General features: G+C 64.2%; 49 protein-coding genes and 2 tRNA genes (1 of these 51 cut by a window edge). 38 read left to right on the top strand and 13 right to left on the bottom strand.

Annotation, left to right across the window (positions count from 1 at the left end):
- Positions 1-615: the 5' portion of a metal-dependent hydrolase gene (locus EWH21_RS20045; RefSeq protein WP_277699161.1), read on the bottom strand. The gene continues 231 nt to the left of window position 1, outside the view; 615 of the gene's 846 nt are visible here — the first part of the coding sequence; its start codon is at positions 613-615; its stop codon lies off the left edge, out of view.
- Positions 616-828: 213 nt separating this feature from the next.
- On the opposite strand from EWH21_RS20045, the gene EWH21_RS20040 reads away from it, so the two are divergent.
- The 6 genes from EWH21_RS20040 to EWH21_RS20015 all read left to right on the top strand — a co-directional run bounded on the left by EWH21_RS20040 (position 829) and on the right by EWH21_RS20015 (position 10176).
- Positions 829-1851 carry an AraC family transcriptional regulator gene (locus tag EWH21_RS20040; protein ID WP_277699160.1) on the top strand — a complete coding sequence of 341 codons (1023 nt, stop codon included), beginning with the start codon at positions 829-831 and terminating at the stop codon, positions 1849-1851.
- A complete protein-coding gene (locus tag EWH21_RS20035) occupies positions 1851-2498 on the top strand; it encodes an MBL fold metallo-hydrolase (RefSeq protein WP_152489545.1) in 648 nt (215 codons plus the stop codon). The genes EWH21_RS20040 and EWH21_RS20035 overlap by 1 nt, the downstream gene beginning before the upstream one ends.
- 64 nt (positions 2499-2562) lie before the next feature.
- Positions 2563-3231, top strand: a complete 669-nt coding sequence (locus EWH21_RS20030; protein WP_037050903.1) for an OmpA family protein — start codon at positions 2563-2565, stop codon at positions 3229-3231.
- A 149-nt stretch (positions 3232-3380) separates the two neighbouring features.
- The gene (locus EWH21_RS20025) at positions 3381-4037 is read left to right on the top strand and encodes an OmpA family protein (protein WP_037050901.1); all 657 of its coding nucleotides are present in this window, start codon (positions 3381-3383) and stop codon (positions 4035-4037) included.
- A gap of 230 nt (positions 4038-4267) precedes the next feature.
- Positions 4268-7984, top strand: a complete 3717-nt coding sequence (locus EWH21_RS20020) for a response regulator (protein ID WP_277699159.1) — start codon at positions 4268-4270, stop codon at positions 7982-7984.
- A gap of 44 nt (positions 7985-8028) precedes the next feature.
- Positions 8029-10176 (top strand): EAL domain-containing protein, encoded by a 2148-nt coding sequence (locus tag EWH21_RS20015; RefSeq protein ID WP_047592237.1) that lies wholly within the window; start codon positions 8029-8031, stop codon positions 10174-10176.
- Positions 10177-10191: 15 nt separating this feature from the next.
- On the opposite strand, the gene EWH21_RS20010 is transcribed toward EWH21_RS20015, so the two are convergent.
- The 4 genes from EWH21_RS20010 to EWH21_RS19995 all read right to left on the bottom strand — a co-directional run bounded on the left by EWH21_RS20010 (position 10192) and on the right by EWH21_RS19995 (position 14914).
- On the bottom strand, positions 10192-11088 hold the full coding sequence (locus EWH21_RS20010) for an acyltransferase (protein ID WP_277699158.1): 897 nt from the start codon (positions 11086-11088) through the stop codon (positions 10192-10194).
- 253 nt (positions 11089-11341) lie between these two features.
- On the bottom strand, positions 11342-13435 hold the full coding sequence (gene pta, locus EWH21_RS20005; RefSeq protein ID WP_150606488.1) for a phosphate acetyltransferase: 2094 nt from the start codon (positions 13433-13435) through the stop codon (positions 11342-11344).
- Between the two features lie 9 nt (positions 13436-13444).
- Positions 13445-14629 (bottom strand): acetate kinase, encoded by a 1185-nt coding sequence (locus tag EWH21_RS20000; RefSeq protein WP_277699157.1) that lies wholly within the window; start codon positions 14627-14629, stop codon positions 13445-13447.
- Entirely contained in the window at positions 14630-14914 is a 285-nt protein-coding gene (locus EWH21_RS19995) for a DUF3565 domain-containing protein (protein ID WP_081876458.1), read from the bottom strand.
- Between the two features lie 11 nt (positions 14915-14925).
- On the opposite strand from EWH21_RS19995, the gene EWH21_RS19990 reads away from it, so the two are divergent.
- The 4 genes from EWH21_RS19990 to clpB all read left to right on the top strand — a co-directional run bounded on the left by EWH21_RS19990 (position 14926) and on the right by clpB (position 19630).
- Complete coding sequence (locus tag EWH21_RS19990) at positions 14926-15411, top strand: peptidylprolyl isomerase (protein WP_037050891.1); 486 nt, start codon at positions 14926-14928, stop codon at positions 15409-15411.
- Between the two features lie 169 nt (positions 15412-15580).
- Positions 15581-16066, top strand: a complete 486-nt coding sequence (locus EWH21_RS19985; RefSeq protein ID WP_037050890.1) for a glutathione peroxidase — start codon at positions 15581-15583, stop codon at positions 16064-16066.
- Between the two features lie 132 nt (positions 16067-16198).
- Positions 16199-16936: a nitroreductase family protein gene (locus EWH21_RS19980; RefSeq protein WP_277699156.1), complete on the top strand. Its 738-nt coding sequence runs from the start codon at positions 16199-16201 to the stop codon at positions 16934-16936.
- A 129-nt stretch (positions 16937-17065) separates the two neighbouring features.
- Positions 17066-19630: an ATP-dependent chaperone ClpB gene (gene clpB, locus EWH21_RS19975; RefSeq protein ID WP_152489537.1), complete on the top strand. Its 2565-nt coding sequence runs from the start codon at positions 17066-17068 to the stop codon at positions 19628-19630.
- 191 nt (positions 19631-19821) lie between these two features.
- Here clpB and dld read toward each other — a convergent pair whose 3' ends face one another.
- The 3 genes from dld to EWH21_RS19960 all read right to left on the bottom strand — a co-directional run bounded on the left by dld (position 19822) and on the right by EWH21_RS19960 (position 24460).
- The gene (dld, locus tag EWH21_RS19970) at positions 19822-21537 is read right to left on the bottom strand and encodes a D-lactate dehydrogenase (RefSeq protein ID WP_277699155.1); all 1716 of its coding nucleotides are present in this window, start codon (positions 21535-21537) and stop codon (positions 19822-19824) included.
- Positions 21538-21541: 4 nt separating this feature from the next.
- Positions 21542-22681, bottom strand: a complete 1140-nt coding sequence (gene lldD / locus EWH21_RS19965; RefSeq protein ID WP_037050879.1) for an FMN-dependent L-lactate dehydrogenase LldD — start codon at positions 22679-22681, stop codon at positions 21542-21544.
- Positions 22682-22765: 84 nt separating this feature from the next.
- Positions 22766-24460 (bottom strand): L-lactate permease, encoded by a 1695-nt coding sequence (locus EWH21_RS19960; protein WP_037050877.1) that lies wholly within the window; start codon positions 24458-24460, stop codon positions 22766-22768.
- 302 nt (positions 24461-24762) lie between these two features.
- Here EWH21_RS19960 and EWH21_RS19955 point away from each other — a divergent pair, with 302 nt between their 5' ends.
- On the top strand, positions 24763-25530 hold the full coding sequence (locus EWH21_RS19955; RefSeq protein WP_037050875.1) for an FCD domain-containing protein: 768 nt from the start codon (positions 24763-24765) through the stop codon (positions 25528-25530).
- Positions 25531-25586: 56 nt separating this feature from the next.
- On the opposite strand, the gene smpB is transcribed toward EWH21_RS19955, so the two are convergent.
- On the bottom strand, positions 25587-26069 hold the full coding sequence (gene smpB / locus EWH21_RS19950) for an SsrA-binding protein SmpB (RefSeq protein ID WP_037050873.1): 483 nt from the start codon (positions 26067-26069) through the stop codon (positions 25587-25589).
- A gap of 127 nt (positions 26070-26196) precedes the next feature.
- Between smpB and EWH21_RS19945 the strand changes: the two genes are divergently transcribed.
- The 3 genes from EWH21_RS19945 to EWH21_RS19935 are packed head-to-tail and all read left to right on the top strand — an operon-like array spanning position 26197 to position 28348.
- Complete coding sequence (locus tag EWH21_RS19945) at positions 26197-27600, top strand: sodium-dependent transporter (protein WP_037050868.1); 1404 nt, start codon at positions 26197-26199, stop codon at positions 27598-27600.
- The gene (locus tag EWH21_RS19940; protein ID WP_277699154.1) at positions 27601-28035 is read left to right on the top strand and encodes a type II toxin-antitoxin system RatA family toxin; all 435 of its coding nucleotides are present in this window, start codon (positions 27601-27603) and stop codon (positions 28033-28035) included. It abuts the gene before it with no gap.
- On the top strand, positions 28028-28348 hold the full coding sequence (locus EWH21_RS19935) for an RnfH family protein (RefSeq protein WP_037050860.1): 321 nt from the start codon (positions 28028-28030) through the stop codon (positions 28346-28348). Before EWH21_RS19940 ends, EWH21_RS19935 begins: the two co-directional genes overlap by 8 nt.
- Before the next feature lie 76 nt (positions 28349-28424).
- On the opposite strand, the gene EWH21_RS19930 is transcribed toward EWH21_RS19935, so the two are convergent.
- Positions 28425-28943 carry an outer membrane protein assembly factor BamE gene (locus EWH21_RS19930; protein WP_277699153.1) on the bottom strand — a complete coding sequence of 173 codons (519 nt, stop codon included), beginning with the start codon at positions 28941-28943 and terminating at the stop codon, positions 28425-28427.
- A gap of 94 nt (positions 28944-29037) precedes the next feature.
- Here EWH21_RS19930 and fur point away from each other — a divergent pair, with 94 nt between their 5' ends.
- Positions 29038-29442: a ferric iron uptake transcriptional regulator gene (gene fur, locus EWH21_RS19925; protein WP_037001567.1), complete on the top strand. Its 405-nt coding sequence runs from the start codon at positions 29038-29040 to the stop codon at positions 29440-29442.
- 124 nt (positions 29443-29566) lie between these two features.
- Here the strand turns inward: fur and recN are convergent, their stop codons facing one another.
- Positions 29567-31243 (bottom strand): DNA repair protein RecN, encoded by a 1677-nt coding sequence (gene recN / locus EWH21_RS19920; RefSeq protein WP_277699152.1) that lies wholly within the window; start codon positions 31241-31243, stop codon positions 29567-29569.
- Positions 31244-31403: 160 nt separating this feature from the next.
- Here recN and grpE point away from each other — a divergent pair, with 160 nt between their 5' ends.
- The 8 genes from grpE (at position 31404) to EWH21_RS19880 (ending at position 41650) form a co-directional block, all read left to right on the top strand.
- A complete protein-coding gene (gene grpE, locus EWH21_RS19915) occupies positions 31404-31973 on the top strand; it encodes a nucleotide exchange factor GrpE (protein WP_037050856.1) in 570 nt (189 codons plus the stop codon).
- A 99-nt stretch (positions 31974-32072) separates the two neighbouring features.
- A complete protein-coding gene (gene dnaK, locus EWH21_RS19910) occupies positions 32073-33989 on the top strand; it encodes a molecular chaperone DnaK (RefSeq protein WP_037050854.1) in 1917 nt (638 codons plus the stop codon).
- 158 nt (positions 33990-34147) lie between these two features.
- Entirely contained in the window at positions 34148-35278 is a 1131-nt protein-coding gene (dnaJ, locus tag EWH21_RS19905; RefSeq protein ID WP_037050852.1) for a molecular chaperone DnaJ, read from the top strand.
- Between the two features lie 85 nt (positions 35279-35363).
- Positions 35364-36167: a 4-hydroxy-tetrahydrodipicolinate reductase gene (gene dapB, locus EWH21_RS19900; protein WP_134675650.1), complete on the top strand. Its 804-nt coding sequence runs from the start codon at positions 35364-35366 to the stop codon at positions 36165-36167.
- A 188-nt stretch (positions 36168-36355) separates the two neighbouring features.
- Positions 36356-37504: a glutamine-hydrolyzing carbamoyl-phosphate synthase small subunit gene (carA, locus tag EWH21_RS19895; protein ID WP_277699151.1), complete on the top strand. Its 1149-nt coding sequence runs from the start codon at positions 36356-36358 to the stop codon at positions 37502-37504.
- A 36-nt stretch (positions 37505-37540) separates the two neighbouring features.
- Complete coding sequence (gene carB / locus EWH21_RS19890) at positions 37541-40762, top strand: carbamoyl-phosphate synthase large subunit (protein ID WP_037050844.1); 3222 nt, start codon at positions 37541-37543, stop codon at positions 40760-40762.
- Positions 40759-41235: a transcription elongation factor GreA gene (gene greA, locus EWH21_RS19885; RefSeq protein WP_037050841.1), complete on the top strand. Its 477-nt coding sequence runs from the start codon at positions 40759-40761 to the stop codon at positions 41233-41235. Before carB ends, greA begins: the two co-directional genes overlap by 4 nt.
- Entirely contained in the window at positions 41213-41650 is a 438-nt protein-coding gene (locus EWH21_RS19880; RefSeq protein WP_277699150.1) for a DUF4149 domain-containing protein, read from the top strand. The genes greA and EWH21_RS19880 overlap by 23 nt, the downstream gene beginning before the upstream one ends.
- 105 nt (positions 41651-41755) lie before the next feature.
- On the opposite strand, the gene yhbY is transcribed toward EWH21_RS19880, so the two are convergent.
- The gene (yhbY, locus tag EWH21_RS19875) at positions 41756-42067 is read right to left on the bottom strand and encodes a ribosome assembly RNA-binding protein YhbY (protein WP_037050836.1); all 312 of its coding nucleotides are present in this window, start codon (positions 42065-42067) and stop codon (positions 41756-41758) included.
- A gap of 90 nt (positions 42068-42157) precedes the next feature.
- Between yhbY and rlmE the strand changes: the two genes are divergently transcribed.
- The 15 genes from rlmE (at position 42158) to pnp (ending at position 57492) form a co-directional block, all read left to right on the top strand.
- Complete coding sequence (gene rlmE, locus EWH21_RS19870) at positions 42158-42781, top strand: 23S rRNA (uridine(2552)-2'-O)-methyltransferase RlmE (protein WP_037050834.1); 624 nt, start codon at positions 42158-42160, stop codon at positions 42779-42781.
- A 174-nt stretch (positions 42782-42955) separates the two neighbouring features.
- Complete coding sequence (ftsH, locus tag EWH21_RS19865) at positions 42956-44869, top strand: ATP-dependent zinc metalloprotease FtsH (RefSeq protein WP_037050830.1); 1914 nt, start codon at positions 42956-42958, stop codon at positions 44867-44869.
- 8 nt (positions 44870-44877) lie between these two features.
- Complete coding sequence (folP, locus tag EWH21_RS19860; RefSeq protein ID WP_277699149.1) at positions 44878-45729, top strand: dihydropteroate synthase; 852 nt, start codon at positions 44878-44880, stop codon at positions 45727-45729.
- Positions 45730-45742: 13 nt separating this feature from the next.
- Positions 45743-47080: a phosphoglucosamine mutase gene (gene glmM / locus EWH21_RS19855; protein ID WP_277699148.1), complete on the top strand. Its 1338-nt coding sequence runs from the start codon at positions 45743-45745 to the stop codon at positions 47078-47080.
- A 65-nt stretch (positions 47081-47145) separates the two neighbouring features.
- Positions 47146-47901, top strand: a complete 756-nt coding sequence (gene tpiA, locus EWH21_RS19850; protein ID WP_277699147.1) for a triose-phosphate isomerase — start codon at positions 47146-47148, stop codon at positions 47899-47901.
- Between the two features lie 3 nt (positions 47902-47904).
- Positions 47905-48282 (top strand): preprotein translocase subunit SecG, encoded by a 378-nt coding sequence (gene secG / locus EWH21_RS19845; RefSeq protein WP_047592286.1) that lies wholly within the window; start codon positions 47905-47907, stop codon positions 48280-48282.
- 7 nt (positions 48283-48289) lie between these two features.
- Positions 48290-48375 (top strand) — tRNA-Leu (locus EWH21_RS19840).
- Positions 48376-48471: 96 nt separating this feature from the next.
- A tRNA-Met gene (locus tag EWH21_RS19835) sits at positions 48472-48548 on the top strand.
- Between the two features lie 128 nt (positions 48549-48676).
- Positions 48677-49135: a ribosome maturation factor RimP gene (gene rimP, locus EWH21_RS19830; protein ID WP_037050820.1), complete on the top strand. Its 459-nt coding sequence runs from the start codon at positions 48677-48679 to the stop codon at positions 49133-49135.
- A gap of 157 nt (positions 49136-49292) precedes the next feature.
- Positions 49293-50774 carry a transcription termination factor NusA gene (gene nusA / locus EWH21_RS19825; protein WP_037050815.1) on the top strand — a complete coding sequence of 494 codons (1482 nt, stop codon included), beginning with the start codon at positions 49293-49295 and terminating at the stop codon, positions 50772-50774.
- A 27-nt stretch (positions 50775-50801) separates the two neighbouring features.
- A complete protein-coding gene (gene infB / locus EWH21_RS19820; protein WP_277699146.1) occupies positions 50802-53294 on the top strand; it encodes a translation initiation factor IF-2 in 2493 nt (830 codons plus the stop codon).
- A 112-nt stretch (positions 53295-53406) separates the two neighbouring features.
- The gene (rbfA, locus tag EWH21_RS19815; protein WP_037050808.1) at positions 53407-53796 is read left to right on the top strand and encodes a 30S ribosome-binding factor RbfA; all 390 of its coding nucleotides are present in this window, start codon (positions 53407-53409) and stop codon (positions 53794-53796) included.
- Positions 53797-53798: 2 nt separating this feature from the next.
- The gene (truB, locus tag EWH21_RS19810; protein ID WP_277699145.1) at positions 53799-54719 is read left to right on the top strand and encodes a tRNA pseudouridine(55) synthase TruB; all 921 of its coding nucleotides are present in this window, start codon (positions 53799-53801) and stop codon (positions 54717-54719) included.
- A 222-nt stretch (positions 54720-54941) separates the two neighbouring features.
- Complete coding sequence (rpsO, locus tag EWH21_RS19805) at positions 54942-55211, top strand: 30S ribosomal protein S15 (protein WP_047590392.1); 270 nt, start codon at positions 54942-54944, stop codon at positions 55209-55211.
- Between the two features lie 172 nt (positions 55212-55383).
- Entirely contained in the window at positions 55384-57492 is a 2109-nt protein-coding gene (pnp, locus tag EWH21_RS19800) for a polyribonucleotide nucleotidyltransferase (protein ID WP_037050803.1), read from the top strand.
- A gap of 55 nt (positions 57493-57547) precedes the next feature.
- Here the strand turns inward: pnp and EWH21_RS19795 are convergent.
- Positions 57548-57671, bottom strand: a 124-nt coding sequence (locus EWH21_RS19795) for a transposase (RefSeq protein ID WP_277700592.1), incomplete at its 5' end; no start/stop codon positions are given.

The raw sequence follows: 57671 nt of genomic DNA, 5'->3' as shown, positions 1-57671 counted from the left end.
GCGGGTGGTATCGAGCACGAAGAAGAAGGTGCCCATGAGCATTGCCCGGCGCAGCAGCTTGCGGCTGCCACACACCTGGTTGTAGACGTCGAAGGCCACGGCCTTGTGCTCGGTCTCCTCCAGCGCATGCCAGCGCCAGAGGCGGGCCAGGGTCGGATGCGCGTCGGCCATCTGCACGTCGTTTCTCAGCAGGCCGTCGGCCATGATCGCGGTGATGTGTTCCAGTGCGGCGGTCGCCGCCAGTTGCCGCTGCGGCGAGAACTTCTTCTGCGTGTAGCGGATGCGCGCGCGGGCACGCTTCTCGATGCGCTCGACGTTGTAACCCAGGTCACGCAGGCGTTGGCTGTACTCGAGATGCTCGCGGCTGTGATGGCCTTCCTGGCCGATGAAGCCGCGAATCTGCTCCTTGAGCACCGGGTCGTCGATGCGGTCGCGGAAGTGGCGCACCGAATCGATGAAGAAGCGTTCGCCGTCGGGAAACAACACCGACATGGCATCGAACAGGTGGGTCTTGAAGGCGTCGCCGCCGTTCCAGTGGCGCGGCAGCGGGTTGGGCAGATCGAAGTCCATGTGTCTGGGGCGAATCTGCAATCCTTCCGGTGTGGTGCTGGCCATGAGGGCTCCATTGCGCTGTTTGACTGGCGTCCACTATGAGCGCCATGCGCGGCTCGTCACAGGTTCGTAACAGCCAAGGTGACAGTCATATCTGGCCAGCTCGTTTTTCCAGCAGAAAGTTAGGGGGGCAGTGCGACCGCGAACAGCGATGTGCTGGGTTAAGGTCTGCGTTCAGGACGGTCATTTACGGCCAGTCGCCGGAACAACCCCTCAATGAAGCACGCCCTCAACCTCACCGCCGAACTGGTGCCCGTGGCCTACGCCGAGGCATTGCTGGCGCTGGCCGAAGAACTGGGCCAGGCACGCGGCGAGCTGTTCGCCGCCGCACGGGTCCGCCCCGAAGTACTGGGCAGCCCCAATGGCCGCCTGTCCTTCCTCGATTTCCACCTGCTCACCCAGGCCGCACTGGAGCGTTGTGGAGAACCGGCGCTCGGCCTGGTGCTGGGGCAGCGGCTCAACGTTTCCACCCATGGCATCCTCGGCTATGCCGTGCTGTCCAGCGCGGATCTGGGCAGGGCGCTGCAGTTCGCCTTGAAGTATTACCGCGTGCTGGGCCTGGCCTTCGACCTGGAGTTGGTGGAGCAGGGCGATGCCATGGAGCTGCGTGCGGTCGAGTCGTTCCCCATGGGGCCGCAGTCGCGTTTCGCCGCCGAGGGGCTGCTGACCAGCATCCACACCATCGCGCGTTTTCTCCTGGGCGAAGCGCTGCAGGGCCTCGCGGTCGGCTTCGCCCATGCCGCGCCGGACTATGCCGGGCGTTATGCCGAGGTGTTCGGCGTCGCTGCGCAGTTCGAGCAGCCCTGCCACTGGCTGCGTCTGCCGCGGCACTACCTGCAGCGCCCGATGGCGCTGGCCAACCCGGCCACGGTGCAGATGTGCGAGCAGCAGTGCGAGGCGCTGCTGGCCAGCCTCGATGTGCAGGATGGCCTGCTCACGCGCGTGCGCCGGTTGTTGCTCGCCCGCCCTGGCGACTTTCCCGATCTGGACAGCGCGGCAAGCGCCCTGCACACCAGCGGCCGCAGCCTGCGCCGGCACCTGGCACAGATGGGCACCAGCTATCAGCAGGTGCTGGATGACGTGCGCAGGCGCCTGGCGCTGCAGTACCTGACCACCACGCACCTGCCGCTGTATGAAATCGCCCAGCTGCTGGGCTTCAGTGACCCCTCCAACTTCCGTCGTGCATTCCGCAAGTGGACCGGTAAACTGCCCGTCGACTACCGCAACGAGGCCCCCTGATGAGCACCGCCGAACGCCCAGCCCTGATCCGCGAAACCTTCCCCGTCGGCCCGCTGCAGTGCAACTGCACCATCATCGGTGATCCGCTGACGAAGAAGGCCATCGTGGTCGATCCGGGCGGCAACCCCGATCTGATCATGGCGCGCCTGGATGCCCACGGGCTCAAGGTCGTGAGCATCATCCACACCCATGCCCACCTCGATCACTTCCTCGCGTCCGGGCAGATGAAGGAGAAGACCGGAGCGACGCTGCACCTGCACAAGGAGGATCAGTTCCTCTGGGACAACCTGGAGATGCAGTGCAGCATGTTCGGCGTGCCCTACACGCCGGTGCCGGCGCCGGACCGCTGGCTGGATGACGACGAGGAGCTGGCCTGCGGCTGTGGCGTGGCCCTGCATACGCCCGGGCACACGCCCGGCTCGATGAGCTTCTGGTTCGAGGAGGCCAAGCTGCTGATCGCGGGGGACACGCTGTTCCGCCGGGGCATCGGCCGTACCGATCTGTGGGGCGGTGACTACGCCACCATCGAGCGCTCGATCAAACAGCGCCTGTACCGTCTGGATGAAGAGGCCACGGTGGTGACCGGCCATGGTCCCGACACGCGACTGGGCGACGAGATGCGCGAGAACCCCTTTATTCGCGCCTGACGGGGCACTAATCGAGCGAATGCCGATCAAAAGGCCATCATCCCCCGTTCATGGAGATGCCTTCATGTTCCGCTCGACACTGATTGCCCTGTGTTCCTCCGCGCTGCTGCTGGGTGGCTGCGCTTCGCAGAATCCCTATGACCAGAGCGCCCCCAGCTCCAACCGGGCCGCCACCTATGGCGGTATCGGGGCGCTTGCGGGCGCCGCGGCCGGCGCCTTGATCAACCACGACAACCGCGGCAAGGGTGCGCTGATCGGCGCCGCCGTCGCCGGTGCCGCTGCGGCGGGCTACGGCTACTACGCCGACAAGCAGGAAGAAGAGCTGCGCCGCAGCATGCAGGGCACCGGTGTGGAGGTGCAGCGCCAGGGCGACGTGATCCAGCTGGTCATGCCCGGCAACATCACCTTCGCCACCGACTCGGCGCAGATATCCAGCAGCTTCTATCAGCCGCTGAACAACCTGGCCAACTCGTTTCGCCAGTACAACCAGAACAGTATCGAGATCGTCGGCCACACCGACAGCACGGGTTCGCACGCCTACAACATGGACCTGTCGCAGCGCCGGGCGCAGAGCGTCGCGGACTACCTGCTGGCGCAGGGCGTCGATCCGGGTCGCCTGAGCACGCGGGGCATGGGGCCGGACCAACCGCTGGCAAGCAATGCCACGGCCGAGGGCCGGGCACAGAACCGGCGTGTCGAAGTGACCCTGCGGCCGCTGCCGGGCGTGCAGTGACACCCGCGCAACGAGTGGCCGGATTGGCCCTGTGTCGCAGTCCTGGCATGCGCCGGCTGCTAAGCTAGGGTTGAACTTCGCGGCCCTCGAGGCGCTCGAAGACTGCGGCATGTCTGCCCGATACCAGAAGAAATCTCAAAGGAAACCTTATGAAAACTAGGCGTAATCTGATCGCAGCCACTGCGCTCATGGCCATGTTGGCTGGCTGCACCACCAATCCCTACACCGGTGAGCAGCAGGCTGGTAAAGCCGGTATCTATGGCGGTGTCGGCGCGGTGACCGGCGCGGTGATCGGTGCGGCGACCTCGAGCAAGAAGGATCGTGCCAAGGGCGCGCTGATCGGCGCAGCCGTCGGTGGCGCGGCGGGCGGTGGCTACGGCTACTACGTCGACACCCAGGAGGCCAAGCTGCGCCAGACCCTGCAGGGGACCGGCGTGCAGGTCCAGCGCAATGGCGACGACCTGAAGCTGATCATGCCGGGCAACATCACCTTCGCCAGCAATTCCGCCGACATCTCCAGCGGCTTCTACCCGACGCTCAACTCGCTGGTGCTGGTGTTCAAGGAGTTCGACAAGAACGGTGTGAACATCGTCGGTCACACCGACAGCACCGGTTCGCAGGAGCTCAACCAGAGCCTGTCGCAGCGTCGCGCGCAGAGCGTGGCCAACTACCTGACGGCCAACGGTGTACCCGGCCAGCGCATCTCCGCGTACGGCGCGGGCCCGAGCCAGCCGATCGCGAGCAACGCCAGCGAGGCAGGGCGCGCGCAGAACCGCCGTGTCGAGATCAACCTGCGCCCGCTCTGACGCGCCGCCAGGCTGACGAAAGCCCCCGCTCCGGGGGCTTTTTTGTGTCCATCGCGCGGGCCAGCCGCCGCCGCGCAGGCACTTGTCGTCGCGTTTTCTGACCGCCTGTCGTATCTCCCCTGGCAAAAGGCCAGTCATTCAAAACCTGACTAGAATGCTTTTTGTGGTTCTGTAAAGCCCGCGGGCAGCTCAGCTGCCGGTGTTGGTTCTGGATGACCGAAGGAGTGTGAATGGACGACAGAGCTGTCAAGCGGCCGCCACGGCCCTGGACACCGTTGCTGGTGGCGCTCGGTCTCATGCTGGGGCTGAGTGGTCTGATCTTCTGGCAGTGGAATACCCTGCAGGAGCGCGAGCGGGAGGAGAGCCAGAGGCGCTTCCAGCAGGAAGGCCAGGACATCGGCCAGCGTGTGCTGGCGCGCATGCAGGCCTACGAGATGGTGTTGCGGGGCATCGCAGGCCTGATGATCGGCAGTGACCAGGTCACGCTCGCGGAGTGGGAGCGAGCCGTGGACCAGCTGCAGCTGCAGGACCGCTATCCCGGTATCCAGGCTGTCGCCTGGTCACGCTACCTGACGCCCGAGCAACTGCCCGACTTCGCCGCGGAGGTGAAGGGCGACGGGCGCCTCGACTACCAGATCTTCCCCAGCGGTGATCGCGAGCATTATCTGCCGATCGACTATGTCAGCCCGCTGGATTGGCGCAACAGGCGCGTGCTCGGCTACGACATGCTCAGCGAGACGGTTCGCCGCACCGCCATCGCACGCAGTGTCGATACCGGCGAGGCGAGTCTGAGCGGGCCGCTGGTGCTGCGCCAGGAGGTGGATGTCAACGTCCAGTCCGGCGTGCTGCTCTACCTGCCCGTGTATCGTCCGGGGGTGCCGGTCAACTCCGCCGAGCAACGCCAGGCCGCCTTGCTGGGGCTCGTCCACGGCGCATTTCGCAGCCAGGACCTCATCGAGGGGATTCTCGGACGGCAGACGCGGCTGTTCGACATCCAGCTCAAGGACCCCGGCGCCAGCGACCTGCAACTGCTCAGCCAGGAGGTCGGTGGCAATGACTGGTCACCGCTGTTCAGCTATCAGCAGGAACTGTCGTTGTATGGCCGCACCTGGCAACTGGAGGTGTTCGGCACGCCGGAGTACGAGCGCGGGCTGATCGATCGAACCGGCACACTGGGGCTCTGGGCGGGGCTTGCCGCGGCCCTGATGCTGTCGCTGCTGGTCGGCGGTTTCCTCTATCAGCGCGAACGCAAGCTGAAGATCAGCGAGATGGCAGGGCAGGCCCTGCAGGAGCGCGAGGAACGCTTCCGCCTGCTGGTCGAGCGCCTGCCGGTCGCCACGCTGCTCTGCGACGCCGAGGGGCGGATCGAGATGGCCAACCGCAGCGCGGCGGAGCTGTTCGACTGCCCGCTGAACGCGCTGCACGGCGAATCGGTCCTGCGCATGCTGGCCAATATCGAATCGCCCAAGGACCTGCAGCAACAGCTGGCCGAGAGCGACGAACGCACGGTGCGCACGCTGCGTGGCGAATCGATTCCGGTCAGCATCAGCCTGAATCCGTTGCACGAGGGCAGCAGCTACCTGATCAACCTGGTCGACCTGCGTGCGCGCAAGGTGGCGGAGGAGCGCTTCCGTCTGGTGGTGGAGGCATCGCCCAACGCCATCCTGCTGGTTGACGGGCTCGGTCGTATCGCCATGGTCAACCGCCAGACCGAGCTGCTGTTCGGCTACGAGCGGCAGATGCTGCTGGGTGAGCCGGTCGAGATGCTGCTGCCGGCGGCGCAACGCGGCAGCCATGTGGCGATGCGCCGTGGCTACCAGGCCATGCCCGAGCAACGGCGCATGGGCGGTAATCGCGAGCTGTTCGGCCTGCATCGCGAGGGGCGGATGATCCCCCTGGAGGTGGGCCTTTCGCCCATTCGCAGCGGGGACGAGAGCCTGGTGCAGGCAGTGATCATCGACATCAGCGAGCGCAAGGCCGCCGAACAGAAGCTGCGCGAGCAGGCCGAGCAGCTGCTGCTGGCCAACCGCTACAAGTCCGAGTTCCTCGCCAACATGTCGCATGAGCTGCGCACGCCGCTCAACAGCATTCTGATCCTCAGCGACCAGTTGCGGCAGAACCTGGCGGGCAACCTGACGGAGAAGCAGAGCAAGCATGCCGACATCGTGCACCGTGCCGGCAGCGACCTGTTGCAGCTGATCAACGATGTGCTCGACCTGGCCAAGGTCGAATCCGGGCGCATGCAGCTCAAGCTCGAGCCGATCAACATGCAGGATGTGCTGGTGGAACTGGATGCCAGCCTGCGGCCGATGGCCGAACTCAAGGGGCTGCGTCTGCATACGCAGCTCGACGCCGGCGTGCCGCGCGTGATCCATACCGACCGCGTGCGTCTGCACCAGATCCTGCGCAACCTGCTGTCCAACGCGTTGAAGTTCACCGACCACGGCGAGGTCACCCTGACCGTCAGCAGCGAGGGGCGCCAGGACGACGAGCGCGAGCTGCTGTGCTTCAGCGTGCGGGACAGCGGGATCGGCATCGATCCGGCGCAGCACGAGCAGATCTTCCAGGCCTTCCAGCAGATCGACGGTTCCACCAGCCGCCGTTTCGGCGGTACCGGTCTGGGGCTGGCGATCACCCGCCAGCTGGTCCTGGCGCTGGATGGCGACATCAGCCTGCAGAGCGCGCCGGGGCAGGGTTCCACCTTCACCGTCAGGTTGCCGGTGCAGGTCGCGCCGATGAATGTCGAGGCGCCTGTCGAGGGACCGCAACGCGCCGGCGAGGGGCCGCCGTTGCTGATCGTCGAGGATGACGCCAATTTCGCTGCGGTGATCGCCGAGGAAGCTCATTCCCACGGCTTCTCCAGCGTCCACTGCCGCACCGGCCTGCAGGCGCTGGGGGTGTTGCAGCAGGAGTCGTTCAATGCGGTGATCCTCGACATCCTCCTGCCGGATCTCAGCGGCTGGCAGCTGTTCCGGCGGCTGCGTGCCCAGCCGACGCATCGTCATACACCGGTGCACATCATCTCCTGCGTACCGCAGCCGGCGGGCTGGAACGACGACGGCACGCGCTACCTGGTCAAGCCGATCGGCACCGACGAGCTGGAACAGGTCTTCATCGAACTGCAGCATGGTGCGGCGCAGGAGGCCGCGCTGCTGCTGGTCGAGGACGTGGATGTGGAGCGCGAGCACTACCGTGAGCAACTGACCGCGCTGGGGTTCAAGGTCTGCGCGTGCGCCGACGGCGAGCAGGCGCGCCTGGCGTATGCGCAGGGGCAGTTCTGCGCGCTGGTGATCGACCTGGACCTGCCCGACCAGGACGGCTTCGCCCTGCTCGACAGCCTCAACCAGATGCGCTCGCTGCAGGGGACGCGCATCGTCATCAATACCGGGGTGGACGTGACCCAGCAGACCCTGCAGCGCCTGCGTCGCTACAGTGCCGTGGTGGTGCGCAAGCATGGCGACGATACCCAGGCGCTGTGCCAGGCGGTGCAGGGCTTCCTGGGCGACGTGCGGGCGCCGCAGCAGGCCGATCCTCAGGCCGGCAGCCTGCAGGGGCGACGCATTCTGCTGGTCGATGACGACGTGCGTAACGTCTATGCGCTGACCGCACTGCTCGACGAGGCCGGGTTGCAGGTCAGCTCGGCCACCGATGGGGTCGAGGCCATCGCCAGCTACCAGCGTGAGCCCTTCGACCTGATCCTGATGGACATGGCGATGCCCAACATGGATGGCTATACCGCGACACGCCTGCTCAAGCAGGAACATGGCTGCGTGATCCCGATCATCGCCCTCACCGCGCACGCCATGAAGGGCGATCGCGAGAAGTGCATCACCGCGGGCGCCGACGACTACATGGCCAAGCCGGTCAAGCGCGATGAGCTGCTGGCCATGCTGGAGCACTGGCTGGGCATGTCAGCCGTGCCATCGACCGGCAATGATCTACCCTGATCTCAGGAGCAACTGATGCAAGGGCGAAGGATAGAGGAGTAGTGATGGCCCAGGCGCAGAGCAAGACCGCTGCCATACCCGCCAAACAGACGCTGCTGGTGGTGGACGACCGTATAGAGAACCTCGAGGCCATGCAGGCGCTGCTCGAGGATGGCGAGTGGCAGCTGCGCTGTGCCAAGTCGGGCGAGGAGGCCCTGCGCTATCTGCTCGAGGACGATGTCGGCCTGGTCCTGCTGGATGTGCAGATGCCGGGCATGGACGGCTTCGAGGTCGCCCGCCTGATGCGCGGCAACCCGCGCACCCGGCTGACGCCGATCATTTTCGTCTCGGCCATCGCCCAGACCCATGAAGCGGTGCTGCGTGGGTACAGCACCGGTGCCGTGGACTTCGTCCTCAAACCCTTCGACCCCAGCGTGTTGCGGCACAAGATCCAGAGCCTGCTGGAGCACGAAAGCAACCGTATGGAGCTGCAACACCTGTCGCTGCAGCTCGACCGTGCCCGCGCCTTCAATGCGTCGGTCCTGGCCAATGCCGCCGAAGGCATCCTGGTGGTCGGGGAGGACGGGCGCATCCAGTTCGCCAACCCGGCCATGGCGCAGATGCTCGGCGGCGAGGTGGGGGACCTGGAGGGCGTCGACCTGCTGTCGTTTCTCAAGAATCCTGCCTGCGAGGGCGGCTGGCAGCAGTCCGAGTTCTATCTGCACTTCAAGCGCGAGGCGACCTACCGCGTGCACGAGGCGATGATGCGCACGCTCGATGGCGGTTGCCTGCCGGTGGCGCTGTCCTGTTCGCCGTTGCCCAGGCTGCAACGGGCCATGGTGGTCATCGCCCTGGACATGTCGGTGGTGCGCAATCTTCACGCACAGCTGGAATCGCAGGCGGTGACCGACTCCCTGACCGGCCTGCTCAATCGGCGCGGTTTTCACCAGGCCCTGGAGTCGTCGCTGGCGCGCATCGAGCGCAGTGGCCAGCGGCTCGCGGTGCTCTATCTGGATCTGGACGGCTTCAAGCGCATCAACGATTCGCTCGGCCATGATGTCGGCGACCAGTTGCTGCGCCGGGTCGGCGAGCAGCTCAAGGCCTGCCTGCGGCCATACGACAGCCTGGCACGCATCGGTGGCGACGAGTTCACCGCGTTGCTGGACAACCTCGGCCACCCGGAAGACGCCGCGCGGGTGGCGGAGAAACTGATCGAGCTGGTGTCGGTGCGCCACACCCTCGACGGTGTCGATGTCACCCTGGGCGCCAGCGTCGGCATCGCCTGCTTCCCCGAATGTGGGCAGAACGTCGAGGGCCTGCTGCGCTCCGCCGACATGGCGATGTACGAGGCCAAGCGTGCCGGGCGCCAGCAGTACCGCTTCTTCTCGCCGGAGATGAACGGGCGTGCGCGTTCTCGGCTGATGCTCGAGGAAAGCCTGCGCCATGCCATCGAGAACGACGATTTCGTGCTGGTCTACCAGCCGCAGTTCGAACTGGCGAGCGGACGCCTGCGCGGCTTCGAGGCCTTGCTGCGCTGGCAGCATCGGGTCGCCGGAACGGTGGCGCCCAACGTGTTCATCCCCTTGCTGGAGGAAACGCGGCTGATCAATCGCCTGGGCGAGTGGATCTTCCGGGAAGGGGCCAGGCAGCTGGCGATCTTCAAGCGCCAGTTCGGCGAGGACATGGTGCTGAGCCTGAATGTCAGCCCGGTGCAGTTCGGCATGCCGCAGCTGGTCACCGACCTGCAGCGTGTCCTCGACTCCCATGGCCTCAAGCCCAGCCAGCTGGAGGTCGAGGTGACCGAGAGCGCCCTGATGCAGGACCTGGAGCTGACCCAGGCGCAGCTGCGTCACCTGCGGGAACTGGGGGTGAAGATCGCCATCGACGATTTCGGCACCGGCTACTCGTCGCTGGCCTATCTGCGCCACTTCGAACTGGATACGCTGAAGATCGACCGCCTGTTCATCGCCAACATGCTCGATTCACCGCGCGATGCCGCAGTGGTCAGCACCATCATCGATCTCGGCCGCCATCTGGGCCTGGAGGTGATTGCCGAAGGGGTCGAGACCCAGGCCCAGCGCGAGTGGCTGGTGCAGCATCACTGCAACTTCATGCAGGGCTTTCTGGTGGCGCCGGGGGTGCCGGCCGGCACTGCCTTGCGGGTGCCGGCCCAGCTGGACTGGAGTACGTTGCCGCTGCCGCGCGAGGACTGACCCCGGCGGCGTCGCTCAGGCCTGCTGGTGCAGGCTGGCGAGCTCCGCGTCCTTCTCTTCCCACAGACGGTTGACCCACTGCTGGAAGGCCCGGCGGTAGTCCTCGTCCTGGTCGTAGTTGCGGCCGATGAATTCACGCGGGATGTCGACCTGCCGGAAACGCACCTGGACAGCGTCCAGGCGACCGCAGAGCAGGTCCCAGAAGCCCGGCACGCCGTGCGGGTAGTGAATGGTGACGTTGACGATGGCGTGCAGTTGCTCGCCCATGGCGTCCAGCACGAAGGCGATGCCGCCAGCCTTGGGCTTGAGCAGATGCCTGAACGGCGATTGCTGCTGGGCGTGCTTGGCCGGGGTCAGGCGGGTGCCTTCGAGGAAGTTGAACACCGCCACCGGGTTGGTCTTGTAGCGGGCGCACGCCTTGCGAGTGGTGGCCAGGTCCTGGCCGCGTTTCTCCGGGTACTTGGCCAGGTACTCCTTGCTGAAGCGCTTCATGAACGGAAACTCCAGCGCCCACCAGCACAGGCCGATCACCGGGACCCAGATCAGCTCCTGCTTGAGGAAGAACTTCAGCAGCGGCATGCGCCGGTTGAGCAGGTACTGCAGCACGAGGATGTCGACCCAGCTCTGGTGGTTGCTGGTCACCAGGTAGGAGTGCCGGGTATCGAAGCGCTCCAGGCCCTGGACGTTCCATTCGATGGTGCCGACCAGGCGCATCCAGAACTTGTTGACGCCGATCCAGCTTTCCGCGATGCCGTGCATGACGAAGCGCAGCGCGCGCTGGATGGGGGCGAACGGCAGCAGCAGTTTCAGCAGGGCGACGATGAACAGCGGCCAGCACCAGAACAGCGTGTTGAGTGCCAGCATCAGCCCGGCGATCAGGCCGCGCAGTGGCGCAGGGAGAAAATGCAGCATCGGGCGAACGCCTCCGTAGGCAGGCTGCACGCCCGGCGGGCAGCCTGAGAATGGGGCTTTCGCTGAGCCCCGTTGCGGTTGAAAGAGCTGCGGCATTGCGTGCGGCGAGCTGGTTCGGCGCCAAGGTTAACGGCTGTGCACTGACCTGCAAGTGCCAGCCATGACCAGGGGGTTTCGTCAGCCTCGGGCTTGCGCCATGCACGCCGGCCGTCGGTGCGCCCGGTTCGTTGCGGTACATGGCGCATTTCCGGGGTCAGCTCGGCAGGTCCGCCGCCTGAATCGCCGTCAGCGCGATGGTATAGACGATGTCATCGACCAGCGCACCGCGCGACAGGTCGTTCACCGGCTTGCGCAGGCCCTGCAGCATGGGGCCGACGCTGATGCAGTCGGCGCTGCGCTGCACGGCCTTGTAGGTGGTGTTGCCGGTGTTCAGGTCGGGGAACACGAACACCGTGGCACGCCCGGCGACCGGGCTGTTCGGCGCCTTCTGCCGGCCGACGCTGTCGATGGCGGCGGCATCGTACTGCAACGGGCCGTCGAGTGGCAGCTCCGGGCGTTTCTCGCGAGCCAGGCGGGTCGCTGCGCGGACCTTCTCCACTTCCTCGCCACTGCCGGAGTCGCCGGTGGAGTAGCTGAGCATCGCCACTCTCGGCGCAATGCCGAAGGCCTGCGCGGAGGCGGCGCTCTGCAGGGCGATCTCGGCCAGTTGCTCGGCATTCGGGTCGGGGTTCACCGCGCAGTCGCCATAGACCAGCACCTGGTCCGGCAGCAGCATGAAGAACACCGAGGACACCAGGTTGTAACCAGGAGCGGTCTTGATCAGCTGCAGGGCCGGGCGAATGGTGTTGGCGGTGGTGTGGATGGCGCCGGACACCAGGCCGTCGACCTCATCCAGCGCCAGCATCATGGTGCCCAGCACCACGGTGTCTTCCAGTTGTGCCTCGGCCATCGGCGCATTCAGGCCCTTGCCCTTGCGCAGCTCGACCATCGGCTCGACATAGCGACCACGAATCAGGTCCGGGTCGAGGATTTCCAGCCCGTCCGGCAGTTCGATGCCCTGCGCACGCGCCACGGCCTGCACGTCTTCCGGCTTGGCCAGCAACACGCAGCGGGCGATGCCACGCGCCTGGCAGATGGCGGCAGCCTGCACGGTACGCGGTTCGCTGCCCTCGGGCAGGACGATCCGCTTGGCAGCGGCCTTGGCCCGCTGCACCAGCTGATAGCGGAATGCCGGTGGCGACATGCGCAGTTCGCGCGGCGTGCCGCAGCGGGTGCGCAGCCAGTCATGGTCGATGTGCCCGGCGACGAAGTCGGAGACCTTCTCCGAGCGCTCGCGGTCATCCAGCGGGATTTCCTTGTTCAGGCGGTTGAGGTGGGTGGCGGTGTCATAGGAACCGGTGCTTACCGTCATCACCGGCAGGCCGCTGGCCAGCGCTCCCTGGCACAGCTCCATGATGCGCGGATCGGGGGCGAAGTCGCTGCACAGCAGCAGGCCGGCCAGCGGCACGCCGTTCATCGCGGCCAGGCAGGCCGAGAGGATGATGTCGTCACGGTCACCGGGCGTCACCACCAGGGTGCCGGGCTTGAGCAGCTGCACGCTGTTGGCCACGGCGCGGGCGCAGAGCACGATCTTCATCATGCGCCGCTGCTCGTAGTCACCGGCATTGAGGATGCGGGCGCCGAGCAGCTCGGCAACGTCCTTGGTGCGCGGCGCGTTCAGTTCGTCCTGCCAGGGGATGCAGCCGAGCAGGCGGAAGTCGCCGCTCTTGAGCAGCGGCGACAGGTCTTCCAGGCGCTCGGCGAAGGCATCGATGCCGTCCTCGCTGCGTACCTTGTTGAGGATCACCCCGAGTACCTTCGGGTCTTTCGGCCCACCGAACAGCTGGGCCTGGATCTCGACGCGGTCGGACAGTTCGGTGAGGCTCTCGTCCTCCGGGGCGCTGACCAGAATCACGTCGGCGTCCAGGCTCTTGGCCAGGTGGAAGTTGACGCGCGCGGCGTAGCTGGCGTGGCGTGTCGGCACCATGCCTTCGACGATGACCACGTCCTTGCCGGCGGCTGCCTGCTGATAGAGGCTGATGATCTCTTCCAGCAGCTCGTCCAGCTGGCCGTCGCCGAGCATGCGCTCGACATGGCTGAGTGGCAGCGGCTTGGGCGAGTGCAGGCCATGGGTGCGGGCGATCAGTTCACTGGAGCGCTCCGGCCCGAGGTCACCGGCATGCGGCTGGGCGATGGGCTTGAAGAAGCCGACCTTCAGGCCGCTGCGCTCCAGGGCACCGACCAGGCCAAGGCTGATGGACGTGAGACCGACACCGAAACCGGTGGGGGCGATGAAGAATGTGTGCATGAAAAAGCCTCAGTCGAGCAGGGCAAGGGTGTCGAGGGCGATCTGCCGCTCTTCATTGGTGGGCACCACCAGCACGCGCGGGTGGCCCGGCGCATGAATCGCGCCGGCGATGCCGCGTATGCAGCGGGCGTTGGCCTGCTCGTCGAGCTTCAGCCCGAGCAGGCCGAGATGGTCGAGGGTCTTGCGCCGGATCAGCGCCGAGTTCTCGCCGATGCCGCCGGTGAAGACCACACCGTCGAGACGCTGCAGGGCGCAGCTCATGGCGGCCAGCGACTTGGCCAGGCGGTAGCAGAACACCTCGATGGCCAGGGTGGCGCCGGGATGGCCCTGCTCGCGCGCCTGCTCCAGCGTGCGCATGTCGTTGGACAGCCCGGAAAGGCCGAGCAGGCCGCTGTCGTGGTTGAGCATGGCGTCGATCTGCTCCAGGCTCCAGCCCAGGGTTCGGGCCAGGTGGCTGTGCAGGTTGGGGTCGACGTCACCGCTGCGTGTGCCCATCACCAGACCTTCCAGCGGAGTCAGCCCCATGCTGGTGTCACGGCTTAGGCCGTTCTCCACGGCGCAGGTGGAGCTGCCGTTGCCCAGGTGGGCTACCAGCCAGCTGCTGGCCTCGACCGCCAGGCCGCTCATCTGCGCGGCCTTCTGGCTGACGTAGCGGTGGCTGGTGCCGTGGAAACCGTAGCGGCGCACGCCATGTTCGGCGTACAGCGCCTGCGGGACGGCGTAGCGGAAGGCGTGTTCGGGCAGGGTCTGGTGGAAGGCGGTGTCGAAGACCGCCACCTGGACCAGGTCCGGGAACAGTTTCATCGCCGCTTCGATGCCCTGCAGATTGGCGGGGTTGTGCAGCGGCGCCAGTGGTGCGATCTGGCGGATGCTGTGCAGGCTGGAGGCATCCAGGCGGCTGGCGCCGGAGAAGTGTTCACCGCCGTGCACCACGCGGTGGCCAATGCCGTGCAGGGCGCCGGCTGCGGCCTGCTGCACGATCGGCAGCAGATGGGACAGCGCCTGACGATGGTCCGCGCCTGGCAGCGCCAGGCTGTCCTTGTGTTCGCCCAGGCGCCAGTGCAGGACCGCTTCAGGGCTGCCCAGACGCTCGGCCAGGCCGCTGAGGATGAAGGTTTCTTGTGCCTCGTTGACCAGCGCGAACTTGATCGACGAACTGCCGCAGTTGATCACCAGAATGTTGCGTGCCGACATTTAAGCTTCCTTGGAGGGTTCGTGCGACCGATCCCTGGCGCACCAGCCACAGGCGAATGGGCTGCCCAGCCTGGCCTGGCGCTGTTCGGGATCGAGTACCCAGGGCCGATTCTGCCAGGGCGGTCGGTGGCGTACATGCTGAGTATGACCACAAGACAAGACTGCCAGCCAATCGCCATGTTCGTCCTGACGAAAATCAACGATCCATGCGGCCCGTTTGTCCGGGGTCGGGTCGCAATCGCGGCCAGCCTTGGTTAGACTTGACCGTTCATTTCTCTTTCGCAAAAGGTCTCCACATGCTGATCGCCGCCAACAAGGCCGTCTCCATCGACTATACCCTGACCAACGATGCCGGCGAGGTGATCGACAGCTCCGCTGGCGGCGCGCCGCTGGTATACCTGCATGGCGCCGGCAACATCATCGTCGGCCTGGAGAAGGCCCTGGTGGGCAAGCAGGCGGGCGACGAAGTCGAAGTCTCCGTCGAGCCGGAAGAAGCCTACGGCGAATACAGCGCCGAGCTGGTCGCGACCCTGAGCCGCGCCATGTTCGAAGGCGTCGACACCCTGGAAGTGGGCATGCAGTTCCACGCGTCCGGCCCGGACGGCAGCATGCAGATCGTCACCATCCGTGATATCGACGGCGACGACGTGACCGTCGACGGCAACCACCCGCTGGCTGGCCAGCGCCTGAACTTCAAGGTCAAGGTCGTCGACGTGCGTGAAGCCAGCGCCGAAGAAGTGGCCCACGGTCACATCCATGGCGAAGGTGGTCACCACCACTGAGTTGCCTGTCGGGCGACTTGCGGTCGTTCCCCTTGGCGGAACCACTGCTAAGCTGAAGTTTGCGATAAAGGCGCCTCAGGGCGCCTTTTTCATGCATGCCCGTTGGTCTTCGGGCCAGCCGTTTCAGGGCCACGCGCCCGCTGCACTGAATTCGCTGAGGAAGTTCGTCATGAGTGCCTTTCACGATCTCAATCTACGCGCGCTGGACGGCCAGGAACTGCCGCTGGCGCCCTACAAGGGCCAGGTGGTGCTGGTGGTCAACGTCGCCTCCAAGTGCGGCCTGACCCCTCAGTACGCCGGGCTGGAGAAGCTCTACCAGCAGTACAAGGGCAATGGCTTCACCGTGCTCGGTGTGCCCTGCAACCAGTTCGCCGGCCAGGAACCTGGCAGCGAGGAGGAAATCCGTGAGTTCTGCAGCCTCAACTACGGGGTGAGCTTTCCGCTGGGCAGCAAGCTGGAGGTCAACGGCCCAGGGCGCCATCCGTTGTATCGCCTGCTCGCCGGTGAGGGCGCCGAGTTTCCGGGCGACATCACCTGGAACTTCGAGAAGTTCCTGGTTGGCCAGGACGGTCGTGTGCTGGCGCGTTTCTCCCCACGCACCACGCCGGACGACCCGGCGCTCATCCAGGCCGTCGAGAAAGCGCTCGGCCTCTGAACCATGGGCCTGCCAGCTCGAACGAGCCGGCAGGCGTGGCGAATCGGCCAAAACCACGGCCATTTCCTCATGCACCCTTGTTCATGCGGTCGTCCGCTTGCTTAATCGGACGACTTGCCGAGGAGTGCGACCATGACCAGCTTTCCCAATGAGCAATTGCCTGCCATGGCGTCGCCGGCCGAGTTGCGCGCGCTGATCGAAGGGCGCCGTGCCGTGCGCCGCTTCACGCCCGAACCGGTGGCGGAGGAGGTGATCCGCGACTGCCTGGAGCTGGCCGTGCTGGCGCCGAATTCCTGCAACCTGCAGCCCTGGAGCTTCCAGGTCATTCGCGACCCGGGCCTGCTGGCCCGCCTGCACCCGGTCTGCATGGGCCAGAACGCTGCACGTGCGCCACTGATCATCGCGGTGCTGGCCCGTCCGGACACCTGGCGTCAGGCGTGCCGCAACGTCATCGACTACTGGCCGGAAGCCGAGGTGCCGGCCCGCATCCGCAGTTTCTACAGCAAGACCGCGCCGTTTCAGTACAACCAGGGGCCGCTGGGACTGCTCGGGCTGTTCAAGCGCCAGCTGGTACGCCTGCTGGGGCTGCGCAAGGCCCTGATGCGAACGCCCAACAGCCGGGCGGACATGCGCCTGTGGGCGGTGAAGTCCACTGCGCTGGCGGCCGAGAACCTGATGCTGGCCTTCCACAGCCACGGTTACGCGACCTGTCCGATGGAAGGCTTCGATGAAGTGCGCCTGCGCCGCGTGCTGGAGATTCCGCGCCAGGCCATACCGATCATGCTCCTGGCCGTCGGTCGCCAGGGCGAGAAGGGCGTGTACAACCCGCGCTTGCGCTTCCCGCTGGAGCAACAGGTCACCTGGCTGTAGGCGCGCTTGACCTGGATCAAATCGCCTGATCTTGAATACGGCGTAATCGTCCTTATCTAGTCTTCATCTCGGCGGGTATCGGTTTTCGGGGATGTTGTCCCGGCCCGCTCTTCTGGAGGAAGGACATTTATGCGTATCGATCGTTTGACCAGCAAGCTGCAACTTGCACTCTCCGACGCCCAATCCCTGGCCGTGGGCATGGACCACGCGGCCATCGAACCGCTGCACCTGATGCAGGCCCTGCTCGAGCAGCAGGGCGGTTCGATCAAGCCCCTGCTGATGCAGGTGGGCTTCGACATCAACAGCCTGCGCCAGGGCCTGACCCGCGAGCTGGACCAGCTCGGCAAGCTGCAGAACCCCACCGGCGACATCAATCTGTCGCAGGACCTGGCGCGCCTGCTCAACCAGGCCGACCGCCTGGCCCAGCAGAAGGGCGACCAGTTCATTTCCAGCGAGCTGGTGCTGCTCGCCGCCATGGACGAGAACACCAGGCTCGGCAAGCTGCTGCTTGGCCAGGGCGTATCGAAGAAGGCCCTGGAAAATGCCATCGCCAACCTGCGTGGCGGCCAGGCCGTCAACGACCCCAATGTCGAGGAGTCGCGCCAGGCGCTGGACAAGTACACCGTCGACCTGACCAAGCGCGCCGAGGACGGCAAGCTCGACCCGGTGATCGGGCGTGACGACGAGATCCGCCGCACCATCCAGGTCCTGCAGCGGCGTACCAAGAACAACCCGGTGCTGATCGGTGAACCCGGTGTCGGCAAGACCGCCATCGCCGAGGGGCTGGCGCAGCGCATCATCAACGGTGAGGTGCCCGATGGCCTGAAGGACAAGCGCCTGCTGTCGCTGGACATGGGCTCGCTGATCGCCGGCGCCAAGTTCCGTGGCGAGTTCGAGGAGCGCCTCAAGGCGGTGCTCAACGAGCTGGCCAAGCAGGAAGGCCGGGTGATCCTGTTCATCGACGAACTGCACACCATGGTTGGCGCCGGCAAGGCCGAAGGCGCGATGGATGCCGGCAACATGCTCAAGCCCGCGCTGGCGCGGGGCGAGCTGCATTGCGTTGGCGCGACTACGCTGGATGAGTACCGCCAGTTCATCGAGAAGGACGCCGCACTGGAGCGTCGCTTCCAGAAGGTGCTGGTGGACGAGCCGAGCGAGGAGGACACCATCGCCATCCTCCGTGGCCTGAAAGAGCGCTATGAGGTGCACCACGGGGTGACCATCACCGATGGCGCGATCATCGCCGCGGCCAAGCTCAGCCATCGCTACATCACCGACCGCCAGCTGCCGGACAAGGCCATCGACCTGATCGACGAGGCCGCCAGCCGCATTCGCATGGAGATCGACTCCAAGCCCGAGGAGCTGGATCGCCTGGATCGCCGTCTGATCCAGCTGAAGATCGAGCGCGAGGCGCTGAAGAAGGAAGACGACGAGGCGACCAAGAAACGCTTGATCAAGCTCGAAGACGACATCGCCAAGCTGGAGAAGGAGTACGCCGACCTCGACGAGATCTGGAAGTCGGAAAAGGCCGAGGTGCAGGGTTCGGCGCAGATCCAGCAGAAGATCGAACAGGCCAAGACCGAGCTGGAGGCCGCACGGCGCAAGGGTGACCTCAACCGCATGGCCGAGCTGCAGTACGGCGTGATCCCCGATCTGGAACGCAGCCTGCAGATGGTCGACCAGCACGGCAAGAGCGAGAACCAGCTGCTGCGCAACAAGGTCACCGACGAGGAAATCGCCGAGGTCGTTTCCAAGTGGACCGGCATCCCGGTGAGCAAGATGCTCGAGGGTGAGCGCGAGAAGCTGCTGAAGATGGAAGGCCTGCTGCACCAGCGGGTGATCGGCCAGGACGAAGCGGTAGTCGCCGTGGCCAACGCCGTGCGCCGTTCACGCGCGGGGCTGGCGGACCCGAACCGACCGAGCGGCTCGTTCCTCTTCCTCGGCCCGACCGGGGTGGGTAAGACCGAGCTGTGCAAGGCGCTGGCCGAGTTTCTCTTCGACACCGAGGAGGCGCTGGTGCGCATCGACATGTCCGAGTTCATGGAGAAGCACAGCGTGGCGCGCCTGATCGGTGCGCCGCCCGGTTACGTCGGCTACGAGGAGGGCGGTTACCTGACCGAGGCGGTACGCCGCAAACCCTACTCGGTGGTGCTGATGGACGAAGTCGAGAAGGCGCACCCGGATGTGTTCAACGTGCTGCTGCAGGTGCTCGAGGATGGCCGGCTGACCGACAGCCACGGGCGTACCGTGGACTTCAAGAACACCGTGATCGTGATGACCTCCAACCTGGGCTCGGCGCAGATCCAGGAACTGGTCGGCGACAGGGAAGCGCAGCGCGCGGCGGTGATGGACGCGGTGAGTAGCCACTTCCGCCCCGAGTTCATCAACCGGATCGACGAGGTGGTGGTATTCGAGCCGCTGGGCCGCGAGCAGATCGCCGGCATCGCCGAGATTCAGCTGCAGCGCCTGCGTGGCCGCCTGGCCGAGCGTGAGCTGAGCCTGGAACTGACGCCGGAGGCGCTCGACAAGCTGATCGCCGTCGGTTACGACCCGGTGTATGGCGCGCGCCCGCTCAAGCGTGCGATCCAGCGCTGGATCGAGAACCCGCTGGCGCAGCGCATCCTGGCAGGCGACTTCGCTCCGGGTGTGCAGGTCAAGGCCAAGGTGGAGGGCGACGAGATCGTCTTCGCCTGATCTGTCGCAGCGGCAAACGACAAGGCCCGCCAATTGGCGGGCCTTTGTTTTGTGTAGCGCGGATGAAAACCGGAAAAATGGCTGTCAGGTTGCCCCGGATTGCATCCGGGCTCGGACTGTATCCGGCGTGCGTGCTTATCCGTAGGAGCGGCTTCAGCCGCGAAGCTCTGAAGCCGCTGCTGCGTAACGTATCAGCAGCAATCGCCCCAGTGTTTCTTCTTCGAGGTGTGGCCGATACCGGGGTTGAAGCTGTTGGTCGGGTCGAGTTCGCGATAGAAGCCCGCCAGCGCCGGCTTGGCCACGTACAGGTGGCCGACGTTGTGCTCGGCCGGATATTCGGCGCGGCGCTCGTCGAGCAGCGCCCACATACGGTGTTCCATCGCGATCGGGTCGTTGCCTTTCTTGACGATGTAGTCCTGGTGGAACACGTGGCAGAAGAAGTGCCCGTAGTAGAGCTTGTGGATGATCTGCTCCTCCATCTCGTCCGGCAGTGTCTCGACCCAGTCGCGATCGTTGCGGCGCAGGGCGATGTCCAGGGCGAGGATGTCCTCGACGCTGCTGCGGTGCGCCTCGCGGTAGCGGATCGCGGCACCGGCGACGGCGAAGCGATGCAGGAACGCCTTGCGGCCTTCCTCGGCGTCGCATTCGAAGTAGGCGCCGCTGTCGCTGCCAGCGAAGAACTCGGCGAGGAAGGCGCGGGTCTGCTCCAGGGTGTCGTTGGATACCCGCACCAGCAGGTGATGCTCGAAGCGGTCGCGGTACTCGCGCATGCGCGCGGGCAGGTGGCTGGGCAGCAGGTTCATCAGCGCCTGGATCACTTTATCGGTCACGCCACGCAGGCCGAAGCGCTCGAAGAACCCGTCGACCCGGCTCTTCATGGCGAAGGCCGCCGGCACCCTGGAAGTGCCGAACTTGTCGATCACCAGAAAGGTGTCCTTGCCGTACTTCTCGCCGATGTCGAAGGCGGTGCGGTGGATGTATTCCCCCGCGATCGGCAGGCGCGGCAGCCTGGCCAGCAGGTGGCGGCGCACCTCGGTCAGGTCGTGCGGGTCGTTGCTGCCGATGTAGAACACCGTGCTCGGCTCCTTCGGGAAGGTGTCCAGGCGCACCGCGAACAGGCACAGCTTGCCGGCCGAACCGGAGGCCTCGAACAGGCGTGACGGGTCGGCATTGAAGCGCGCCGGGGTGTCGGCGTCGACATCGCGCACGTGCTCGCCATAGCGTGCGTCGGAGGCCTTGGCGGTGGCCTCGTTGCGCACCTGCTGCGGGCTGTAGTCGCCCTGCTGCAGGCGGGTGAGGATTTCCTCGGGGCTGTCGCCGAGCTCGATCCCCAGGTGATTGACCAGTTCCAGCGAGCCGTCGTCTTTCAGCTGCGCATACAGCGCCAGTTCGGTGTAGGCCGGGCCACGGCGTACCAGGGCGCCGCCGGAGTTGTTGCAGATGCCGCCGAGCACCGAAGCGCCGATGCACGAGGAGCCGATCACCGAGTGCGGTTCGCGATTCAGCGGTGCCAGCGCCTGTTCCAGGCGGTCGAGGGTGGCACCAGGCAGGCACACCACCTGCTGGCCATCGTTGATCAGCTGCACGCCGCTGACGCGCAGGGTGCTGATCAGCACGATCTCGCGGTCGTAGTCGTCGCCGTCGGGGGTGGAACCACCGGTCAGGCCGGTGTTGGCGGCCTGCATGATGACGATGCGATCAGCCGCGACCGCCGCCTGGAGAATACGCCATTGCTCCAGCAGGGAGCCCGGGCGCACCACCGCCAGGACGTTGCCCTCGCCGGTACGGTGGCCCTTGCGGAAGCGCCGCGTGCCTTGCTCGTCGGTCAGCACATGGCTGGCACCGACGATCTGGCGCATCTGCGCCAGCAGGTCTTCACGGCTCGGGGTGGTGGCGGCAGCGGTCATCGACTCAGCGCTCCTTTACCAGCAGGTCCGAGGAGATCTCGGCGATGGACTTGGCTCCCGTCAGCACCATGGCCACGCGCATCTCCTTCTCGATCAGGTCGAGCAGGTTGCTCACGCCGGCGCCACCGGCGGCAGCCAGGGCGTAGATGAAGGCGCGACCGAGCAGCACGGTATCGGCGCCGAGGGCGAGCATGCGCACCACGTCCAGGCCGGTGCGGATGCCGGAATCGGCGAGAATCTTCAGGTCACCCTTGACCGCGTCGGCGATGGCCGGCAGGGCACGGGCGCTGGACAGCACGCCGTCGAGCTGACGACCGCCGTGGTTGGAGACGATGATGCCGTCGGCACCGAAGCTGACGGCGTCGCGGGCGTCTTCCGGGTCGAGGATGCCCTTGATGACCATCGGGCCGTCCCAGAAGTCGCGGATCCACTCCAGGTCCTTCCAGGAGATCGACGGGTCGAAGTTGGCGCCCAGCCAGCCGATGTAGTCGGCCAGACCCGTGGGGTTGCCACGGTAGGCGGAGATGTTGCCCAGGTCATGCGGCTTGCCCAGCAGACCGACGTCCCAGGCCCACTGCGGGTGGGTCATGGCCTGCAGCACGCGACGCATGGCCGCGTTCGGGCCGCTCATGCCGGAGTGGGCGTCGCGGTAGCGGGCGCCTGGCACGGGCATGTCCACGGTGAACACCAGGGTCGAGCAGCCAGCGGCCTTGGCCCGCTCCAGGGCGTTCTTCATGAAGCCGCGGTCCTTCAGAACGTAAAGCTGGAACCACATGGGCCGGTCGATCGCCGGCGCCACTTCCTCGATCGGGCACACCGACACGGTGGACAGGGTGAAGGGCAGGCCCTTGGCCGCCGCCGCCTTGGCCGCCTGCACTTCGCCGCGGCGGGCGAACATGCCGGTGAGGCCGACCGGCGCCAGACCGACCGGCATCGACATCTTCTCGCCGAACAGCTCGGTGGACAGGTCCAGCTCGGACATGTTCTTCAGCACCCGCTGCCGCAGCTCGATGTCCGACAGGTCGGCGACGTTGCGGCGCAAGGTGTGCTCGGCATAGGCACCACCATCGACGTAGTGGAACAGGAAGGGCGGCAGCTTGCGCTGAGCGGCGGCGCGATAGTCGGTAGAGGCAGAAATGATCATGGGCTCATCCTGTTGCTGAAAAAGGGGAAGCGTAGCCTGACGGCAAGAGCCCCGGCATGGCCGGGGCGCAGTGGAACCTTGTGTTCAGCGGGCGACCAGCGGGTCGCTGATGCCCAGTACGTAGATCGCCACCAGCGCGATGATGCCGGTGAACAGCACGTAGTACAGCGTCGGCCAGATGGTCTTGCGCAGGGTACTGCCTTCGCGGCCCAGCAGGCCAACGGTGGCCGATGCCGCGACCACGTTGTGGATCGCCACCATGTTGCCGGCGGCGGCGCCCACGGCCTGCACCGCGACGATCAGCGCGCTGGAGATGCCCAGGCTGCTGGCCACGCCGAACTGGAACTGGCTGAACATCATGTTGCTGACGGTGTTGGAACCGGCGATGAACGCGCCCAGGGCGCCGATGCTCGGTGCCAGCAGCGGGTAGATGCCGCCGACGCTGTCAGCGACCCAGCGCGCCATCAGGATCGGCATGCTGGCCAGCTCGGCACCGTTGACGCCGGAGTTGATCAGGATGCGCACCATCGGCACGGTGAACAGCAGCACGAAGCCGGCGCTGAGCAGCACGCTGGAGGATTCCTTGACGGCCTTGCCCAGGTCACGCGCCTTCATGCCGTGCAGGAAGAAAGTGGCCAGTACCACGGCGACCAGAATGCCGCCTGGCAGGTACAGCGGCTGGAAGCTGGCGCTGACGCCGGCTTCGCCGAGCAGGTCGGGGAAGTTCACCACCACGGCTTTCAGGGCGTTGCCCACCTGCGGGAACACGCGGCTGATCACCAGCAGGGCGCCGACCAGCACGTAGGGCAGCCAGGCGCGCAGTGCGCTCATCGGCTTGGCGGTCAGCTCGTCCAGTTTCATCTCGACGCTGCCCAGCCATTCGCTCGGCCACTTGTCCGCCGGGGCGAAGTCCCAGGTCTGCTTCGGTACCAGGAAGCCGACGCGTGCGGCGCTGGTGACGATGGCCAGGCCGATCAGGCCGCCCAGCAGGGAGGGGAATTCCGGGCCGAGGAACACGCCGGTGAAGACGTAGGGGATGACGAAGGCGAAACCGGCGAAGATGGCGAACGGCAGGACTGCCAGGCCTGCTTTCCAGCTTTTCTCGGCACCGAAGAAACGGGTCAGCATCATCGCCATGATGGTGGGCATCAGGACGCCGACGGTGGCGTGGATGATCGCCACTTCACTGGTGATCAGTTGCAGGAACTGCGCCCAGGAGGAACCTTGCTCCACCAGGTGGGCGCCGATGGTCGCGGTATCCAGGCCGGTGTTGACGCCGACGATGATAGGCGTGCCGACCGCGCCGAAGGACACCGGCGTGCTCTGAACCAGCATGCCCATCAGCACCGCAGCCATGGCCGGGAAGCCGATGGCCACCAGCAGCGGGGCAGCGATGGCGGCGGGGGTACCGAAACCCGAGGCGCCCTCGATGAAGCAGCCGAACAGCCAGGCGATGATGATGGCCTGGATGCGACGGTCAGGGCTGATGGTGGTGAAACCGGCACGGATGGCGGTGATGCCGCCGGAATGCTTGAGGGTGTTCAGCAGCAGGATCGCGCCGAAGATGATCCACAGCAGGCCGAGGGTGATCAGTAGGCCTTGCAGGGTGGAGGCCAGCACGCGGTTGAGGCTCATGTCCCAGGCGAACAGGCCGACGGCGGCGGTGACCAGGTAGACCAGCGGCATGGCGCGCTTGGCCGGCCAGCGCAGGCCGATCAGCAGGATGGCGGCGAGCAGGATCGGCGAGAACGCCAGCAGGGCGAGAATTCCGTTGGACATGGGGCTTACTCCGCGGCAAGGCGCACGCGGCGCAGTAGCAGGGGGGATGCGGTATTCGGCAGACGTGCAGCGCTATGGGGCTTCATGGCGTGACCTCGACGACTCGTTCTTGTTATTGAATTGGGTTAATTGGTAAGACCAATTTACAAAGCAGCCGGCTCAGGTTAAAAGTCGATCAATGCGCTGTCAAATCGCAGGGCTAAGACTTTGGTCGTAGAATGCTGTCTTGTTCGTCGCGGGGCGGCGCTATAGGCTTGCGCCATGCTGCATATGGCCTGGTCAAACCAATGGAGAAGCGCGCAATGGAAGTAGGTCTGGTGCGACAGCGTCGTCTCTCGGACGACATCGTCGCGCAACTGGAAACCATGATTCTCGAAGGCACCCTGCGTGCCGGCGAGCGGCTGCCTGCCGAGCGCGCACTGGCCGAGCAGTTCGGCGTGTCACGTCCGTCCCTGCGCGAGGCGATTCAGAAACTGGTGGCCAAGGGGTTGCTGGTCAGCCGTCAGGGTGGCGGCAACTATGTGGCCGAATCACTGGGCTCGACCTTCAGCGACCCGCTGTTGCACCTGCTGGAGAACAAGGAGGATGCCCAGCGCGACCTGCTGGAATTCCGCCATACGCTGGAAGGTTCCTGTGCCTACTACGCGGCCCGGCGAGCCACCGATATCGACCGGCAACGGCTGAGCGAGGCGTTCGAGGCCTTGCAGGACTGCTACTCGCGCGCTGGCAAGGTCACGCGGGCCGAGGAGGGCGCGGCCGATGCGCGCTTCCATCTGGCGATTGCCGAAGCCAGCCACAATGCCGTGCTGCTGCACACCATCCGCGGGCTGTTCGATCTGCTCAAGCGTAACGTGGTGACCAACATCGGTGGCATGTACGCCCAGCGCGAAGAAACCCGCGACATGCTGATCAGTCAGCACCGGGCGCTGTTCGAGGCGATCATCGAAGGGCGTGCGGAGGACGCGCGCGACCTGTCCAACCGGCACATCGACTATGTGCAGGAAGTGCTGGCGGAAGTTCAGCTGGAGGCTCGGCGCGTGGCGCGAGCGCAGCGTCGGCAGGGACTATAGGCAGCTACAAGCTGGAGCCAGAGTCGCTGTGAAAGCGCTCATGGCCCGCGCCGCTGTCAGTCGTCCTTGCCCTTGCTGCGCATGGCGCGCTGGACTTCACGGTTGGCGTCGCGCTCTTTCTCGACGTGACGCTTGTCGAAGTCCTTCTTGCCCTTGGCCAGGGCGATCTCGCATTTGACCAGGTGCTGTTTCCAGTACAGCGACAGGGCGACGCAGGTGTAGCCCTTCTGCTGCACGGCACCGAACAGCTTGTCCAGCTCACGCTTGTTCAGCAGCAGCTTGCGCGTGCGGATCGGGTCGGCGATGACGTGGGTGCTGGCGGTTTTCAACGGGGTGATATGCGCCCCCATCAGCCAGGCTTCGTCGTCCTTGAGCAGTACGTAGCTGTCCACCAGCTGGGCCTTGCCGGCGCGCAGGCTCTTCACTTCCCAGCCAGCCAGGGCGACGCCCGCCTCGAACTTCTGTTCGACGAAATAATCGTGCAGCGCCTTTTTGTTCAGCGCGATGGTGCCTTGTGGATGTTTCTTTTGCTTAGCCATAGGGCGCGCATTATAGGGAGTCGCCCGCGCCTGCGCCATGGGGCTTTACCGAGCCAAGCTTGAGCCTGTCCGGCTAATCTTCGACAATGCGCGATCTTTTTCCCGTAGTGATGGGGTGTTGGCCGTAATGGCGAGCGACAACGTTTCGATTCATGGCGCCTGGGCCAGTCGTTGGGTATTCATTCTGGCGGCTACCGGCTCGGCAGTAGGCCTCGGCAATATCTGGAAGTTCCCCTACATGACTGGGGTCTATGGCGGCGGTGCATTCGTCGTCATGTACCTGTTCTGCATCGCCCTGGTGGGCGTGCCGATCATGCTGGCGGAAACCCTGATCGGCCGGCGTGGCCGGCAGAGCCCGGTCAATTCGATGAAGAGCCTCGCCATCGAGGCGGGCGCGTCGAAAGGCTGGTCGCTGGCGGCGCTGGGCGGCATGGTCGCGGCCCTGCTGATCCTGTCCTTCTATAGCGTGGTGGCCGGCTGGTCGCTGGACTACATCCTCAGCATGGGGCGTGGCGACTTCACCGGTATCACCGCCGAAGGCGCCGGTGCGGCGTTCGGCGGGCTGACTGCGGACCCCTGGCGGCTGACCCTGTGGCACAGCCTGTTCATGCTGATCACTGCGTTCGTCATCGCCAAGGGCGTGGTCGCGGGGCTGGAGCGCAGCCTGCGCATCATGATGCCGCTGCTGTTCGTGCTGCTCCTGGTGCTGCTGGGCTACAGCTTTACCACCGGGCACTTCCGCGAAGGCTTCGATTTCCTCTTCCATTTCGACGCCAGCAAGGTGCAGGGCGGCATTCTCGCCGCCATGGGGCATGCCTTCTTCACCCTGAGCGTCGGCGTTGGCTCGATCATGGTGTACGGCGCCTACATGCCGAAGAAGGCATCGATCGGCGCCACCGTGCTGACCGTCGGCCTGCTCGATACCCTGGTCGCGCTGACCGCTGGTCTGGCCCTGTTTCCCATCGTCTTCGCCGCCGGCCTGGAGCCGGGCGGTGGCCCGGGGCTGATGTTCGTCACCCTGCCGATCGCCTTTGGCAACATCGCCTTCGGCCAGGTGATGGGACTGATCTTCTTCGTCCTGGTGGCCGTGGCGGCGTGGAGTTCGTCGATCTCCATGCTCGAGCCGGCAGTCGCCTACTTCGTCGAGAAGAGCGGACGCAGCCGTGCGCTGGTCACAGCGGTGCTGGCGCTGCTGTGCTGGCTGGTCGGCATGGGCACCGTGCTGTCGTTCAACGTCTGGGCCGAGGCCAAGTTCTTCGTCTTCGCCGAGGATGGCTTCCACCTGCTGCAGTGGGGCGCCGAGGGCGGCAAGACCTTCTTCGACAGCATCGACTACCTGACCAGCCGCATCTTGCTGCCGCTGGGTGGCCTGGCGTTCGCCCTGTTCGCCGGTTGGGTGCTCAGCCGTGATTCGGTGCGTGACGAGTTGGCGATCAAGAGCCCGTTGCTGTTCAATCTCGCCCTCTGGCTGATTCGCGTCGTGGCGCCGATCGGCGTTCTGATCGTTTTCATCGCGGAGCTGAGCAAGTAAATGACTACTCGAATCCAGCGCTCGGCGTTGCTGCCTTATCCGGCGCAGGCGCTGTTTGACCTCGTCAACGATGTCGCCAGCTACCCGCAGTTCCTGCCGTGGTGCCGCGCCAGTGAAGTGCTGGAGGTCAGCGAGACGCACATGCTGGCCAGTCTCGAGGTGGCCAAGGGCAGCATCAGCCAGCGTTTCGTCACGCGCAATGTGCTGCAGCCCGGGCAGCGCATCGAGATGAACCTGCAGGAAGGACCGTTCACCAGCCTGAACGGTGTCTGGGAGTTCAAGGCGCTGGGCGACAAGGCCTGCAAGATCAGCCTCGATCTGACCTTCGACTACGCCGGGCCGCTGGTGCGCGCTACCCTCGGGCCCCTGTTCAACCAGGCGACCAACACCATGGTCGATGTCTTCTGTCAGCGAGCCAAGCAACTCTATGGATAAGCCGAGCATTGCGATCGAAGTGGTCTACGCGCTGGCCGAACGGCAGAAGCTGCTGCGCCTGTCGGTGCCGGTCGGCACCACGGTGCGCGAGGCGGCGCTGCGCTCCGGCATGCAGCAGTTCTTTCCCGAGCTGGATCTGCAGCAGGCGCCGCTGGGCATCTTCGGCAAGGCGGTCAGCAAGCCGGAGGAACGCGAGCTGGTCGAGGGGGAGCGCGTGGAGATCTACCGCCCGCTGATCGCCGACCCGAAAGAGGTGCGCAAGCAGCGTGCGGCCAAGGCCAAGGCCCGGGAAGAGGGCGACGAGTCGGCCTGAAGCACAGCGCTTGCTGCACGTGGCGAGCGGACATGAAAAAGCCCGGAGCGAGTCCGGGCTTTTTCATGTCTGGGTGTTACTGCGGTTCGGTGTCCAGCGGCTCCGGCGTCGGTACCGGTACGGTTTCCACCTGGTCGACTTCGCGCTGGATCTGCTCGAGCAGCGAGCCTGGTGCTGGCGGCGTGTCGTCCTGCGGCTTGGTCTTCGGCTGCGTACTGGTGGTATCGCTGTCCTGGCCAAGGATGGCCTGGTCGCGGCTTACGCCGGGCATGAAGTCGCCGGCCAGGCCGACCAGTTGGTCGCTGCCGTCGAAGACCAGGCTGACGCGTTCCTGCAGGCGCTGACCGCCGCCTGGCTGGATGCTGTAGAGATAATCCCAGCGATCGGCATGGAAGGTGTCGGTGATCAGCGGGTTGCCCATGATAAACCGCACTTGGCGTCGGGTCATTCCGGGACGCAGCTGGTCTATCATGTCCTGTGTCACGACATTGCCCTGTTGAATGTCGATCTTGTAAACCCCGGGGAATGAACAACCGGCGAGTGCGAAGAGCCCGGTCAGCGACAGGCTGGTCAGCAAGAGCTTGGTTTTTTGCATCGGAGGGTGACTTCCACTATCTTGGGCAACTTGAACCCCGGATCATACCCGTATTGAAGGGTGCTGCGAAACAGCATCCATGAGAAAGCAGACCATGGTTGAAAATAACGAACTGCGCAAAGCTGGACTGAAGGTGACTCTGCCACGGGTCAAGATCCTGCAGATGCTCGACAACGCCGAGCACCGCCACATGAGTGCGGAAGATGTCTACAAGGCACTGATGGAGGCAGGCGAGGACGTCGGCCTGGCGACCGTCTACCGTGTACTGACCCAGTTCGAGGCAGCGGGCCTGGTGGTTCGCCACAACTTCGACGGTGGCCATGCGGTATTCGAACTGGCCGACAGCGGCCATCACGACCATATGGTCTGTGTGGATTCCGGTGAGGTGATCGAGTTCTTCGACGCCGAGATCGAGAAGCGCCAGAAGGAAATCGTGCGTGAGCATGGCTTCGAACTGGTCGATCACAACCTGGTGTTGTACGTACGCAAGAAGAGCTGATGCTTCTGCTGCGATGAAAAAGGCGACCCTCGGGTCGCCTTTTTATTTATTGGGCTCGGGAGCCGTGCCGGGTTGTCGGCCGTAGCGCAGAGCCTCTTTGAGCCGGGCTGCGGCGATGGTTGTCTCAGGCGGCCTGGGCGCTGGTGACCATCTTGCGCGCGTGCGCCAGGGATTCTTCGGTCAGGTCGACGCCGCCGAGCATGCGCGCGATTTCCTCGACGCGGCCGTTCTCGTCCAGTCTGCTCACGGCCGTGGACGTGGCCTCTTCGCCGCGGCGCTTGTGGACGAACAGGTGCTGATGGCCCTGTGCAGCCACCTGGGGCAGGTGGGTCACGCAGAGGACCTGGCCGCGCTCGCCCAGGCGGCGCAGCAGTTGCCCGACGACCTCGGCGGTCGGGCCGCCAATGCCGACATCCACTTCGTCGAAGACCAGCGTCGGGACGCGCGAGGTCTGTGCGGTGATCACCTGGATTGCCAGGCTGATACGTGACAGCTCGCCACCCGAGGCCACCTTGGCCAGGCCGCGCAACGGTTGACCGGGGTTGGCGCTGACCAGGAATTCCACGGTTTCCAGGCCGTTGGCCTGTGGCTCTTCGCTGTTCATGCTCTGCAGCTGGATGCTGAAACGCCCGCCGGGCATGCCCAGTGCCTGCATCTCCTGCTCGACGGCTGCGGCCAGGCGCTCGGCGGCGCTGCTGCGCAGTGCGCTGAGTTCGGCGGCCTTCTCCTGGTAATGACGGGCGTAGGCGGCCAGTTCCTCGGCCAGGCGCTCGCTGGCCTGGTCGTCGGCATTGAGGCTCTCCAGTTCCTCGAACAGTCGTTGCTGCAGGGCGGCCAGCTCGGTGGGCTGGATGCGGTGCTTGCGGGCCAGGGTGTAGATGGTGTCCAGGCGTTCTTCGAGGTACTGCTGGCGCTGCGGGTCGGCATCGAAGTGATCGACGAAGCGGTTCAGTTCGCCCACGGCCTCCTCGACCTGGATCTGCGCGCTGGCCAGCAGGTTGCTCGCTTCGCCCAGCGCGCCGCCCTGGCCGCCAAAGGCGCCAAGCCGGTTGAGGCTGGCGGTCAGCGCCGACAGCACGTTGCCGGCATCGCTTTCGCTGCACAGCTCGAGTACCTGACGACAGGCACCGAGCAGCGCTTCGGCATTGCTCAGGGCCTTGTGTTCGCGCTCCAGCTCGTCCAGTTCGTTCTCGCCCAGGGCCAGGTTTTCCAGCTCTTCCAGCTGGTAGCTGAGCAGCTGGTGGCGGGCGCGCTGCTCATCACCCTGGCTGGAAATGCGCTGCAGGTCGTTGCGCGTCTGCTTCCAGCGCTGTGCAGCCAGCTGCACCTGGCGCGCCAGCTCCTGGCTGCCGGCGTACTCATCGAGCAGGCGGCGGTGGGTGTCGCTCTTGAGCAGCGACTGGTGTTCATGCTGGCTGTGGATGTCGATGATCAGCTCGCCGAGCGCCTTGAGGTCGGCTTGCGGGCAGGGGCTGCCGTTGATGTAGCCGCGCGAGCGGCCCTCGGCGGTGATCACCCGGCGCAGGATGCACGGGCCGTCGCTGTCCAGGTCGCGCTCGGCGAGCCAGCGGCGGGCTTCGGGGATCTCCGCCAGGTCGAAGCTGGCGAGGATGTCGGCCTTGTCCGCGCCGGGGCGCACCACGCCGCTGTCGGCACGGTCGCCCAGGCACAGGCCGAGGGCATCGAGCATGATCGACTTGCCGGCACCGGTCTCGCCGCTGATGGCGCTCATGCCGGCATCCAGCTCGAGGTCCAGGTGGTCGACGATGGCGTAGTTGTGTATGGACAGGTGCACCAGCATGGCGAACGCTCTCGAATTTGATGTCTGGTTATTTATACAGTGTTTTTTCTTTCCCTGACAATCCTCCTCTATCGCCCCTTGAAAGCTGTGGATTTGACTCCATATAGGCGGGCAGGTGCGCGGGCCGGACTCGCGCCGATTCATTCGAGAGGAGATAGGCATGGCTGACGAACAGAACCTGGATACGCAGAACCCCGAGGCTCAGGCGGCCGAGAATGTCGCGCCGAGCGATGACCTGGCGGCTCGCGTGCAGGCACTGGAAGAGCAGCTGGCTGCAGCGCAGGACCAGTCGCTGCGCATGGCGGCCGAGCTGCAGAACGTGCGTCGTCGCGCCGAGCAGGACGTGGAGAAGGCGCACAAGTTCGCCCTGGAAAAATTCGCCAACGACCTGCTGCCGGTCGTCGACAGCCTGGAGCGTGGTCTGGAACTGTCCAGTCCGGACGACGAGGCGATCAAGGGCGTGCGCGAGGGCATGCAACTGACCCTCAAGCTGTTCATCGACACCCTGGCGCGTCATCAGTTGGAAACGCTGGACCCGCATGGCGCTCCGTTCAACCCGGAGCATCACCAGGCCATGGCGATGGAAGAGAGTGTCAACGTCGAGCCGAACTCGGTGCTCAAGGTGTTCCAGAAGGGCTACCTGCTCAATGGCCGCCTGCTGCGCCCGGCCATGGTCGTGGTGAGCAAGGCGCCGACCACGCCGCCGCCGTCCATCGACGAGCAGGCTTGAAATTTTCGGGGGCGACCCCATTTCTGAGTCAAGCGTTTTAGTGCTACCGGCGCCTGCGAAGCGAGGCGACGGAAAAATCAAAGTTTCGGGAGAATTTTCATGGGCAAAATCATCGGTATCGACCTGGGGACCACCAACTCCTGCGTCTCCATTCTGGAAAACGGCAACGTCAAGGTGCTGGAGAACGCCGAAGGCGCTCGCACCACGCCGTCCATCATCGCTTACGCCAACGACGGCGAAACCCTGGTTGGCCAGTCGGCCAAGCGCCAGGCCGTGACCAACCCGCACAACACCCTGTATGCGGTGAAGCGTCTGATCGGTCGTCGTTTCGACGAGGATGTCGTGCAGAAAGACATCCAGATGGTTCCGTACAAGATCGTCAAGGCTGACAACAACGACGCCTGGGTCGAGGTCAACGGCCAGAAAATGGCCCCGCCGCAGATCAGCGCCGAAGTGCTGAAGAAGATGAAGAAGACCGCTGAGGACTACCTCGGCGAGCCGGTCACCGAAGCGGTGATCACCGTTCCGGCCTACTTCAACGACAGCCAGCGTCAGGCCACCAAGGATGCCGGTCGCATCGCCGGTCTGGACGTCAAGCGCATCATCAACGAGCCGACCGCGGCTGCGCTGGCCTATGGCATGGACAAGGCCAAGGGCGACCACACCGTGATCGTCTATGACCTGGGTGGCGGTACCTTCGACGTGTCGGTGATCGAGATCGCCGAAGTCGACGGTGAGCACCAGTTCGAAGTGCTGGCCACCAACGGCGACACCTTCCTCGGTGGTGAGGACTTCGACATTCGCCTGATCGACTACCTCGTCGACGAGTTCAAGAAAGAAACCGGCATGAACCTCAAGGGTGACCCGCTGGCGATGCAGCGCCTGAAGGAAGCTGCCGAGAAGGCCAAGATCGAGCTGTCCTCGAGCCAGCAGACCGACGTCAACCTGCCGTACATCACTGCGGATGCCAGCGGTCCGAAGCACCTGAACGTGAAGATCTCCCGCTCCAAGCTGGAGTCGCTGGTCGAGGACCTGGTGCAGCGCACCATCGAGCCGTGCCGCACCGCGCTGAAGGATGCCGGCATCGACGTCAGCAAGATCGACGACGTGATCCTGGTCGGTGGTCAGACTCGCATGCCGCTGGTGCAGAAGACCGTTGCCGAGTTCTTCGGCAAGGAGCCGCGCAAGGACGTCAACCCGGACGAAGCCGTGGCCATGGGCGCTGCCATTCAGGGCGCGGTACTGGCCGGTGACGTCAAGGACGTGCTGCTGCTGGACGTTTCCCCGCTGACCCTGGGTATCGAAACCATGGGTGGCGTGATGACCGCGCTGATCGAGAAGAACACCACCATCCCGACCAAGAAGTCGCAGGTGTTCTCCACCGCCGACGACAACCAGAGCGCCGTGACCATTCACGTGCTGCAGGGCGAGCGCAAGCAGGCGGCGCAGAACAAGTCCCTCGGCAAGTTCGACCTGGCCGAGATTCCGCCGGCTCCGCGTGGCGTGCCGCAGATCGAAGTGACCTTCGATATCGATGCCAACGGCATCCTGCACGTGTCCGCCAAGGACAAGGCCACTGGCAAGCAGCAGTCCATCGTGATCAAGGCCAACTCCGGTCTGTCCGAGGAAGAGATCGAGCAGATGGTGCGTGACGCCGAGGCCAACGCCGAGGAAGACCGCAAGTTCGAAGAGCTGGCCACTGCGCGCAACCAGGGCGACCAGCTGGTGCACGCCACCCGCAAGATGCTCACCGAGGCGGGCGACAAGGCGACTGCCGAGGAGAAGGCCGCCATCGAGAAAGCCATCGGTGAGCTGGAAGTCGCACTGAAGGGCGATGACAAGGAAGCCATCGAGGCCAAGATGAACGCCCTGTCCGAGGCCACCACGCCGCTGGCGCAGAAGATGTACGCCGAGCAGCCGCAAGCCGGTGCCGCCCAGGCCGACGCCGGTGACGCCAAGGATGCCGGTGACGACGTGGTCGACGCTGAGTTCGAAGAGGTCAAGGAGAACAAGTAAGGGATGCGCGCACGCCTTTCGCCCCTCCGGGTGCGAGGGGCGTGTCGCCCTCTGCTTTTCGCTCCGCCGTCGCATCTGGCGGTCAGGATACGCCGCGCGGGAGCCTTCTCCCGCGTCGGCGTATCTGGAGCTCACGAATCTGAGAGTGCAGCACAACTATGGCAAAACGAGACTATTACGAGGTTCTGGGGGTCGAGCGCGGCGCCAGTGAGGCCGAGCTGAAGAAGGCCTATCGGCGTCTGGCGATGAAGTTCCACCCGGACCGTAACCCGGACGACAAGGAGGCGGAGGAGAAATTCAAGGAGGCCAACGAGGCCTACGAGGTGCTCTCCGACGCCAGCAAGCGCTCGGCCTATGACCAGTACGGGCATGCCGGGGTCGATCCGCAGATGGGCGGTGGTGCCGGCGCCGGTTTCGGCGGCGCCAACTTCTCCGACATCTTCGGCGACGTGTTCAGCGATTTCTTCGGCGGTGGCGGTCGCGGCGGTTCGCGCGGCGGCGCCCAGCGCGGCAGCGACCTGCGCTACACCCTGGAGCTGGACCTGGAAGAAGCCGTGCGCGGCACCACCGTGACCATTCGCGTACCGACCCTGGTGGGTTGCAAGACCTGCGATGGCTCCGGCGCCAAGAAGGGCACCAGCCCGGTGACCTGTACCACCTGCGGTGGTATCGGCCAGGTGCGCATGCAGCAGGGCTTCTTCTCGGTGCAGCAGACCTGCCCGCGCTGCCACGGCAGTGGCAAGATGATCACCGACCCCTGTGGCAGCTGCCATGGCCAGGGGCGCGTGGAAGAGAGCAAGACGCTGTCGGTCAAGGTGCCGCCAGGTGTCGATACCGGTGATCGCATCCGCCTGTCCGGCGAAGGCGAGGCCGGTGCGCATGGCGGCCCGGCCGGTGACCTCTATGTGGTGGTCAACGTCCGTGAACATGCGATCTTCCAGCGCGATGGCAAGCATCTGTACTGCGAAGTGCCGATCAGCTTCGCCGACGCGGCGCTGGGTGGCGAGCTGGAAGTGCCGACCCTTGATGGCCGGGTCAAGCTGAAGATTCCGGAAGGCACCCAGACCGGCAAGCTGTTCCGCCTGCGCGGCAAGGGCGTGGCCCCGGTGCGCGGTGGTGCGGCCGGTGACCTGATGTGCCGTGTCGCGGTGGAGACGCCGGTCAACCTGACCAAGCGTCAGCGTGAGCTGCTCGAGGAGTTCCGCAAGTCGCTGCAGGGCGATGATTCCCACTCGCCCAAGGCCAGTGGCTGGTTCGAAGGCGTCAAGCGCTTCTTCGGCGACGTTTAATTGAGCGGCAAGCCACAGGCGACAGGCTGCAAGAGACTCTTGCACTTGGCCTGTGGCTTGAAGCCTGCAGCTTGGAGCTGATGTTATGCAACGTATTGCAGTGATGGGCGCCGCCGGGCGCATGGGCAAGACCCTGATCGAAGCCGTGAGCCAGGCCGAGGGCGCGAAGCTCAGCGCGGCCATCGACCGTGCCGACAGCAGCCTGATCGGTGCCGACGCAGGCGAGCTGGTCGGGCTGGGCAAGATCGGTGTGACGCTGGCCGGTGAGCTGGCGGCGGTGGTCGATGATTTCGACGTGCTGATCGACTTCACCCATCCCTCGGTGACGCTGAAGAACCTGGAAGTCTGCCGTCAGGCCGGCAAGGCCATGGTCATCGGCACCACCGGCTTCACCCCGGAGGAGAAACAGCTGCTGAGCGAGGCGGCCAAGCAGATTCCCATCGTCTTCGCCGCCAACTTCAGCGTCGGCGTCAACCTGTGCCTGAAGCTGCTCGATACCGCCGCGCGCGTGCTGGGTGACGATGTGGACATCGAGATCATCGAGGCCCATCACCGCCACAAGGTCGATGCCCCGTCGGGCACGGCGCTGCGCATGGGCGAGGTGGTCGCGGATGCCCTGGGGCGTGATCTGCAGAAGGTCGCCGTGTATGGCCGTGAAGGGCAGACCGGGGCGCGTGAGCGCGAGACCATCGGTTTCGCCACCGTGCGCGCCGGCGATGTGGTCGGCGATCACACCGTGCTGTTCGCTGCCGAGGGCGAGCGCGTGGAGATCACCCACAAGGCCTCCAGCCGCATGACCTTCGCCAAGGGCGCGGTGCGTTCGGCGCTCTGGCTGCAGTCGCGTTCGCCAGCGCTGTACGACATGCAGGACGTGCTGGGGCTGCGTTGAGAAATGTGTGACGGAAGCGTCCTGGTGGGTGGACCGAAAAAGGGTTTTCCTGTAAGCTTCCTGTTTTAGTGTGTCCACTAAAAGTTACGCAGAATGGCTCAAATAAAAAAGCGGGATGACCTTCACACGTCATCCCGCTTTTTTACAACCTGCGTTTGCTTCAAGCCTTGATCGTGACGGAGGTCTTCTTGACTAAGCCAGCCCCCAAACCTGCCATTTTAGCCCTTGCTGACGGCAGTATTTTTCGCGGCGAATCTATCGGGGCCGATGGCCAGACCATCGGAGAGGTGGTGTTCAACACCGCCATGACCGGCTATCAGGAAATCCTTACCGATCCATCCTATGCCCAGCAGATCGTTACCCTGACCTACCCGCACATCGGCAACACCGGCACCACGCCGGAAGATGCCGAGTCCAACCGTGTATGGGCCGCCGGCCTGATCATTCGCGACCTGCCGCTGATCTCCAGCAACTGGCGCGACAAGCAGCCGCTGGACGAGTACCTGAAAGAGAACGGTACGGTCGCCATCGCTGGTATCGATACCCGTCGCCTGACCCGCATCCTGCGCGAGAAAGGCTCGCAGAACGGCTGCATCCTGGTTGGCGCTGACGCCACCGAAGAGAAGGCGCTGGAGCTGGCACGCAGCTTCCCGGGCCTCAAGGGCATGGACCTGGCCAAGGAAGTCACCTGCGACAAGCCCTACGAGTGGCGCTCCAGCGTGTGGAACCTGGAGAGCGACAGCCATCCGCAGATCGCCGCTGCCGACCTGCCGTATCACGTGGTCGCCTACGACTACGGGGTCAAGCTGAACATCCTGCGCATGCTGGTCGCGCGCGGCTGCCGCCTCACTGTGGTGCCGGCCCAGACCCCGGCCAGCGAAGTGCTGGCGCTGAATCCCGACGGCGTGTTCCTGTCCAACGGCCCAGGCGACCCCGAGCCCTGCGACTACGCGATCAAGGCGATCAAGGACGTGCTGGAAACCGACATCCCGGTATTCGGTATCTGCCTCGGTCACCAGCTGCTGGCGCTGGCCTCCGGCGCCAAGACCCTGAAGATGGGCCACGGCCACCACGGTGCCAACCACCCGGTACAGGACCTCGACAGCGGCGTGGTGATGATCACCAGCCAGAACCACGGTTTCGCCGTGGACGAGAGCAGCCTGCCGGACAACGTGCGCCCGATCCACAAGTCGCTGTTCGACGGCACCCTGCAGGGCATCGAGCGTACCGACAAGGACGCCTTCAGCTTCCAGGGTCACCCCGAGGCGAGCCCGGGCCCGCACGACGTGGCCCCGCTGTTCGACCGCTTCATCGAAGCCATGGCCAAGCGCCGCTAAGCCCCGCCGACTGACCTAAGGATTCGAGTAACGATCATGCCAAAACGTACAGACATCAAAAGCATCCTGATCCTCGGTGCCGGCCCCATCGTCATCGGCCAGGCCTGCGAGTTCGACTACTCCGGCGCCCAGGCGTGCAAGGCGCTGAAGGAAGAAGGTTTCCGCGTCATTCTGGTGAACTCCAACCCGGCCACCATCATGACCGACCCGGCCATGGCCGACGCCACCTACATCGAGCCGATCAAGTGGGCCACCGTGGCCAAGATCATCGAGAAGGAGCGTCCGGACGCACTGCTGCCGACCATGGGTGGCCAGACCGCGCTGAACTGCGCGCTGGATCTGGAGCGCCACGGCGTGCTGGAAAAGTTCGGTGTCGAGATGATCGGTGCCAACGCCGACACCATCGACAAGGCCGAAGACCGTTCGCGCTTCGACAAGGCGATGAAGGACATCGGCCTGGCCTGCCCGCGCTCGGGTATCGCCCACAGCATGGAAGAAGCCTACGGCGTGCTGGAGATGGTGGGTTTCCCCTGCATCATCCGTCCGAGCTTCACCATGGGCGGCACCGGCGGCGGCATCGCCTACAACCGTGAAGAATTCGAGGAAATCTGCGCCCGTGGTCTGGACCTGTCGCCGACCAACGAGCTGCTGATCGACGAATCGCTGATCGGCTGGAAGGAATACGAGATGGAGGTGGTCCGCGACAAGAAGGACAACTGCATCATCGTCTGCTCCATCGAGAACTTCGATCCGATGGGCGTGCACACCGGCGACTCGATCACCGTCGCGCCGGCGCAGACCCTGACCGACAAGGAATACCAGATCATGCGCAACGCCTCCCTGGCGGTGCTGCGTGAGATCGGCGTGGAAACCGGTGGCTCCAACGTGCAGTTCGGCATCTGCCCGAACACCGGGCGCATGGTCGTGATCGAGATGAACCCGCGCGTATCGCGTTCCTCGGCGCTGGCCTCCAAGGCCACCGGCTTCCCGATCGCCAAGATCGCCGCCAAGCTGGCCGTCGGCTACACCCTGGACGAGCTGCAGAACGACATCACCGGCGGGCGTACCCCGGCCTCGTTCGAGCCGTCGATCGACTACGTGGTGACCAAGGTTCCGCGCTTCGCCTTCGAGAAATTCCCCAAGGCCGACGCCCGCCTGACCACCCAGATGAAATCCGTGGGCGAGGTCATGGCCATCGGCCGTACCTTCCAGGAGTCGGTGCAGAAAGCCCTGCGCGGCCTGGAAGTCGGCGTCGCCGGTTTCGATCCGAAGCTCGACCTGAACGACCCGGAAGCCGAGAGCACCCTGCGTCGTGAGCTGACCGTGCCCAGCGCCGACCGCATCTGGTACGTGGCCGATGCCTTCCGCGCCGGCAAGAGCGTCGCCGAGGTGTTCGACCTGACCCGTATCGACGAGTGGTTCCTGGTGCAGATCGAGGATCTGATCAAGGACGAAGCCACCGTGCAGACCCTGGGTCTGTCGGCCATCGATTACGACCTGATGTTCAAGCTCAAGCGCAAGGGCTTCTCCGATGCGCGTCTGGCCAAGCTGCTCGGCGTTTCCGAGAAGAGCCTGCGTGCCCATCGCCACAAGCTGAAAGTGCTGCCGGTGTACAAGCGCGTGGACACCTGCGCTGCCGAGTTCGCCACCGACACCGCCTACATGTACTCCACCTACGAGGAAGAGTGCGAGGCCAAGCCGAGCGGCCGCGACAAGATCATGATCCTCGGCGGCGGTCCCAACCGTATCGGCCAGGGCATCGAGTTCGACTACTGCTGCGTGCATGCGGCGCTGGCCATGCGTGAAGACGGGTACGAGACCATCATGGTCAACTGCAACCCGGAAACCGTCTCCACCGACTACGACACTTCCGATCGCCTGTACTTCGAGCCGGTGACCCTGGAGGACGTGCTGGAAATCGTCCGTGTCGAGCAGCCCAAGGGCGTCATCGTCCAGTACGGCGGCCAGACTCCGCTGAAGATCTGCCGCGCCCTGGAAGAAGCTGGTGTGCCGATCATCGGTACCAGCCCCGAGGCCATCGACCGTGCCGAAGACCGTGAGCGCTTCCAGCAGATGGTGCAGCGCCTGAACCTGCGTCAGCCGGCCAACGCCACCGCGCGCAGCGAAGACGAGGCCCTGGCCCTGTCGAAGAACATCGGCTACCCGATGGTGGTGCGTCCGTCCTACGTACTGGGCGGCCGGGCGATGGAAATCGTCTACCAGGAAGAAGAGCTCAAGCGCTACATGCGCGAAGCGGTGAAAGTGTCCAACGACAGCCCGGTGCTGCTGGATCGCTTCCTCAACTGCGCCATCGAGGTGGACGTGGATGCGGTCAGCGACGGCGAGACCGTGGTCATCGGCGCGATCATGCAGCACATCGAACAGGCCGGCGTGCACTCCGGTGACTCCGCCTGCTCGCTGCCGCCGTACTCGCTGCCGGCACACATCCAGGACGAGATCCGCGAGCAGGTCAAGAAAATGGCCCTGGAACTCGGCGTGGTCGGCCTGATGAACGTGCAGATGGCCGTACAGGGCGAAGACATCTACGTCATCGAAGTGAACCCGCGCGCCTCGCGTACCGTGCCGTTCGTCTCCAAGTGCGTCGGCGAGTCGCTGGCCAAGGTGGCGGCGCGCGTCATGGCAGGCAAGAGCCTGGCCGAAGTGGGCTACACCAAGGAAATCATTCCGCCGTTCTTCAGCGTCAAGGAAGCGGTGTTCCCCTTCGCCAAGTTCCCGGGTGTCGACCCGATCCTCGGCCCGGAGATGAAATCCACCGGTGAGGTGATGGGTGTCGGCGACAGCTTCGGCGAAGCCTTCGCCAAGGCCCAGGTCGGTGCCAGCGAAATCCTGCCGAACACCGGCTGTGCCTTCATCAGCGTGCGCGAGGATGACAAGGCCGAGGCCGTGCAGGTCGCTCGCGACCTGGTCAGCCTGGGCTTCGAAGTCGTCGCCACCGCCGGTACCGCCAAGGTGATCGAGGCTGCCGGCCTGCCGGTACGCCGTGTGAACAAGGTGACCGAAGGTCGTCCGCACGTGGTCGACATGATCAAGAACGACGAGGTCACCCTGATCATCAATACCACCGAGGGGCGTCAGTCCATCGCTGACTCCTACTCGATCCGTCGTAACGCCCTGCAGCACAAGATCTACTGCACCACCACCATCGCGGCGGGTCAGGCGGTCTGTGAGGCGCTCAAGTTCGGTCCGGAGAAGACCGTGCGTCGGCTGCAGGATCTGCATGCAGGAATCAAGGCATGAACAAGTACCCCATGACCGTCCAGGGCGCTCGCGCCCTGGAAGAAGAACTGGCGCACCTGACCAAGGTGCGTCGTCCGGCCCTGAGCCAGGCGATCGCCGAGGCGCGTGAGCTGGGTGACCTCAAGGAAAACGCCGAATACCATGCCGCCCGCGAGGAGCAGGGCATGGTCGAGGCGCGCGTGCGTGATATCGAAGGTCGTTTGCAGAATGCGGTGATCATCGATGTCACCACCATCGAGCACACCGGCAAGGTGATCTTCGGTTCCACCGTGGAAATCGCCAACGTCGAGACCGACGAGAGCGTGACCTATCGGATCGTCGGTGAAGACGAAGCCGACATCAAGCAGGGCAAGATCTCCGTTGCATCTCCCATCGCGCGCGCCCTGGTGGGCAAGAGCGAAGGCGATGTCGTCGGCGTGCAGACCCCCAGTGGCCTGGTCGAGTACGAGATTGTCGAAGTCCGCCACGTATAAGCCGCGCCAGCCGTCACGGGCCTCCGCTGTCAGCTGGCAGCTGGCCCAGACCCTCTGGGTCGGCGGCATCTGGGTGTTGCAGTTCATCGTCCTGCCGGCCATCGAACAGGCCGGCCTGGCGCCTTTGCTGGTGCAGGAGATCGCGGCGCGCCTGATGCCGCTGCTGGTGGGCCTGGCGGCAGTGGGCGTTGCCCTGCAGGCACTGGCGCTGCTGCGTGTCGAAGGGTTGGCCAGTCTGCTGCGGGATGTGCGCGGGCAGCTGCTGCTGACCGTCGCGGCGATGGCGCTGAGTCATTTCGCAGCGCTGCACTACTGGCCTGGGGCCGAGTACTGGCTACGCTTCAGCTATCTGGTCATGGCATTCTGCGGGTTGCTGCTGGTGCTGCAACCCGTGCCGGGGAAAGAGCGGCGATAAGCCGCAAGCAACAAGCCTCGAGTAAAAGCGGCGCGAAGCGCCTGGCGTACTTGAGTTGCAGGACGTTTATCCTGATTTGCTTGCAGCTTGCAGCTTGCAGCTGGTTCAGCCCTGGTAGCGAATGACGTTGGACAGGTTGCGATTCGGCTTGGGGTTCTTGCGATAGAGCAGGGCGACCTTGCCGATCGACTGGACCAGTTCGGCGCGGCCGCTTTCGCACAGGGCCACGATGGCGGCCTGGCGGTCCTCGCGTTCGGCGAGGCGCAGCTGTACCTTGATCAGCTCGTGATCGTTCAGGGCACGGTCCAGCTCTGCCAGCACGCCCTCGGTCAAACCATTGTCGGCCACGATCAATACAGGTTTCAGGTGGTGGCCGATAGATTTGAATTGTTTCTTCTGCTCTTGAGTGAGCGGCATAATCGTTAGTACCTAATTCGGTCTGGAAAACGGCGCCTATCTTACCCGAGCCCGCGCAGTTATTCATGACCCGTTGAGTCCGAGGTTTCAGTGGCACGTTCCAAGACCAGCCAGCGTTGGCTGAAAGAACATTTCGACGATCCTTACGTGAAGATGGCGCAGAAGGACGGCTATCGTTCGCGCGCCAGCTACAAGCTGCTGGAAATCCAGGAGAAGGATCGCATCCTGCGTCCCGGCATGACCGTGGTCGACCTCGGCGCCGCGCCGGGTGGCTGGTCGCAGGTCACCAGCCGGGTGATCGGTGACAAGGGGCGTCTGATCGCCTCCGACATCCTGGAGATGGACAGTATTCCGGATGTGACCTTCATCCAGGGCGACTTCACCGATGATGCCGTGTTCGAGCAGATCCTCGCCGCCATCGGGGAAAACCCGGTTGACCTTGTTATTTCCGATATGGCCCCCAATATGAGTGGGGTGAGGACGGCGGATCAGGCGCGCGCGATGTATCTGTGCGAGCTGGCGCTGGACCTGGCCGGGCGCGTGCTGCGTCCGGGCGGGGACTTTCTGATCAAGATTTTCCAAGGTGAGGGGTTCGATACCTATCACCGGCAGGTGCGCGACACCTTCGACAAGGTGCAGATGCGCAAGCCGTTGTCGTCGCGCGATCGCTCTCGTGAGCAGTACCTGCTGGCGCGGGGCTTTCGCGGGTTGTGAGTTGCAACGACGGCCCGACCTGCTGGTCTCAGGTAGTACAACCCTCATAAAGGGTTACAGACGGTGCCTGCGGGATGTGGGCGTTTGGTGTAAGTTAGGCCGGTATATCATTGGTCGTCATGGGAAGCGCGCTTCGCCACGAGGCCTGCTTCAGAGGGTAGCTAATTGAACGACATGGCAAAGAATCTCATCCTGTGGCTGATCATCGCGGCGGTGCTGGTCACCGTGATGAACAATTTCTCCAGCCCGAGCGAGCCGCAGACCCTGAGCTACTCGCAGTTCATCGAGCAGGTCAAGGAAGGGCGCGTCGAGCGCGTGACCGTCGACGGCTACGTGATCACCGGCAAGCGCACCGACGGCGAAGGCTTCAAGACCATTCGTCCGGCGATCCAGGACGGCGGCCTGATCGGTGACCTGATCGACAACAACGTGGTCATCGAAGGCAAGCAGCCTGAGCAGCAGAGCATCTGGACCCAGCTGCTGGTAGCGAGCTTCCCGATCCTGGTGATCATCGCCGTGTTCATGTTCTTCATGCGCCAGATGCAGGGCGGTGCGGGCGGCAAGGGCGGGCCGATGAGCTTCGGCAAGTCCAAGGCGCGCCTGCTCTCCGAAGACCAGGTCAAGACCACCTTCGCCGATGTCGCCGGTTGCGACGAGGCCAAGGAGGAAGTCAGCGAGCTGGTGGAGTTCCTGCGTGACCCGGGCAAGTTCCAGCGCCTCGGTGGGCGCATCCCGCGTGGCGTGCTGATGGTCGGTTCCCCGGGTACCGGTAAGACGTTGCTGGCCAAGGCCGTGGCGGGCGAGGCCAAGGTGCCGTTCTTCACCATCTCCGGTTCCGATTTCGTGGAAATGTTCGTCGGTGTCGGTGCTTCCCGTGTCCGCGACATGTTCGATCAGGCCAAGAAGCACGCGCCGTGCATCATCTTCATCGATGAGATTGACGCCGTGGGTCGCCATCGTGGCGCCGGCATGGGCGGCGGTCATGACGAGCGCGAGCAGACGCTCAACCAGCTGCTGGTGGAGATGGATGGCTTCGAGATGAACGATGGCATCATTGTCATCGCGGCCACCAACCGCCCCGACGTGCTCGACCCGGCGCTGCTGCGTCCCGGCCGCTTCGACCGCCAGGTGGTGGTGGGCCTGCCCGACATCCGTGGTCGCGAACAGATTCTGAAAGTGCACATGCGCAAGGTGCCGATGGGCGACGACGTCAATGCGGCAGTCATCGCGCGGGGTACCCCGGGCTTCTCCGGTGCCGATCTGGCCAACCTGGTCAACGAGGCGTCCCTGTTCGCTGCCCGTGCAGGCAAGCGTCTGGTGGAAATGAAGGAGTTCGAGCTGGCCAAGGACAAGATCATGATGGGCGCCGAGCGCAAGACCATGGTCATGTCCGACAAGGAGAAGCTCAACACGGCCTACCACGAGGCGGGTCACGCTATCGTCGGTCGTCTGGTGCCCGAGCATGATCCGGTCTACAAGGTGTCCATCATTCCGCGCGGTCGTGCCCTGGGCGTGACCATGTTCCTGCCGGAAGAGGATCGTTACAGCCTGAGCAAGCGCGCCCTGATCAGCCAGATCTGCTCGCTGTTCGGCGGCCGTATCGCCGAGGAGATGACCCTAGGTTTCGATGGCGTCACCACCGGTGCTTCCAACGACATCATGCGCGCCACTCAGCTGGCCAAGAACATGGTCACCAAGTGGGGGCTGTCCGAGAAGCTGGGTCCGCTGATGTACGCCGAGGAAGAAGGCGAAGTGTTCCTGGGACGCAGCATGGGCAGCCAGCACAGCAACGTGTCCGGTGAAACCGCCAAGCTAATCGACGAGGAAGTGCGTCGCATCATCGACGAGTGCTACGACACGGCCAAGCGCCTGCTGGTGGAAAACCGCGACAAGCTCGACGCCATGGCCGAAGCGCTGATGAAGTACGAAACCATCGACTCCGAGCAGATCGACGACATCATGAATGGCCGCGAGCCCCGCGAGCCACGTGGTTGGGATGGTGGTGGCGACTCCGGTGCGCCGCAGGCCAAGGTCGATGAGCCCAGTCGTCCCGAGAAGCCAATCGGCGGTCCTGCTGCCGAGCACTAAGGTCGCCTATGTCCTTTGCGCAACACCCGAGCCGGCTGCCCTGTGGCAGCCGGCTTCTTGATTTGTCCCGTCCGCACGTGATGGGCATCCTCAATGTCACCCCTGATTCCTTCTCCGATGGCGGTCGCTTCACGGCGCGCGATGCTGCGTTGCGGCATGCCGAGGCGATGGTCAATGCCGGTGCCACGCTGATCGATGTCGGTGGTGAATCCACCCGTCCTGGCGCCCGGGCCGTGTCGCCGACCGAGGAGCTGGAGCGAGTCGCGCCGGTGGTCGAGGCCATCGCGCGTGAGCTGGACGTCATCATCTCGGTCGACACCTCGACGCCCGCGGTCATGCGCGAGAGTGCGAGGCTGGGGGCGGGGTTGATCAATGACGTGCGCTCGCTGCAGCGCGATGGCGCGCTGGACGCCGCCGCCGACAGTGGCCTGCCGGTGTGCCTGATGCACATGCGCGGCGAGCCGGGCAACATGCAGGACAACCCGCAGTACCCGGACATCGTCGCCGAAGTGCGGGGCTTTCTCGTCGAGCGCATGGCGGCATGCGCGGCCGCCGGTATACCCGCTGAGCGGATCGTGCTCGATCCGGGCTTCGGTTTTGCCAAGACGCTGGAGCATAATCTGGCCTTGTTCAGGCACATGGGCGAGCTCTCCGGGCTGGGCCGGCCGCTGCTGGTGGGCGTCTCGCGCAAGAGCATGATCGGCAAGGTGCTTGGCCACGAGGTTGGCGGGCGGCTCTACGGCAGCCTGGCGCTGGCTGCCCTGGCGCTGACCAAGGGCGCACATATTCTGCGTGTGCACGATGTCGCCGAAACGGTGGACGTGGTGCGCATGGTCGCTGCGGTTGAAGCAGCGCAATAACAAGGAAAGACTGATGGCTAGAAAATACTTCGGCACCGATGGCATCCGTGGCCATGTGGGGCAGTTTCCGATCACCCCTGACTTCATGCTCAAGCTCGGCTGGGCTGCAGGCATGGCATTTCGCAAGCAGGGCAAATGCCGCATCCTGATCGGCAAGGACACGCGTATCTCCGGCTACATGTTCGAGTCCGCCCTCGAGGCAGGTCTGGCGGCTGCCGGTGCCGACGTACAGCTGCTCGGTCCGATGCCGACGCCGGCCATCGCTTACCTCACGCGGACCTTCCAGGCTGATGCCGGTATCGTCATCAGCGCCTCGCACAATCCGCATGACGACAATGGCATCAAGTTCTTCTCCAGCGAAGGCACCAAGCTGCCGGACGATGTCGAGATGATGATCGAGGAGTTGCTCGATCAGCCGATGACCGTGGTCGAGTCTGCCGGCATCGGCAAGGCTTCGCGGATCAACGACGCCTCGGGTCGCTACATCGAGTTCTGCAAGGGCAGCGTGCCCAGTGGTACCAGCTTCAAGGGCCTGAAGATCGTCATCGATTGCGCCCATGGCGCTGCCTACAAGGTGGCGCCCAGCGTGTTCCGCGAGCTGGGTGCCGAAGTGCGGGTCATCTCGGCGCAGCCCGATGGCCTCAATATCAACGATGGCTGTGGTTCCACTCATATCGCGGCGTTGCAGGCCGAGGTCGTGGCGCAGCAGGCCGATCTCGGCATCGCCTTCGACGGTGATGCCGACCGCGTGCTGATGGTCGATCAATATGGTGCGGTCGTCGACGGCGACGAACTGCTGTTCATCATCGCGCGCGACATGCAGGAGCGTGGGCGTCTGCGCGGTGGCGTGGTCGGTACGCTGATGAGCAATCTGGGCCTCGAGCTGGCGCTCGAGCAACTGAACATTCCTTTCGTGCGCGCCAGGGTGGGGGATCGCTACGTGATCGCCGAACTGCTGGAACGCAACTGGCTGCTGGGTGGCGAGAACTCGGGGCACCTGGTCTGCTTCCAGCACACCACCACGGGTGACGCCATCATCGCCGCTCTGCAGGTTCTCATGGCGCTGAAACGACGCCAGCAGACCCTGGTCGAGGCGCGCAGCGACCTGAAGAAGTGCCCGCAGGTGCTGGTCAACGTGCGTCTGTCGGGGGCTGTCGATCCGCTGGAGCACCCGTCGGTGAAGGATGCGTGTGCCCGTGTGACCGAGCAGATGGCCGGTCGCGGTCGCGTGTTGCTGCGCAAGTCCGGTACCGAGCCGCTGGTGCGGGTGATGGTCGAGGGCGACGAGGAAAGCAGCGTCCGTGGCTATGCTGATGAATTAGCTAAGATTGTTGCCGAAGTCTGTGCTTGATTGAGCTTGCTACCGAGGGTGCTCTTGGGTAACATCTGCGCCCTCTTTGATCGACGAGGTAAAACATGCGTCGCCCCTTGGTCGCCGGTAACTGGAAAATGCACGGTACCCGCGCCAGCGTCGCAGAGCTGATCGAAGGGCTGTGCCGGCAGGAATTGCCTGTCGGGATTGATGTCGCGGTGTTTCCCTCCAGTCTGCATATCGCCCAGGTCGTTCACGGTCTGGCGGATGGTGCAGTGAAGGTTGGAGCGCAGGATTGCGCGGCGCAGGTGGAGCAGGGTGCCCTGACCGGTGAGTTGGCGACGAGCCAGCTGGTCGATGGCGGTTGCGAGCTTGTGCTGGTCGGCCACTCCGAGCGTCGTCTGATTCTGGGCGAGAGCGATGAGGTGGTGGTCGGCAAGTTTGCGGCCGTGCAGAAAGCGGGCTTGATTCCCGTGCTCTGCCTTGGTGAGACCCGTGAGCAGCGTGAGGCGAATGCAACGCTGGGTGTGGTGGGAGGTCAGTTGGCCGCAGTGATCGATGCCCTGGGTGTCGAGTCTCTGAAACAGGCCGTGGTGGCTTATGAGCCTGTATGGGCCATTGGTACCGGTTTGACCGCTACGCCTGAGCAGGCTCAGGAAGTGCACGCAGCGATCCGCGCGCAGGTTGCGCAGCTGGATGCTGAGGTGGCGAGCGGGCTGAGAATTCTTTATGGCGGCAGTGTCAAGGCCGCCAGTGCAGCCGAGTTGTTCGGCATGCAGGATATCGATGGGGGGCTCGTGGGTGGAGCCTCTCTGAATGCGGATGAATTCGGTGCGATCTGTCGCGCTGCAGGAAACTGAAGAATGCTGGAAACAGTCATTGTTGTTCTGCACCTGCTGGGTGCGATCGGGATTGTGGTGCTGGTGTTGTTGCAGCAGGGTAAAGGTGCTGACGCCGGTGCGTCGTTCGGTTCGGGTGCTTCGGCAACTGTATTCGGAAGCCAAGGTTCCTCTACCTTTCTGAGTAAGTTTACTGGTATACTCGCCGCAGCTTTTTTCATTACCAGCTTGGGTTTAGCGTACTTTGCTAAAGAAAAAGCTGATGCACTGACACAGGTTGGCCTTCCTGATCCAGCGGTTCTGGAAGTTCAACAAAAGCCGGCGGTCGAAGACGTGCCGGTGCTCGAAGAGCAAGCCCCAGCATCCGAAGCTTCGGATGTGCCGGAGGCTCCAGAGCAGTAACCGTTTTGCCGAGGTGGTGGAATTGGTAGACACGCTACCTTGAGGTGGTAGTGGCCATAGGCTGTAGGGGTTCGAGTCCCCTCCTCGGTACCATACTCAAGAAAGCCCGCTGTTAGCGGGCTTTCTTGTTGCTGGAGTGTTGGTTGACCCTCGCCAGGGGGTGGCCGTATAATTCCGGCCCAGCTTTGACGCGGGGTGGAGCAGTCTGGTAGCTCGTCGGGCTCATAACCCGAAGGTCGTTGGTTCAAATCCAGCCCCCGCAACCAGTTTCAGCAGGCCCCTTTTCAGGGGCTTTTTGTTAGCTGAAAGACAGTGTCCGCAGCGATTTTTGCGGATTGAAGGGATGGGCGTTTCGCCCATTTTTTATTTGCACAGCATGCACGAGGGCCGTTAAGTGTCGAGCAAGCTAGAACAGTTGCAGGCCTTGTTGGCCCCGGTAATCGAGGCGCTCGGTTATCAATGTTGGGGCATCGAGTTCCTGTCGCAGGGGCGTCATTCGCTGCTGCGTGTCTATATCGATAAGGCAGATGGCATCCTGATCGACGATTGCGAGATCGTCAGCCGTCAGCTCAGTGGTGTGCTCGACGTCGAGGACCCGATTTCCTCGGAGTACACGCTGGAAGTTTCTTCTCCTGGCATGGATCGCCCGCTGTTCACCCTTGAACAGTTCGCGACACATGTCGGTGAGCAGGTGAAGATCAAGCTGCGCTCGCCTTTCGACGGGCGGCGCAACTTCCAGGGCCTTCTCCGTGGTGTGGAGGAGCAGGACGTGGTGGTGCAGGTGGATGACCACGAGTACCTGTTGCCGATCGACTTGATCGACAAGGCCAATATCATCCCCCGATTTGATTGAGACGCGCTGTCTGCGTCGTTGCCGTGCTCCGCGATGGTTCGCAGCACGGGGCGCAGATGACGCGAAGGTAGCGCGGCCGTGCACGAATGTAGCGCCACTGGCGTGAACGTGACGCAGATTGCGCAGAACCAATGGATTGCGAGAGGCGAGGCGTACGATGAGCAAAGAAGTACTGCTGGTTGTTGAGTCGGTATCCAATGAAAAGGGTGTACCGGCCGGCGTGATTTTCGAGGCGCTGGAGCTGGCTCTGGCGACCGCCACCAAGAAACGTTTCGAAGACGAAGTCGATCTGCGTGTGTCGATCAACCGACACAATGGCAGCTACGAGACTTTCCGTCGCTGGACGGTGGTCGACGAGTCCGAGTTCGAGGACCCGGCCTACCAGTTGACCGACGACATGCCGCAGGCGGTCGAGGCCAATGCCAAGATCGGTGACGTGCTCGAAGAGAAGGTCGATTCCATCGAGTTCGGTCGTATCGCCGCGCAAACCGCCAAGCAGGTCATCGTGCAGAAAGTGCGCGAAGCCGAACGTGCGCAAGTGGTCGATGCCTATCGCGAGCGTCTGGGCGAGATCATCTCCGGTACCGTGAAGAAGGTCACCCGCGACAACGTCATCGTCGACCTCGGCAACAATGCCGAGGCGCTGCTGGCTCGTGAAGACATCATCCCGCGCGAAACCTTCCGCGTCGGTGTGCGTCTGCGTGCCCTGCTCAAGGAAATCCGTACCGAGAACCGCGGCCCGCAGCTGATCCTGTCGCGTACCGCGCCGGAAATGCTGATCGAGCTGTTCCGTATCGAAGTGCCGGAGATCGCCGAAGGGCTGATCGACGTCAAGGCCGCCTCCCGTGATCCGGGTTCGCGCGCCAAGATCGCCGTGCGCTCCAAGGACAAGCGTATCGACCCGCAGGGCGCCTGCATCGGCATGCGCGGTTCTCGCGTGCAGGCCGTGTCCGGCGAGCTGGGCGGCGAGCGTGTGGATATCGTGCTGTGGGATGACAATCCTGCGCAGTTCGTGATCAACGCCATGTCGCCGGCCGAAGTGGCAGCGATCATTGTCGATGAAGATGCCCATGCCATGGACATCGCTGTCGGCGAGGACAACCTGGCTCAGGCCATCGGTCGTGGTGGCCAGAACGTGCGCCTGGCCAGTCAGCTGACCGGCTGGACGCTGAACGTGATGACCGAGGCGGACATCCAGGCCAAGCAGCAGGCGGAAACCGGCGACATCATGCAGTCCTTCATCGACGAGCTGGAAGTCGACGAAGAACTGGCTCAAGTCCTGGTCGAAGAGGGTTTCACCAGTCTCGAAGAGATTGCCTACGTACCCATGGAAGAAATGCTCAGCATCGATGGCTTTGACGAGGACATCGTCAACGAGCTGCGTGCACGGGCCAAGGATCGTCTGCTGACCAAGGCGATCGCCAACGAGGAGAAGTTGGCAGATGCCCATCCGGCAGATGATTTGCTGGAACTGGAAGGCATGGACAAGGCGCTGGCTCTGGAGCTTGCGCTGCGCGGCGTGATTACCCGTGAAGACCTGGCCGAGCAGTCGATTGACGACCTGCTCGACATCGACGGCATCGACGAAGAGCGTGCCGGCAAGCTGATCATGGCCGCTCGAGCCCACTGGTTCGAATAAGCGGTTGCGGCCTGAGGAGAAAGATGCATGACGCAAGTCACGGTGAAAGAACTGGCCACAGTGGTCGACACTCCGGTAGAGCGCCTGCTGCAGCAGATGCGTGAAGCCGGCCTGTCCCACAGCAGCGCCGAACAAGTAGTGACCGACAGTGAGAAGCAGGCCCTGCTGGCCCATCTCAAGGGCAGTCACGGCGACAAGGTCGAAGAGCCGCGCAAGATTACCTTGCAGCGCAAGACCACCAGCACCCTCAAGGTTGCTGGCAGCAAGACCATCAGTGTTGAAGTGCGCAAGAAGAAGACCTTCGTCAAGCGCAGCCCGGAAGAGCTCGAAGCCGAGAAGCAGCGTGAGCTGGAAGCTCAGCAGGCTGCTGCCGAGGCCGAGCGTCTGAAGACCGAGGAAGAAGCCAAGCGCAAGGCCGAAGAAGAGGCCAAGCGCCAGGCAGCCACTGCTGTCAGCGAAGCCGCTTCGGCACCTGCTGCTGCAGCCGCGCCGGCAGCTGTCAGCGAGCCGGCCGTAGCCGCTCCGGTTGCCGAGGTCGAGCGCAAGAAAGAAGAAGTCCGTCGTCCTGAAAAGGCGCGTGATGAAGACGAGCGCCGCGATCGCAAGCACACGCAGCATCGCCCGACCGTCAAGGAAAAGGCTCCGGCTCCGCGCAGCGCCCCGCGCAGCGTCGACGAGGAAAGCGATGGCTTCCGTCGTGGCGGCCGTGGCAAGGCCAAGATGAAGAAGCGCAACCAGCACGGCTTCCAGGCTCCGGCCGGTCCGGTGGTGCGCGAGGTGTCGATCGGCGAGACCATCACCGTGGGCGAACTGGCCCAGCAGATGTCGGTGAAGGCTGCTGAAGTCATCAAGTTCATGTTCAAGATGGGTTCGCCTGCCACCATCAACCAGGTGCTGGATCAGGAAACTGCCCAGCTGGTCGCCGAAGAGCTGGGCCACAAGGTCAAGCTGGTCAGCGACAACGCCCTGGAAGATTCCCTGGCCGAATCGCTGAAGTTCGAAGGCGAGGCGCTGTCCCGTGCACCGGTCGTGACCGTCATGGGTCACGTCGACCACGGCAAGACCTCCCTGCTCGACTATATCCGTCGTGCCAAGGTAGCGTCCGGCGAAGCCGGTGGCATCACCCAGCACATCGGTGCCTACCACGTGGAAACCGAGCGTGGCATGGTCACGTTCCTCGACACCCCCGGTCACGCCGCGTTCACCCAGATGCGTGCCCGTGGTGCCAAGGCCACCGACATCGTCATCCTCGTCGTCGCTGCTGACGACGGCGTGATGCCGCAGACCCAGGAAGCCGTGCAGCACGCGAAAGCCGCTGGCGTGCCGATCGTGGTCGCGGTGAACAAGATGGACAAGCCGGAAGCCAACCCGGACAACATCAAGAACGGCCTGGCCGCGCTGGATGTGATCCCGGAAGAGTGGGGCGGCGACGCACCCTACGTACCGGTTTCCGCCAAGGCCGGTACCGGTATCGATGAGCTGCTCGAAGCCGTACTGCTGCAGGCTGAAGTACTCGAGCTGAAAGCCACTCCGACCGCTCCGGGTCGTGGTGTGGTGGTCGAGTCGCGTCTGGACAAGGGCCGTGGCCCGGTGGCTACCGTGCTGGTACAGGACGGTACCCTGCGTCAGGGCGACATGGTCCTGGTCGGCGTCAACTACGGCCGCGTGCGTGCCATGCTCGACGAGAACGGCAAGCCGATCAAGGAAGCCGGTCCGTCGATTCCGGTCGAGATCCTCGGCCTGGACGGCACCCCGGATGCCGGTGACGAGATGATGGTGGTGGCCGACGAGAAGAAGGCCCGCGAAGTTGCACTGTTCCGTCAGGGCAAGTTCCGCGAGGTCAAGCTGGCTCGTGCCCACGCCGGCAAGCTGGAAAACATCTTCGAGAGCATGGGCCAGGAAGAGAAGAAGACCCTCAACATCGTCCTCAAGGCCGATGTGCGTGGTTCTCTGGAAGCTCTGCAAGGCTCGCTCAGCACCCTCGGCAACGACGAAGTGCAAGTGCGTGTGGTCGGTGGCGGCGTCGGTGGTATCACCGAATCCGATGCCAACCTGGCGCTGGCTTCCAATGCCGTGCTGTTCGGCTTCAACGTCCGTGCTGACGCCGGTGCGCGCAAGATCGTCGAGTCCGAAGGCCTCGACATGCGCTACTACAACGTCATCTACGACATCATCGAAGACGTCAAGAAGGCGCTCACCGGTATGCTCGGCAGCGATGTTCGCGAGAACATCCTGGGCACCGCGGAAGTGCGTGACGTGTTCCGTTCGCCGAAGTTCGGCGCCGTCGCGGGCTGCATGGTCATCGAAGGTACCGTGTTCCGTAACCGTCCGATCCGCGTACTGCGCGAGGACGTGGTGATCTTCGAAGGCGAGCTGGAATCGCTGCGTCGCTTCAAGGACGACGTCGCCGAAGTGCGTAATGGCATGGAGTGCGGTATCGGCGTGAAGAGCTACAACGACGTCAAGGTCGGCGACAAGATCGAAGTGTTCGAGAAGGTCCAGGTCGCGCGCAGTCTGTAAGCGCAACCCCTTGATCATGCAACGCCCGGCCCCGCTCATGCGCGGCCGGGCGTTTGCCGCTTTTACGTCCGGTGCCGGCGAGGCGCCAGGACGAAGGAAAGGTAAGTAAGAAATGGCGAAAGATTACAGCCGTACCCAGCGTATCGGCGACCAGATGCAGCGTGAGCTGGCCGTGTTGATCCAGCGTGAGATCAAGGACCCGCGTCTGGGCCTGGTCACCATCACGGCCGTGGACGTCAGCCGCGACCTGTCCCATTCCAAAGTGTTCATCACCGTGATGGGCAAGGACGACGACGCCGAGCAGATCAAGCTCAACCTGGAGATCCTCTCCGAGGCAGCCGGCTATCTGCGTATGTTGCTGGGCAAGTCGATGAAGGTGCGCACCGTCCCGCAACTGCACTTCCAGTACGACGCCAGCATCCGTCGCGGTGCCGAGCTGTCGGCGCTGATCGAGCGTGCCGTGGCGGAAGACCGCAAGCACCAGGACGGCGGCGAGGAATAAGCGTGGCCCAGGTCAAACGTATTCGTCGCAAGGTCGACGGCATCATCCTGCTGGACAAGCCGCGCGGCTTCACCTCCAACGCGGCCCTGCAGAAGGTGCGCTGGTTGCTCAATGCCGAGAAGGCCGGGCACACCGGCAGCCTCGACCCGCTGGCCACCGGCGTGCTGCCGCTGTGCTTCGGCGAGGCGACCAAGTTCTCCCAGTACCTGCTCGATGCCGACAAGGGCTATGAGACGGTCGCCCAGCTTGGCGTCACCACCACCACCGGCGATGCCGAAGGTGAGGTGATCGCGCGCCTCCCGGTGACCGTTGGTCGCAGCGAAATCGAGGCACTGCTGCCGCGTTTTCGCGGAGAAATCAAACAGATACCTCCGATGTACTCGGCCCTGAAGAAGGACGGCCAGCCGCTTTACAAGCTGGCGCGCGCCGGTGAAGTAGTGGAGCGCGAGGCGCGTTCTGTTACTATTGCGCGCCTGGAATTGCTGGCCCTCGAGGGTGAGCAGGCGCGTTTGTCGGTGGACTGCAGCAAGGGCACCTATATTCGGACCCTGGTCGAGGATCTTGGCCAACTGCTCGGTTGCGGCGCACACGTCGCCGAACTGCGGCGCACCAAGGCCGGCCCGTTCGACCTGTCACGCACCGTGACCCTGGAAGAGCTGGAAGCGGCGCATGCCGAAAGCGGCAATGAAGCGCTCGATCGCTTCCTGCAGCCGGTCGACAGCGGCCTGCAGGACTGGCCGCTGCTGCAGTTCTCCGAGCACAGTGCGTTCTACTGGTTGCAAGGGCAGCCGGTGCGGGCGCCGGAAGCGCCGAAGTTCGGCATGGTCCGCGTGCAGGACCACAACGGTCGCTTCATCGGCATCGGTGAGGTGAGCGACGACGGGCGCATCGCGCCGCGTCGACTGATTTACACCGGTGCGTAGCACGGGTGCAGGCTCGGTCCTCAAGGGCCGGGTTGAGAGAAAGCGGTGCATGGCACCGAATGGTTCGGCCGCGAGGTCGAAGCCGGGGTGATAGCGAAGCTGTCATCCGGTACTGCGAGGGTGGCTGTCAGTAGGCACGGTCATACCTCTTTTTAAAACACGGGGAGCGATTCCCGGCCTATTGAGACTGCTTCGGCAGTTTCCAGATGAGAGGAAGCCAACATGGCACTCAGCGTTGAAGAAAAAGCCCAGATCGTTAACGACTACAAGCAAGCTGAAGGCGATACCGGTAGCCCGGAAGTGCAGGTAGCCCTGCTGACCGCCAACATCAACAAGCTGCAAGGTCACTTCAAGGCCAACGGCAAGGATCACCACAGCCGTCGTGGTCTGATCCGTATGGTTAACCAGCGTCGTAAGCTGCTGGACTACCTGAAGGCCAAGGACACCAGTCGTTACAGCGCCCTGATCGGTCGCCTGGGCCTGCGTCGTTAATAGACGCGAGCTGCACAAGTTGGAAGCTGGGAGTTCGGAGCGGCAAGTCGGGGCATGATCCCCGACCTGCGGCTCCGGGCTTCCAGCTTTTGGCTTTTCGAAGGATGCATCGGGTCCGACTCCCGTGCCGCTTTCAGATTTCCCCCAAGGCAACAGAGAGAAGGAAAACACCGTGAACCCGGTAATCAAGCAATTCAAGTTCGGTCAGTCGACCGTAACCCTCGAGACTGGCCGTATTGCCCGTCAAGCCAGCGGTGCCGTGCTGGTGACCGTCGACAACGACGTGACCGTGCTGGTGACCGTCGTGGGTGCCAAGAGCGCCGACCCGAGCAAAGGCTTCTTCCCGCTGTCCGTGCACTACCAGGAGAAGACCTACGCAGCCGGCAAGATTCCTGGCGGCTTCTTCAAGCGTGAAGGCCGTCCGAGCGAGAAGGAAACCCTGACCTCGCGCCTGATCGACCGTCCGATCCGTCCGCTGTTCCCCGAAGGCTTCATGAACGAAGTGCAGGTCGTCTGCACCGTCGTTTCCACCAGCAAGAAGACCGATCCGGACGTTGCCGCCATGATCGGTACCTCCGCTGCCCTGGCCGTTTCCGGCATTCCGTTCAACGGCCCGATCGGTGCCGCGCGCGTAGCCTTCCACCCGGATACCGGCTACCTGCTGAACCCCAACTACGAGCAGCTCAAGGCGTCCAGCCTGGACATGGTCGTGGCCGGTACCGAAACCGCCGTACTGATGGTCGAGTCGGAAGCCCAGGAGCTGACCGAAGACCAGATGCTCGGTGCCGTACTGTTCGCCCACCAGGAATTCCAGGCCGTGATCCAGGCCGTCAAGGAATTCGCTGCCGAAGCAGGCAAGCCGACCTGGAACTGGCAGGCTCCGGCCGCCAACACTCCGCTGCTGGACGCCATCCGCAGCCAGTTCGGCGCCGCCATCAGCCAGGCCTACACCATCACCATCAAGCAGGACCGCTACAACCGTCTGGGCGAGCTGCGTGATGAAGTCGTCGCGGCCCTGGCCGGCGAAGGCGAAGGTCAGTTCCCGGCTGACGAAGTCAAAGCCGCTTTCGGCGAGATCGAATACCGCACCGTTCGCCAGAACATCGTCGATGGCAAGCCGCGTATCGACGGTCGCGACACCCGCACCGTGCGTCCGCTGAAGATCGAAGTCGGCGTGCTGGACAAGACCCACGGTTCGGCGCTGTTCACCCGTGGTGAAACTCAGGCGCTGGTCGTCGCCACCCTGGGCACCGCCCGCGACGCACAGCTGCTGGATACCCTGGAAGGCGAGAAGAAAGACCCCTTCATGCTGCACTACAACTTCCCGCCGTTCTCGGTCGGTGAGTGTGGTCGCATGGGTGGCGCTGGCCGCCGCGAAATCGGTCACGGCCGCCTGGCCCGTCGTGGCGTCGCTGCCATGCTGCCGAAGGACGACGAGTTCCCGTACACCATCCGTGTGGTATCGGAAATCACCGAGTCCAACGGTTCGTCCTCCATGGCTTCGGTCTGCGGCGCTTCCCTGGCGCTGATGGACGCCGGTGTGCCGATGAAGGCGCCGGTTGCCGGTATCGCCATGGGTCTCGTACTGGAAGGCGAGAAGTTTGCCGTTCTGACCGACATCCTCGGTGACGAAGATCACCTGGGCGACATGGACTTCAAGGTGGCCGGTACCGCCAAGGGCGTCACCGCGCTGCAGATGGACATCAAGATCCAGGGCATCACCGAAGAGATCATGGAGCAGGCGCTGGAGCAGGCGCTGGAAGCCCGTCTGAACATCCTCGGCCAGATGAACCAGGTCATCGCCCAGTCGCGCACCGAGCTGTCGGCCAATGCCCCGACCATGCTGGCGATGAAGATCGACCAGGACAAGATCCGCGACGTGATCGGCAAGGGTGGCGCCACCATCCGTGGTATCTGCGAAGAGACCAAGGCTTCGATCGACATCGAAGACGACGGCTCGATCAAGATCTTCGGCGAAACCAAGGAAGCGGCCGAGGCTGCCAAGCAGCGCGTTCTGGCCATCACCGCGGAAGCCGAGATCGGCAAGATCTACGTCGGCAAGGTCGAGCGCATCGTCGACTTCGGTGCCTTCGTCAACATCCTGCCGGGCAAGGACGGTCTGGTGCACATCTCCATGCTGAGCGATCAGCGCGTGGAGAAGGTCACCGACGTACTGAAGGAAGGCCAGGAAGTGAAGGTACTGGTTCTGGACGTGGACAACCGCGGCCGTATCAAGCTGTCGATCAAGGACGTAGCGGCCGCCGAGGCCTCCGGCGTCTAAGCGATCCTTCGCTGGCTTGAACAGAAGGGCTCCTGCGGGGGCCCTTTTTTATGGTTCATCGCGCTTTCCCGGGGAAGGCGGCCTTGATTTTCAGGAAGAAATAGTCAGAGTCCCGGAAGCCATAGGCCATCCGCTTGATCACCTTGATGCGGTTGTTCACGCCTTCCAGGACGCTGGTG

Source organism: Pseudomonas sp. REST10, assembly GCF_029542605.1.
GTDB classification, from domain to species: domain Bacteria; phylum Pseudomonadota; class Gammaproteobacteria; order Pseudomonadales; family Pseudomonadaceae; genus Aquipseudomonas; species Aquipseudomonas khazarica.
This window is presented reverse-complemented; position numbering and strand designations above follow the sequence as displayed.

Excerpts from the sequence above, each read along its gene's own strand:
- EWH21_RS20040 (WP_277699160.1), top strand. The coding sequence starts at position 829 with ATGAAGCACGCCCTCAACCTCACCGCCGAACTGGTGCCCGTGGCCTAC.
- EWH21_RS20035 (WP_152489545.1), top strand. The coding sequence starts at position 1,851 with ATGAGCACCGCCGAACGCCCAGCCCTGATCCGCGAAACCTTCCCCGTC.
- EWH21_RS20030 (WP_037050903.1), top strand. The coding sequence starts at position 2,563 with ATGTTCCGCTCGACACTGATTGCCCTGTGTTCCTCCGCGCTGCTGCTG.
- EWH21_RS20025 (WP_037050901.1), top strand. The coding sequence starts at position 3,381 with ATGAAAACTAGGCGTAATCTGATCGCAGCCACTGCGCTCATGGCCATG.
- EWH21_RS20020 (WP_277699159.1), top strand. The coding sequence starts at position 4,268 with ATGGACGACAGAGCTGTCAAGCGGCCGCCACGGCCCTGGACACCGTTG.
- EWH21_RS20015 (WP_047592237.1), top strand. The coding sequence starts at position 8,029 with ATGGCCCAGGCGCAGAGCAAGACCGCTGCCATACCCGCCAAACAGACG.
- EWH21_RS20010 (WP_277699158.1), bottom strand. The coding sequence starts at position 11,088 with ATGCTGCATTTTCTCCCTGCGCCACTGCGCGGCCTGATCGCCGGGCTG.
- pta (WP_150606488.1), bottom strand. The coding sequence starts at position 13,435 with ATGCACACATTCTTCATCGCCCCCACCGGTTTCGGTGTCGGTCTCACG.
- EWH21_RS20000 (WP_277699157.1), bottom strand. The coding sequence starts at position 14,629 with ATGTCGGCACGCAACATTCTGGTGATCAACTGCGGCAGTTCGTCGATC.
- EWH21_RS19990 (WP_037050891.1), top strand. The coding sequence starts at position 14,926 with ATGCTGATCGCCGCCAACAAGGCCGTCTCCATCGACTATACCCTGACC.
- EWH21_RS19985 (WP_037050890.1), top strand. The coding sequence starts at position 15,581 with ATGAGTGCCTTTCACGATCTCAATCTACGCGCGCTGGACGGCCAGGAA.
- EWH21_RS19980 (WP_277699156.1), top strand. The coding sequence starts at position 16,199 with ATGACCAGCTTTCCCAATGAGCAATTGCCTGCCATGGCGTCGCCGGCC.
- clpB (WP_152489537.1), top strand. The coding sequence starts at position 17,066 with ATGCGTATCGATCGTTTGACCAGCAAGCTGCAACTTGCACTCTCCGAC.
- dld (WP_277699155.1), bottom strand. The coding sequence starts at position 21,537 with ATGACCGCTGCCGCCACCACCCCGAGCCGTGAAGACCTGCTGGCGCAG.
- lldD (WP_037050879.1), bottom strand. The coding sequence starts at position 22,681 with ATGATCATTTCTGCCTCTACCGACTATCGCGCCGCCGCTCAGCGCAAG.
- EWH21_RS19960 (WP_037050877.1), bottom strand. The coding sequence starts at position 24,460 with ATGTCCAACGGAATTCTCGCCCTGCTGGCGTTCTCGCCGATCCTGCTC.
- EWH21_RS19955 (WP_037050875.1), top strand. The coding sequence starts at position 24,763 with ATGGAAGTAGGTCTGGTGCGACAGCGTCGTCTCTCGGACGACATCGTC.
- smpB (WP_037050873.1), bottom strand. The coding sequence starts at position 26,069 with ATGGCTAAGCAAAAGAAACATCCACAAGGCACCATCGCGCTGAACAAA.
- EWH21_RS19945 (WP_037050868.1), top strand. The coding sequence starts at position 26,197 with ATGGCGAGCGACAACGTTTCGATTCATGGCGCCTGGGCCAGTCGTTGG.
- EWH21_RS19940 (WP_277699154.1), top strand. The coding sequence starts at position 27,601 with ATGACTACTCGAATCCAGCGCTCGGCGTTGCTGCCTTATCCGGCGCAG.
- EWH21_RS19935 (WP_037050860.1), top strand. The coding sequence starts at position 28,028 with ATGGATAAGCCGAGCATTGCGATCGAAGTGGTCTACGCGCTGGCCGAA.
- EWH21_RS19930 (WP_277699153.1), bottom strand. The coding sequence starts at position 28,943 with ATGCAAAAAACCAAGCTCTTGCTGACCAGCCTGTCGCTGACCGGGCTC.
- fur (WP_037001567.1), top strand. The coding sequence starts at position 29,038 with ATGGTTGAAAATAACGAACTGCGCAAAGCTGGACTGAAGGTGACTCTG.
- recN (WP_277699152.1), bottom strand. The coding sequence starts at position 31,243 with ATGCTGGTGCACCTGTCCATACACAACTACGCCATCGTCGACCACCTG.
- grpE (WP_037050856.1), top strand. The coding sequence starts at position 31,404 with ATGGCTGACGAACAGAACCTGGATACGCAGAACCCCGAGGCTCAGGCG.
- dnaK (WP_037050854.1), top strand. The coding sequence starts at position 32,073 with ATGGGCAAAATCATCGGTATCGACCTGGGGACCACCAACTCCTGCGTC.
- dnaJ (WP_037050852.1), top strand. The coding sequence starts at position 34,148 with ATGGCAAAACGAGACTATTACGAGGTTCTGGGGGTCGAGCGCGGCGCC.
- dapB (WP_134675650.1), top strand. The coding sequence starts at position 35,364 with ATGCAACGTATTGCAGTGATGGGCGCCGCCGGGCGCATGGGCAAGACC.
- carB (WP_037050844.1), top strand. The coding sequence starts at position 37,541 with ATGCCAAAACGTACAGACATCAAAAGCATCCTGATCCTCGGTGCCGGC.
- greA (WP_037050841.1), top strand. The coding sequence starts at position 40,759 with ATGAACAAGTACCCCATGACCGTCCAGGGCGCTCGCGCCCTGGAAGAA.
- yhbY (WP_037050836.1), bottom strand. The coding sequence starts at position 42,067 with ATGCCGCTCACTCAAGAGCAGAAGAAACAATTCAAATCTATCGGCCAC.
- ftsH (WP_037050830.1), top strand. The coding sequence starts at position 42,956 with ATGGCAAAGAATCTCATCCTGTGGCTGATCATCGCGGCGGTGCTGGTC.
- folP (WP_277699149.1), top strand. The coding sequence starts at position 44,878 with ATGTCCTTTGCGCAACACCCGAGCCGGCTGCCCTGTGGCAGCCGGCTT.
- glmM (WP_277699148.1), top strand. The coding sequence starts at position 45,743 with ATGGCTAGAAAATACTTCGGCACCGATGGCATCCGTGGCCATGTGGGG.
- tpiA (WP_277699147.1), top strand. The coding sequence starts at position 47,146 with ATGCGTCGCCCCTTGGTCGCCGGTAACTGGAAAATGCACGGTACCCGC.
- secG (WP_047592286.1), top strand. The coding sequence starts at position 47,905 with ATGCTGGAAACAGTCATTGTTGTTCTGCACCTGCTGGGTGCGATCGGG.
- nusA (WP_037050815.1), top strand. The coding sequence starts at position 49,293 with ATGAGCAAAGAAGTACTGCTGGTTGTTGAGTCGGTATCCAATGAAAAG.
- infB (WP_277699146.1), top strand. The coding sequence starts at position 50,802 with ATGACGCAAGTCACGGTGAAAGAACTGGCCACAGTGGTCGACACTCCG.
- rbfA (WP_037050808.1), top strand. The coding sequence starts at position 53,407 with ATGGCGAAAGATTACAGCCGTACCCAGCGTATCGGCGACCAGATGCAG.
- rpsO (WP_047590392.1), top strand. The coding sequence starts at position 54,942 with ATGGCACTCAGCGTTGAAGAAAAAGCCCAGATCGTTAACGACTACAAG.